Source organism: Pseudomonadota bacterium, assembly GCA_039818985.1.
Classification (GTDB): domain Bacteria; phylum Pseudomonadota; class Alphaproteobacteria; order Sphingomonadales; family Sphingomonadaceae; genus Alterisphingorhabdus.
This window is the reverse complement of the sequence record JBCBSU010000001.1, coordinates 2,410,878-2,463,648: the sequence shown is the minus strand read 5'-3', so window position 1 is coordinate 2,463,648 and position 52,771 is coordinate 2,410,878. Positions and strand designations below refer to the sequence as shown.

Annotated in this window: 52 protein-coding genes (1 of these 52 running past the window's edge); 25 read left to right on the top strand and 27 right to left on the bottom strand. The window is 59.6% G+C overall.

Annotated features, from left to right (window positions below; translation table 11 throughout):
* Positions 1 to 133 precede the first annotated feature (133 nt).
* Entirely contained in the window at positions 134 to 4,498 is a 4,365-nt protein-coding gene (locus AAFX04_11715; protein ID MEO1046098.1) for a hypothetical protein, read from the bottom strand.
* A gap of 246 nt (positions 4,499 to 4,744) precedes the next feature.
* Between AAFX04_11715 and AAFX04_11710 the strand changes: the two genes are divergently transcribed.
* A complete protein-coding gene (locus tag AAFX04_11710; GenBank protein ID MEO1046097.1) occupies positions 4,745 to 5,116 on the top strand; it encodes a hypothetical protein in 372 nt (123 codons plus the stop codon).
* A 47-nt stretch (positions 5,117 to 5,163) separates the two neighbouring features.
* On the opposite strand, the gene AAFX04_11705 is transcribed toward AAFX04_11710, so the two are convergent.
* The 6 genes from AAFX04_11705 to AAFX04_11680 form a co-directional block, all read right to left on the bottom strand.
* Positions 5,164 to 5,685 (bottom strand): DUF3299 domain-containing protein, encoded by a 522-nt coding sequence (locus tag AAFX04_11705; protein ID MEO1046096.1) that lies wholly within the window; start codon positions 5,683 to 5,685, stop codon positions 5,164 to 5,166.
* A 47-nt stretch (positions 5,686 to 5,732) separates the two neighbouring features.
* Positions 5,733 to 7,235, bottom strand: a complete 1,503-nt coding sequence (locus tag AAFX04_11700; protein MEO1046095.1) for an FtsX-like permease family protein — start codon at positions 7,233 to 7,235, stop codon at positions 5,733 to 5,735.
* On the bottom strand, positions 7,229 to 7,885 hold the full coding sequence (locus AAFX04_11695; GenBank protein ID MEO1046094.1) for an ATP-binding cassette domain-containing protein: 657 nt from the start codon (positions 7,883 to 7,885) through the stop codon (positions 7,229 to 7,231). Before AAFX04_11695 ends, AAFX04_11700 begins: the two co-directional genes overlap by 7 nt.
* Positions 7,886 to 7,898: 13 nt before the next feature.
* Positions 7,899 to 8,201: a hypothetical protein gene (locus AAFX04_11690; protein MEO1046093.1), complete on the bottom strand. Its 303-nt coding sequence runs from the start codon at positions 8,199 to 8,201 to the stop codon at positions 7,899 to 7,901.
* Between the two features lie 85 nt (positions 8,202 to 8,286).
* Positions 8,287 to 8,709 carry a transcriptional repressor gene (locus tag AAFX04_11685; protein MEO1046092.1) on the bottom strand — a complete coding sequence of 141 codons (423 nt, stop codon included), beginning with the start codon at positions 8,707 to 8,709 and terminating at the stop codon, positions 8,287 to 8,289.
* Positions 8,709 to 9,095 carry a MerC domain-containing protein gene (locus AAFX04_11680; GenBank protein MEO1046091.1) on the bottom strand — a complete coding sequence of 129 codons (387 nt, stop codon included), beginning with the start codon at positions 9,093 to 9,095 and terminating at the stop codon, positions 8,709 to 8,711. Before AAFX04_11680 ends, AAFX04_11685 begins: the two co-directional genes overlap by 1 nt.
* Positions 9,096 to 9,174: 79 nt before the next feature.
* Here AAFX04_11680 and AAFX04_11675 point away from each other — a divergent pair, with 79 nt between their 5' ends.
* The 6 genes from AAFX04_11675 (at position 9,175) to AAFX04_11650 (ending at position 17,240) form a co-directional block, all read left to right on the top strand.
* The gene (locus AAFX04_11675) at positions 9,175 to 9,783 is read left to right on the top strand and encodes a DUF1826 domain-containing protein (GenBank protein ID MEO1046090.1); all 609 of its coding nucleotides are present in this window, start codon (positions 9,175 to 9,177) and stop codon (positions 9,781 to 9,783) included.
* Positions 9,783 to 10,940: a GTP-binding protein gene (locus AAFX04_11670; GenBank protein ID MEO1046089.1), complete on the top strand. Its 1,158-nt coding sequence runs from the start codon at positions 9,783 to 9,785 to the stop codon at positions 10,938 to 10,940. The genes AAFX04_11675 and AAFX04_11670 overlap by 1 nt, the downstream gene beginning before the upstream one ends.
* A gap of 31 nt (positions 10,941 to 10,971) precedes the next feature.
* Complete coding sequence (locus AAFX04_11665; GenBank protein MEO1046088.1) at positions 10,972 to 12,309, top strand: alkaline phosphatase PhoX; 1,338 nt, start codon at positions 10,972 to 10,974, stop codon at positions 12,307 to 12,309.
* 176 nt (positions 12,310 to 12,485) lie between these two features.
* Entirely contained in the window at positions 12,486 to 14,873 is a 2,388-nt protein-coding gene (locus AAFX04_11660) for a M1 family metallopeptidase (protein MEO1046087.1), read from the top strand.
* Positions 14,870 to 15,361, top strand: coding sequence for a DUF6702 family protein (locus AAFX04_11655; protein MEO1046086.1), 492 nt, complete (start codon positions 14,870 to 14,872; stop codon positions 15,359 to 15,361). The genes AAFX04_11660 and AAFX04_11655 overlap by 4 nt, the downstream gene beginning before the upstream one ends.
* Before the next feature lie 52 nt (positions 15,362 to 15,413).
* Entirely contained in the window at positions 15,414 to 17,240 is a 1,827-nt protein-coding gene (locus tag AAFX04_11650; GenBank protein MEO1046085.1) for a gamma-glutamyltransferase family protein, read from the top strand.
* 10 nt (positions 17,241 to 17,250) lie between these two features.
* Here AAFX04_11650 and AAFX04_11645 read toward each other — a convergent pair whose 3' ends face one another.
* The 6 genes from AAFX04_11645 to AAFX04_11620 form a co-directional block, all read right to left on the bottom strand.
* A complete protein-coding gene (locus AAFX04_11645) occupies positions 17,251 to 18,672 on the bottom strand; it encodes a DUF3526 domain-containing protein (GenBank protein ID MEO1046084.1) in 1,422 nt (473 codons plus the stop codon).
* A complete protein-coding gene (locus AAFX04_11640; protein MEO1046083.1) occupies positions 18,669 to 20,084 on the bottom strand; it encodes a DUF3526 domain-containing protein in 1,416 nt (471 codons plus the stop codon). The genes AAFX04_11645 and AAFX04_11640 overlap by 4 nt, the downstream gene beginning before the upstream one ends.
* The gene (locus AAFX04_11635; GenBank protein MEO1046082.1) at positions 20,081 to 20,842 is read right to left on the bottom strand and encodes an ABC transporter ATP-binding protein; all 762 of its coding nucleotides are present in this window, start codon (positions 20,840 to 20,842) and stop codon (positions 20,081 to 20,083) included. Before AAFX04_11635 ends, AAFX04_11640 begins: the two co-directional genes overlap by 4 nt.
* Before the next feature lie 170 nt (positions 20,843 to 21,012).
* Positions 21,013 to 23,181 (bottom strand): S46 family peptidase, encoded by a 2,169-nt coding sequence (locus AAFX04_11630; protein ID MEO1046081.1) that lies wholly within the window; start codon positions 23,179 to 23,181, stop codon positions 21,013 to 21,015.
* Positions 23,182 to 23,381: 200 nt separating this feature from the next.
* Positions 23,382 to 23,780 carry a polymer-forming cytoskeletal protein gene (locus tag AAFX04_11625; protein ID MEO1046080.1) on the bottom strand — a complete coding sequence of 133 codons (399 nt, stop codon included), beginning with the start codon at positions 23,778 to 23,780 and terminating at the stop codon, positions 23,382 to 23,384.
* Position 23,781: 1 nt separating this feature from the next.
* Positions 23,782 to 24,969 (bottom strand): M23 family metallopeptidase, encoded by a 1,188-nt coding sequence (locus AAFX04_11620; protein MEO1046079.1) that lies wholly within the window; start codon positions 24,967 to 24,969, stop codon positions 23,782 to 23,784.
* A 212-nt stretch (positions 24,970 to 25,181) separates the two neighbouring features.
* On the opposite strand from AAFX04_11620, the gene AAFX04_11615 reads away from it, so the two are divergent.
* The 5 genes from AAFX04_11615 to AAFX04_11595 all read left to right on the top strand — a co-directional run bounded on the left by AAFX04_11615 (position 25,182) and on the right by AAFX04_11595 (position 29,306).
* Complete coding sequence (locus AAFX04_11615; protein MEO1046078.1) at positions 25,182 to 26,462, top strand: glutamate-5-semialdehyde dehydrogenase; 1,281 nt, start codon at positions 25,182 to 25,184, stop codon at positions 26,460 to 26,462.
* The gene (locus AAFX04_11610; protein MEO1046077.1) at positions 26,462 to 27,121 is read left to right on the top strand and encodes a nicotinate-nucleotide adenylyltransferase; all 660 of its coding nucleotides are present in this window, start codon (positions 26,462 to 26,464) and stop codon (positions 27,119 to 27,121) included. Before AAFX04_11615 ends, AAFX04_11610 begins: the two co-directional genes overlap by 1 nt.
* Positions 27,122 to 27,266: 145 nt before the next feature.
* Positions 27,267 to 27,593, top strand: a complete 327-nt coding sequence (rsfS, locus tag AAFX04_11605) for a ribosome silencing factor (GenBank protein MEO1046076.1) — start codon at positions 27,267 to 27,269, stop codon at positions 27,591 to 27,593.
* A 38-nt stretch (positions 27,594 to 27,631) separates the two neighbouring features.
* Positions 27,632 to 28,075: a 23S rRNA (pseudouridine(1915)-N(3))-methyltransferase RlmH gene (locus AAFX04_11600; GenBank protein ID MEO1046075.1), complete on the top strand. Its 444-nt coding sequence runs from the start codon at positions 27,632 to 27,634 to the stop codon at positions 28,073 to 28,075.
* Between the two features lie 4 nt (positions 28,076 to 28,079).
* Entirely contained in the window at positions 28,080 to 29,306 is a 1,227-nt protein-coding gene (locus AAFX04_11595; GenBank protein ID MEO1046074.1) for a peptidoglycan DD-metalloendopeptidase family protein, read from the top strand.
* 20 nt (positions 29,307 to 29,326) lie between these two features.
* On the opposite strand, the gene AAFX04_11590 is transcribed toward AAFX04_11595, so the two are convergent.
* Complete coding sequence (locus AAFX04_11590) at positions 29,327 to 29,713, bottom strand: hypothetical protein (GenBank protein MEO1046073.1); 387 nt, start codon at positions 29,711 to 29,713, stop codon at positions 29,327 to 29,329.
* A gap of 95 nt (positions 29,714 to 29,808) precedes the next feature.
* Here AAFX04_11590 and AAFX04_11585 point away from each other — a divergent pair, with 95 nt between their 5' ends.
* Positions 29,809 to 30,975 (top strand): serine hydrolase, encoded by a 1,167-nt coding sequence (locus AAFX04_11585; protein ID MEO1046072.1) that lies wholly within the window; start codon positions 29,809 to 29,811, stop codon positions 30,973 to 30,975.
* Positions 30,976 to 30,987: 12 nt separating this feature from the next.
* On the opposite strand, the gene AAFX04_11580 is transcribed toward AAFX04_11585, so the two are convergent.
* Both AAFX04_11580 and pdxH read right to left on the bottom strand, forming a co-directional pair.
* The gene (locus tag AAFX04_11580; GenBank protein ID MEO1046071.1) at positions 30,988 to 31,800 is read right to left on the bottom strand and encodes a PhzF family phenazine biosynthesis protein; all 813 of its coding nucleotides are present in this window, start codon (positions 31,798 to 31,800) and stop codon (positions 30,988 to 30,990) included.
* 5 nt (positions 31,801 to 31,805) lie between these two features.
* Positions 31,806 to 32,402, bottom strand: a complete 597-nt coding sequence (pdxH, locus tag AAFX04_11575) for a pyridoxamine 5'-phosphate oxidase (GenBank protein MEO1046070.1) — start codon at positions 32,400 to 32,402, stop codon at positions 31,806 to 31,808.
* Between the two features lie 277 nt (positions 32,403 to 32,679).
* On the opposite strand from pdxH, the gene AAFX04_11570 reads away from it, so the two are divergent.
* The 7 genes from AAFX04_11570 (at position 32,680) to AAFX04_11540 (ending at position 40,415) form a co-directional block, all read left to right on the top strand.
* A complete protein-coding gene (locus AAFX04_11570) occupies positions 32,680 to 33,609 on the top strand; it encodes a DnaJ C-terminal domain-containing protein (protein MEO1046069.1) in 930 nt (309 codons plus the stop codon).
* A 113-nt stretch (positions 33,610 to 33,722) separates the two neighbouring features.
* Complete coding sequence (locus AAFX04_11565) at positions 33,723 to 34,601, top strand: YihY/virulence factor BrkB family protein (GenBank protein MEO1046068.1); 879 nt, start codon at positions 33,723 to 33,725, stop codon at positions 34,599 to 34,601.
* Positions 34,602 to 34,648: 47 nt separating this feature from the next.
* The gene (gene fabI, locus AAFX04_11560) at positions 34,649 to 35,497 is read left to right on the top strand and encodes an enoyl-ACP reductase FabI (protein ID MEO1046067.1); all 849 of its coding nucleotides are present in this window, start codon (positions 34,649 to 34,651) and stop codon (positions 35,495 to 35,497) included.
* A gap of 50 nt (positions 35,498 to 35,547) precedes the next feature.
* Positions 35,548 to 36,636 (top strand): chorismate synthase, encoded by a 1,089-nt coding sequence (gene aroC / locus AAFX04_11555; GenBank protein MEO1046066.1) that lies wholly within the window; start codon positions 35,548 to 35,550, stop codon positions 36,634 to 36,636.
* Positions 36,637 to 36,643: 7 nt separating this feature from the next.
* A complete protein-coding gene (locus AAFX04_11550) occupies positions 36,644 to 38,431 on the top strand; it encodes an SLC13 family permease (GenBank protein ID MEO1046065.1) in 1,788 nt (595 codons plus the stop codon).
* A gap of 92 nt (positions 38,432 to 38,523) precedes the next feature.
* Positions 38,524 to 39,762, top strand: a complete 1,239-nt coding sequence (locus tag AAFX04_11545) for a dicarboxylate/amino acid:cation symporter (protein ID MEO1046064.1) — start codon at positions 38,524 to 38,526, stop codon at positions 39,760 to 39,762.
* A 35-nt stretch (positions 39,763 to 39,797) separates the two neighbouring features.
* Positions 39,798 to 40,415 carry a GNAT family N-acetyltransferase gene (locus AAFX04_11540; protein ID MEO1046063.1) on the top strand — a complete coding sequence of 206 codons (618 nt, stop codon included), beginning with the start codon at positions 39,798 to 39,800 and terminating at the stop codon, positions 40,413 to 40,415.
* A gap of 2 nt (positions 40,416 to 40,417) precedes the next feature.
* Here the strand turns inward: AAFX04_11540 and AAFX04_11535 are convergent, their stop codons facing one another.
* From AAFX04_11535 to nth, 5 genes are all read right to left on the bottom strand, one after another.
* On the bottom strand, positions 40,418 to 40,939 hold the full coding sequence (locus tag AAFX04_11535; protein MEO1046062.1) for a L,D-transpeptidase family protein: 522 nt from the start codon (positions 40,937 to 40,939) through the stop codon (positions 40,418 to 40,420).
* Positions 40,940 to 40,947: 8 nt separating this feature from the next.
* Entirely contained in the window at positions 40,948 to 41,361 is a 414-nt protein-coding gene (locus AAFX04_11530; protein MEO1046061.1) for a hypothetical protein, read from the bottom strand.
* Positions 41,358 to 41,834 carry a hypothetical protein gene (locus tag AAFX04_11525; protein MEO1046060.1) on the bottom strand — a complete coding sequence of 159 codons (477 nt, stop codon included), beginning with the start codon at positions 41,832 to 41,834 and terminating at the stop codon, positions 41,358 to 41,360. The genes AAFX04_11530 and AAFX04_11525 overlap by 4 nt, the downstream gene beginning before the upstream one ends.
* A complete protein-coding gene (locus AAFX04_11520; protein MEO1046059.1) occupies positions 41,821 to 42,204 on the bottom strand; it encodes a hypothetical protein in 384 nt (127 codons plus the stop codon). The genes AAFX04_11525 and AAFX04_11520 overlap by 14 nt, the downstream gene beginning before the upstream one ends.
* A 182-nt stretch (positions 42,205 to 42,386) precedes the next feature.
* Positions 42,387 to 43,034 carry an endonuclease III gene (gene nth / locus AAFX04_11515; GenBank protein ID MEO1046058.1) on the bottom strand — a complete coding sequence of 216 codons (648 nt, stop codon included), beginning with the start codon at positions 43,032 to 43,034 and terminating at the stop codon, positions 42,387 to 42,389.
* Positions 43,035 to 43,096: 62 nt separating this feature from the next.
* Between nth and AAFX04_11510 the strand changes: the two genes are divergently transcribed.
* Positions 43,097 to 45,298 carry a hypothetical protein gene (locus AAFX04_11510; GenBank protein MEO1046057.1) on the top strand — a complete coding sequence of 734 codons (2,202 nt, stop codon included), beginning with the start codon at positions 43,097 to 43,099 and terminating at the stop codon, positions 45,296 to 45,298.
* Positions 45,299 to 45,310: 12 nt separating this feature from the next.
* Here AAFX04_11510 and dapB read toward each other — a convergent pair whose 3' ends face one another.
* Complete coding sequence (gene dapB / locus AAFX04_11505) at positions 45,311 to 46,066, bottom strand: 4-hydroxy-tetrahydrodipicolinate reductase (protein ID MEO1046056.1); 756 nt, start codon at positions 46,064 to 46,066, stop codon at positions 45,311 to 45,313.
* A gap of 127 nt (positions 46,067 to 46,193) precedes the next feature.
* On the opposite strand from dapB, the gene AAFX04_11500 reads away from it, so the two are divergent.
* Positions 46,194 to 46,910: an NAD-dependent deacylase gene (locus AAFX04_11500; GenBank protein MEO1046055.1), complete on the top strand. Its 717-nt coding sequence runs from the start codon at positions 46,194 to 46,196 to the stop codon at positions 46,908 to 46,910.
* Between the two features lie 5 nt (positions 46,911 to 46,915).
* Here AAFX04_11500 and AAFX04_11495 read toward each other — a convergent pair whose 3' ends face one another.
* Genes AAFX04_11495 through dnaA form a run of 3 tightly spaced genes read right to left on the bottom strand, consistent with a single transcriptional unit; the run spans position 46,916 to position 49,728 of the window.
* Complete coding sequence (locus AAFX04_11495; GenBank protein MEO1046054.1) at positions 46,916 to 47,329, bottom strand: MAPEG family protein; 414 nt, start codon at positions 47,327 to 47,329, stop codon at positions 46,916 to 46,918.
* A gap of 40 nt (positions 47,330 to 47,369) precedes the next feature.
* Positions 47,370 to 48,155 (bottom strand): HesA/MoeB/ThiF family protein, encoded by a 786-nt coding sequence (locus tag AAFX04_11490; GenBank protein ID MEO1046053.1) that lies wholly within the window; start codon positions 48,153 to 48,155, stop codon positions 47,370 to 47,372.
* Between the two features lie 52 nt (positions 48,156 to 48,207).
* Complete coding sequence (gene dnaA, locus AAFX04_11485; GenBank protein MEO1046052.1) at positions 48,208 to 49,728, bottom strand: chromosomal replication initiator protein DnaA; 1,521 nt, start codon at positions 49,726 to 49,728, stop codon at positions 48,208 to 48,210.
* Between the two features lie 423 nt (positions 49,729 to 50,151).
* Here dnaA and AAFX04_11480 point away from each other — a divergent pair, with 423 nt between their 5' ends.
* The gene (locus AAFX04_11480; GenBank protein ID MEO1046051.1) at positions 50,152 to 50,406 is read left to right on the top strand and encodes a hypothetical protein; all 255 of its coding nucleotides are present in this window, start codon (positions 50,152 to 50,154) and stop codon (positions 50,404 to 50,406) included.
* Between the two features lie 61 nt (positions 50,407 to 50,467).
* Here AAFX04_11480 and rpsT read toward each other — a convergent pair whose 3' ends face one another.
* Positions 50,468 to 50,731, bottom strand: a complete 264-nt coding sequence (rpsT, locus tag AAFX04_11475; GenBank protein MEO1046050.1) for a 30S ribosomal protein S20 — start codon at positions 50,729 to 50,731, stop codon at positions 50,468 to 50,470.
* 110 nt (positions 50,732 to 50,841) lie between these two features.
* On the bottom strand, positions 50,842 to 51,663 hold the full coding sequence (mutM, locus tag AAFX04_11470) for a bifunctional DNA-formamidopyrimidine glycosylase/DNA-(apurinic or apyrimidinic site) lyase (protein MEO1046049.1): 822 nt from the start codon (positions 51,661 to 51,663) through the stop codon (positions 50,842 to 50,844).
* A gap of 69 nt (positions 51,664 to 51,732) precedes the next feature.
* Between mutM and AAFX04_11465 the strand changes: the two genes are divergently transcribed.
* Entirely contained in the window at positions 51,733 to 52,476 is a 744-nt protein-coding gene (locus tag AAFX04_11465; GenBank protein ID MEO1046048.1) for a class I SAM-dependent methyltransferase, read from the top strand.
* 18 nt (positions 52,477 to 52,494) lie between these two features.
* A protein-coding gene (ubiB, locus tag AAFX04_11460; protein ID MEO1046047.1) for a 2-polyprenylphenol 6-hydroxylase crosses the window boundary here: on the top strand, positions 52,495 to 52,771 show its 5' end (the start). The gene runs 1,277 nt beyond the window's last position; the window shows 277 of its 1,554 coding nt (coding positions 1-277); the start codon lies at positions 52,495 to 52,497; its stop codon lies off the right edge, out of view.

Sequence of the window (52,771 nt, the reverse complement as noted above, 5' to 3'; positions counted from 1 at the left end):
CTTGCCAGACGGCAACACATGGTATCGACAACGGGGTATCGACAACGGGGTATCGACAACGGGGTATCGGCAAGGGGGTATCGGCAAAGGGGAGCCACCTGTTGTGCGGCTCCCCCTTGTCGGGCGCAATGGTCTAGAACCCGAAGGCGACGCCGACGCGTCCGCTGGTTGTGTTGTCGACGGTTGATCCGGCGATGCCTGCGGAGATGTAGATGCGGTCGGTGACGCGTCCGATGACCGATCCGGAGAAGCCCTGCTCGCCCTGATAGGTGGCGAGGTTGAAGGACATGGAGACATTGCTGTCGGGCACGATGATCGCGCCACCCATGGCCATGGCTGCGGCAATGCCGCCATTATTCTGGCGGCTCTGCTGTGCCAGCGTCTGCTCCAGCGCTGTGGTGCGGTTGTCGAGGGTGGTGATGCGTCCTTCCAGCCCGGCGACGCGCGTCTCCAGCGCGGTGAACTGCGCCATGTCTACGCCATTGGCGACATTGGCGATATTGGTGGTGCCATTGCCGCTGAGCAGGTTGCCGCCGACCATATCGAGCGCTGCCTGCTGTGCGGCGGCACTGGCCCGGGCCCCATAAGAGCCGGCGCGCGATGGTGTGCGCAGGTCGATATCGGCGCTGTCGGGTTCCTCGACAATATAGGATTCGCTGCTTTCGACTGCGGTGATCTGACCGCGGCCATTGCGCTCGCCGGCTGCATCCATGTTTGTGCCGGCAGCGGTGACGCCTGCCGGACGGCCATTGCTCTCCATCGCTGTCAGTGTGCGCGGATCACCATTGGCGCTGGCGGCACGCTGCTGTGCCGCAGAAGCCGGTGCGGCTGCCGCAGTGGCTGTAGCGAGCTCTGCCGCCGGAGTTGCAGGCGTTGTCGGTGTTGCAGGTGCCGGTGTCGCAGCAGGCGTCGGTGCCTCAGCCACATTGGTTGCAGGAGCCGGCGCCGGTGTGGCCGCCGGTTGCGGTGCCGCTGCCGGTGCAGCCGCAGCAGGCGCTGCCGGGACCGGCGCACTGGCCATTGTCGGGCCGGCAAGCGGCACCGTGGTCAGGCTGCCATCTGCGTTGATCACCACATTGCCCTGTTCCCCCGGTGCCAGACCATTGGCCAGACCCGGCAGATAGACGGTGTTCACCGTCGTGCCGATGACGATGCTGTTCACGCCCACCGTCTGTGCATTGAAGCCAATGGCGGTGGCGCCGTTATGACTCGCTATGGCACTGTTGCCGAAGGCCGAGGCAAAGGCAGCGGTCGCTTGCGAGGAAAAGCCGAACGCACTCGACTGATTACCTGTCGCCATCGAAAAGGGTGAGAAGGCGGAAGCACCATCACCTGTGGCAACCGCCTCACGACCAATGGCGGTGGCGCTGGTGCCGGCTTCGGTCTCATTGCCGATGGCGGTCGAGTTGTTGCCAACAGCATCGCTGTTAAGACCGATTGCCGTCGCATTGGACCCGGCAGCACTCGCCTGACGGCCGATCGCTATTGCGCTGACACCGCTTGAACTGCTGTCCGCACCCAGCGCCAGACCAAAGGTGTTGGCGGCCGATGCATTGAGACCCACCGCGACAGAAGACGCGCCAGCTGCATCCGCACTACGGCCCAGCGCCGTGGCCCCGGCGGCGCCCGCGTCGGCAAGATAGCCCAAAGCGGTCGCATTATTGCCAACCGCCTCAGCCTGATCGCCAACAGCCGTTGTGTTGTTCGCAGAAGCAACTGCATTGTCACCCACGACCGCCGAGTTTATCCCGCCACCGTTCAGATCAATCCCGCCGCCGGACACCCCGGCAATCGCGGCATTAAGCTGATCCAGATTGACCGCATCGGTGCCGTCACTGCCCTGCGCAACATTGACAATGCGACGCTCGCTACCAACAGCGCCAACCGATACCGTATTCGCCACCGTCGCAACCGAGCCCGCGCCCAGAGCAACCGAATTAAGTGCGGTAACGCTTGCGTTGCTGCCAATGGCGATGCTGTCCGCCTGCGAAGCGACGCTGTCTGCACCAAAGGCGATAGCCCGATCCGCCGTCGCCTGTGCACCTTCAAAACCCACATCGCCTGTATCGCCGCCAATCGCAATAGCCCCTTCGCCAATGGCATCACTACGTGCGCCGCCAGAAAAACTTGCAAGGCCGGTCGCTTCGCTGCCGTCACCAATGGCTGTCGACGAGACATTGCTGGCCAGTGCATTATCGCCAATGGCAACGGCCTCGCTGGCGGTCGCCTCGGCATCAGCGCCAACGGCAACAGAACGCGGACCCGTGGCCATGGCACCATCGGTTCCGCCATCATTGCCATTGCCGCCAATGGCGACCGCACCCGACCCACCGGCCACGGTATCAGCGCCAATGGCGATGCTGTTAAGCTGGCTCGCTGTACTCAAACTACCTATCGAGATCGCGTCACCCTGCGTGGCATCAGCACTCACCCCAATGGCAATGGCACTGCCGCGGGTTGCCTCCGCACTGGCACCGATAGCGACTCCGAAAATTGACGATGCAGTTGCACCTCGACCCAATGCGACAGCGCTGGTGCCGGACGCAACACTTTCCGACCCAATGGCAATGGCATTGCTGTCGCTTGATGCTGAGTCCAGTCCAAGCGCGATGCTGCCGACGTCCGTCGCCTGTGCACCATCAAAGTCCGTATCATCCCCGTCACCGCCTATCGCAATACCGCCTAGCATGGTGGCATCGGTTCTGGCACCAATGGCAATGCTGGATTGCCCTGCCGTATTGCTGCCGACACCTGCAGCGAAAGATTCGCTCCCCGAAGCCTGGCTGCTTGCCCCGATTGCCACAGTACTGTTGCCTGTCGCATCGCTGCTAAAACCAAAAGCCGTGCTGCTGCTGGCTGTTGCGGTCGCGCCGGAGCCGACAACGGTTGCGCCCGTGTCTGCTGCGTTGGCACTCTGGCCAATCGCTATTGTAGAGGACTCGCTCGCGGTCGTAGCCACACCAAGCGCAATGGCACCAGCCCCGGTTGCATCGGTCGCAATGCCGATGGCTATCGCATTATCGGCCGTTGCGCTGGTATTGCCGCCGATAGATATGGTGCGCAACGCCAGCGCATCGGCGCCGCGTCCTAAAGCAATGCTGCCGGTTGTGACCTGGGCTTCCTCACCAATGGCTATGGCGCCGTCATTGCCCGCTGCAGCATCCAGCCCCAAGGCTATGGCTCCCTCGCCAAGCGCCTGCGCGCCTTCATCGCCTACATCAACACCATCGCCGCCAATCGCAATCGCGCCTTCCATGGAGCCGCTGGCGCGGCTGCCAATGGCGATGGCGTTGAGACCAGCGGCACTGGTGTCGGAACCGAGCGCAATGGCGCGTTCTCCCGCAGCAACAGCGCCAATAGTGTCGGCGTCTGTATCATCGGTGCCAAGGGCAATGGAGAAATTGCCACTGGCCGACCCGGCCCGGCCAATAGCAACAGCACGGCTGCCAGTCGCTGCAGCATCATCCCCCACTGCCAGCGCGCTGATCTGGGTTGCTGATGCCGCATCACCAATGGCGATAGATGCCAGGTCAGAAGCATTGGCATTATCGCCTATAGCAATCGCTTCCGAATTGTTGGTTTGCGCTTCTGTGCCAATGGCAATGGACCGGGTACCGCCGGCACGCGCCGTCACACCGTCCGCGTCTCCCCCGAAGCTGCCAATCGCAATGGAGTCGGTTCCGGCGGCATTTGACTGGCTGCCTATTGCAATGGCGCGCGCACCAGCCGTGCCTGCCGCTGCGCCGAGTGCGACGGAGTCCGCCTGATTGGCAGCACTATCCTGGCCGATGGCGATGGCCCGTTCGGCGATAGCCTGCGCGCCGTCACCGCCTGCATCACTGATGCTGTCAGTGCCGATGGCGATGGCGCCGTCCTGCGTCGCATCGGATAATGACCCCACAGCGATTGAGTCCGCGCCGGATGCACTTGCCGCCTGTCCGATCGCCGTGGAGAATCCGCCGGTCGCACTGGCTTCATTACCCAGCGCTGTTGCGGCGCTATCAGCTGTTGCACTATCGCCAACAGCCGTTCCATCAGCACCCGTAACAGACGCATTCACGCCGATGGCTGTTGAGTCTCCATTGATGCCAGTCGTCGACCCGCTTCCGCATTCCAGTCCTACCGATTCTTCACAGGCCGGACCTGCGCCCTGTGGCTGATTTTCATTGGCCAGGAGCAGGGTTGAGTCGCTGTCGTTATCGGCTTCCTCATCCGCGTTATCTGCATCCTCACGTTGATTCACGAGGTCGCTATCCGCCACCTCTATCGATACAAGATGCAGGCCCGACAGTTCCCCGGACGGCCCCGCAAATGCAAATGTCAGCGGCGAGCGCCAGTCGGGCAGCGCGATATTGTCCGCCAGATAGATGGTATTTCCTCCGGCAGGTTGCAGCACAGCATCGGGTGCTGAGGCAAGGGCCGGCATCGCCAGCGCTATGGAAGCGGCACTTGTCGCCAGCAGGAAAGAACGAACTACGCTATTGTAACGGCCAGACATATGACATCCCCTTGATTGATTCAGCTACAAAACATGGCATGTGACCTGCTGCTGGTCACAAAACCGTGGCAAAACGGCACAGCCAGGCTGCTCTGCCGAAATTCGAAGCAATCGGGTGTGTCATCACGCACAGGGCGCGTTGACCTTTGTGGTTACGCTTTCAATAACATAGATAATTGTATTGTATGAAACGGTCAGTCCTTTTTGAGGCGCATAAAGCGTGGCTGAACTGTGAGGGAGAGCGGCATGCGGACCAGGCAGATACAGCTATTGATTGCGTTCGTGTTCTTCATCCTTGGAGGCTGGGCACTGTTGCTGCCCGACAGCGTCATTCAACTGTGCCTGCGTGAGGAATATCGCAATGGACCCGCGCTCGCATTTGTCATGGGGTGCTTCGGTGCCCAGGCACTGATCGCCGGTGTCTTTGCCGCCACGGCCAATTTTACCCGGACGACCTTTATTGCCTATGGCCTGATGCTGATCGGGTTTCTGGCGTTCAATATCTGGTTCACATTGATCGACCCGGTGCTGACTCCGCTGGGCGGTGTTGCCGACGGGATCGGCAACACAATCATGATTCTGGCATGCTTTTATGCCGCCAGACGGGCGGAACAATAAGCTCGAAACACTTACGCGATGCGGCTGCAGTCCAGCTCCGGCTGGAGCTAGATGCTCGGTCGGGCCTGCTTCATCCGGTAGAAGATACCGCTTTCATCATAGCCGGTCAGCTCGAGCACACCGGAGACCACAAAGGATGTCCGCTCATTGGTCTTGAACGGCTTGTCGGCATAGACCTCGATAAACTGATTGGGCATGGCATGGAAATGGAACGGACAGCCGGGCGGATAGGCGAGCAGCACGAAATGTTTCTGCTGGGCGCTGTTCTCCAGCGGCATCATCCATCCGGCGACCTTGATGCGCTTGCCCGCCAGCGACTTCACCTTTGGCGTGAATTTGGGTTTTGACAGGATATAGCCTTCATCGTCGCGGCGCGTTGTTTCGCCCGTGGCCTCCAGGGTTGTCCACGAGATACCGCCTTTGGGTGTTGCCGCCGGTTTCCATATATCTTCGACAGGTTCTGGGGCCTTCCCGCCATCCTTATAGGACGGAACCGCCGATGTGCCTGAGAGGGGTAGACAAAGCGTGGCTGCTGCAGTTGCCAGCACCAATGCCTTTCTGATCGTCATTCTTTGTCTCCTGACATAATCACCCTCTGATTTGCTATATAGAGATATTATTGCGCTCTGGCGAGTACCGATGCGGGATCGACCCGCATCACCCGCCAGGCGGGGATGGCGGCGGCGATAACGCCGATCAGCAGCACGGCACCTATGATCAGTGCTTCCGCTGCGACCGGCTGCCATGCGGTCAGGCCCAGATCCTGCATCGCCGGGAAGTTCTGGCGCGCAAGCGAGAGCAGGGCATGCGCGGCGACCCAGCCGAGCAGTGCGCCGAGGGCGGCGGTAACAAGCCCCTCAAGCATGATGGTGCCGAAGAGCTGCGACCGGGTGGCGCCCATCACGCGCAACAGCGCCAGATCGCCCTCGCGGGATCGCGCCATGGAAAACAGTGCGACAAAGATCGCCAGCCCGCCAACACCCGCCAGCAACCAGGCAAAGAGGCGCGCGCCGTCAAAGCTGACGCCGAGAAGGTCTAGCAGCCGGGCGGTCTCTGTCGCCGGGACCGCAGCCTGCAAGGCGGTCTGGCGATTGACCATTGAGGGAATGCGAATCGCGCCTGACGCATTGCGATAAGTGATCAGCAGTGCGGTGAGTTCCGGTTCCAGCTCGGTGCGGCTGTCCTGAAGAAGCGCTCCGCCCCGGCGCATGGACGATGCAGCGCTGTCATCTACACTCTCTGCGCTGTTGGTCGCTGTTATATCCTCGTCATGATCATGGCCTTCATCGCCATGCTCTTCATGTTCATGCGCTTTATCATGGTCATGATCGGCGTCATGATCATGGTCTTCGCCGTGATGGGCTTCATGGTCATGGTCTTTATCGTGATCATGATCCTCGCCATGTTCAGCCTTTTCATGATCATGATCGTCCTTGACGTCATGGTCGTGATCATCGGTGTCATCATGATCATGATGACCCTCTTCTTCATGGTCATGTTCGATGCCATGCACGTCCCAGACACTCTCGACCGAGGTCAGGATCAACCGGTCGACGACCGAGCCGGTTGGCCGCAATATGCCAACGGTCTCAAACGGTGCATGGTCGTGATCACTGGCGCCGTCATCATCTTCCGCAAGGCCATGGCTGCCGATAAATTTCTGTCCCAGCGTGGCACCGGTTTCGACGGCAACCTGAGCACCCATGACCGCCTGGGCGGTGCCATCGAACATCTTGCCCTCGGCTATTTCCGCCTGGTGCAATTCCAGAAAAGCAGCATCGGTGCCGACAATGCGATAGCCTTCGAAATTATCGCCCAGTGCGAGTGGCACCACACGCGCCACCGCTGGGTCGCGGCGAAACCGCTCCAGACTGTCTAGCGGGATATTGCCGGTCGGCTGGTCGATGTGGAACACGCTCGAAAGGATAAGCTGCAATGGCGACCCTTTCGCGCCGACAACCAGGTCGATGCCGCGCGCATCGCGTTCGAACCGCTCGGCCGACTGGCTGGCAAATTGCAGTAGCAATACCAGCATGGCCACCGAAATCGCCAGCAACAGGATATTGAGCGCGCTGGTGAGCGGGCGGTCCCGCAGATAGGCAAGGGCGAGGCTCAGCATGGCGACACCTTCCCTTCAGCAAGCCGGAAAGCATTGGGAAAGAAGCTCTGTAGCCGCTCATCATGGGTAGCGATCAGCAGACCGGCCTCGACACTGCTGGCCATGTCGAGCAGCAGCCGGGCCACACGCGCGGCATTTTCGCCATCGAGCGCCGATGTCGGCTCATCGGCAATAAGCAGCTGCGGCTTTACGACTATGGCGCGTGCTATCGCCGCGCGTTGCGCTTCACCCTGGCTGAGCTGATGCGGCTTGGCATTGGCGCGACCGGCGATATCAAGGCGGTCAAGGCAATCATCGATGACCGCGCCATCGATGGATCCGCATTGCAACCGTTGTGCAAGTTCAAGATTGGCGCGCAGGGTCAGCGCCGATACCAGGCGCAGTGTCTGGAAAACAATGCCCAGTGACCGGCGGCGCACGGCGTCATTCTGCTGCGCACCTGCGCCATCGGCGATGGTTTCGCCGTCAATCTGTACAGTGCCGCTATCGGGCTGTTGCAGACCACATATGATGTTCAGCAGGGTGGATTTGCCCGAGCCTGACGGGCCAAGCAACAAGGCATGCTGACCTTGATCCAGCGAGAAGGACAGGCCATCGAGTATCGCATTGTCACTGTAGGATTTGCTTATCCCATCAACGGCAAGGAGCATCGTCAATTTGCCGTCAGGCTTGGGCTGAAGTGTTTTCGGTTGCTGTCTTGTCAGCGTCGCCGTTTTCCTCGTCCGGCTTTTCTGTTACCTCGGTGGCATCGGTATCTTCCGTGTCCGGATTACTGGAAATGGCCCGAAGCGTAATGTCAGCAGCCTCTTCCTCGTTGATGCTGACTTGAGAATCGTCCAGCGACGGCATGGCGTCGTCAAAATGCTTGCTGCGCATCGCCAGGAAAGGGTTCATCCGCCCAAAGCCCATATCGCCGTGCATGTCGCAGGCAAAGGCGGGCTGTGATGCAGCAAATTGCGCCAGCACAGCAAGTGCAACGCATGAGGCAATATGCCGTTTGGTACGGATCATTGTGACTAGACTCCTGATGGTCACGTCATGATATATTAGTCTATGCGTCTTGTCTAGCGCAGCAATCGGGGCAAAGTCCGGTGAGCTCTACATGGATTTCCCGGTCTGTGAAGCCCGAACGGGCGCACATTCGGCGCAGCATCATTGCTACCTGATCATCGGCTACAGGCTGATGCTGGTTGCACTCTGCACACAGCAGATGAATGGCCGGATCGTTGCGTGCAGGCGCATAGGCGTTGCATGACACCAGATGGGTGATGCGTCCGGCCTCGACCAGGCGAGTGATGCTGCGATAGACCTGTGTCGGGGCCAGTTTCTGGCCTATATTTTCGCTGTGCCGCGCGCTGTGCTCCGATATGGTATAGGCGCCGATGGGGACCGGTGCCTCGTTTATGATTGTCTCGACAATCTGGTCAAGCACTTCGGCACGGCGACGTTTGCGTTCCGAAGTGTTGACCTTCATCAGGCTGCGCGTCTTCTGATATTGAGGATATGCGCCACGATCAGCATGACGGTGCCGAATGTGGTAATAATTTGTTCTGCCCACTCATTCGGCGCAAAAAGAGCTATGCACAAAGCCGCAATACCCGCGCCGCCAATATAACCTATACGGCGGTCCAGCCTTGCGCCGCGCAATAATGTCGTCCCGCTGACGAGGAAGATCGGGAACAGCAGCGCGACATGCAACCACTCATTGTCATGCAGCCAGCCAAGTGCCGGCGAAAGGCTGAGTGCCGGGAGCAGCACCAATGTTATCGGCAACAAAAGACAGTGGATCAGGCACAGCCCGGACAGCGCAATCCCGAAACCGTCAAATGAACGCGGAAAACTGTAATCGGCGCTTTTCACCCTTGCCCTCAACTTCTGCAAATCCTATAAATATGTGATATTATCTCATTTGAGTATTTTCCCCGAAGGTGCAAGAAAAATGTCGATAGTGGCCGAAACAAATGCCGCGATCTCCGATGATCCACAGATATTGCAGGATATCCGCCATCCGGCTTGCCAGCTCGCCATATGGCAGCGCCCGCTGTCCTTTGATCCGTCACCGCTGATTAACGGCCAGGTAGATAATCTGCGGCTGCTGGTGCCTGCCGATAACCCGGCCCCGGCATTGATAGCGGCACTGCGATCAGGCGGCTTTTCCCCGGGCGAAGCACTGAATGCGCTGGTACAGGATGTCTCTCGCCTGTGCGAGCTGTTCCGGCCGATCGCCAATACAGCCAATATCGACATAAGGGTCGAGATCGTTACGGGCGATGCCTGCCGCAAATTTCATGGCGACTATGTCAGCGCGCGGCTTATCACTACCTATACCGGCCCGGGCACCCAATGGCTGGATGCCGATGATGCCGAGCGTGTCGCCAATGGCCTGGAGCCGCTTGATATCCACCAGATGCGCGCAGGTGATGTCGGCATTTTCAAGGGGCGGCTGTCGACGGATCGACCGGCGATACACCGCTCGCCACCGATTGAAGGTACAGGCCAGGCGCGGCTGGTCACAGTTTTGAACCCGGAGCCGGAGAACAGGGATTAATGCCACATACACGCTTTCCGGTCACGCTGCTGACCGGCTTTCTCGGTGCCGGAAAAACGACCTTGCTCAACCAGCTGATCCGCCTGCCGGAAATGTCCCGGGCGCTGGTGATCATCAACGAGTTTGGTTCTGTCGGTATTGACCATGACCTGGTCACCCAGAGCAATGAGGATGATGCCATTGTCGAAATGTCTAATGGCTGTCTGTGCTGCACCATCAAGGGTGACCTGCAAAAAACATTGCGCGAAGCACCATGGCGCTTTGCCCGCGAAGGAAAATGCTGGTTTGACCGGGTGGTCATAGAGACGACCGGCCTCGCCGATCCTGCTCCTATCATTCATACGGTCATGGCCGATGACGATCTGAAAAAGCGCTACAGCCTTGCCGCTGTCATCACCCTGGTCGATGCGGTCAATGGCGATGCGACGCTGGATGCACAGCCCGAGGCGGTCAAACAGGCTGCGGTGGCGGATCGGCTTCTATTGTCAAAAACCGATCTCGCCGAGGAAGCTGTTACACAGCAATTGTCGGCGCGTTTGCGCCGTCTCAATCCGGCAGCGCCGATACAGACATTGCCATGCCCGGATGATGCATTGGCAGCGCTGTTTCACGGCAGCAGCTTCAACCCTGCTCTCAAAAGCGACGATGTCCGCAAATGGCTGGCCGAAGAGGCCTATGCCGATGATGCTCATCACCATCACCATCACCATCACCATCATGGTCACGACCATCATGGTCACGACCATCATGATCACAACCATGATGACCATCATCATGATATCAACCGCCATGACGATCGCATCCGTTCGGTCTGCCTGACTCTCGACGATCCTGTTCCAGCCGAAATATTCGATTCATGGCTCGAGATGCTCGTCGCATTTAATGGCGTCAACGTGCTTCGCGTCAAAGGCGTGCTCAATCTGCAAGAGCTCGACAAACCGCTTGTTATCCATGGTGTGCAACATATATGGCATCCACCGGTAACGCTGGACGACTGGCCTAGCGATGACCGACGCTCGCGGATCGTTTTTATCCTACGGGATCTGGAAGAAAGTGACTTGCGCGACATGCTCGCTTTCGTCACCGAGAAGGTCCGCAACAGCAGGGTGGATGGACTGGACGAAATGCCCAGCCTGACCGACGTACCAGTTGGATGATGCAAGGTATAAAATAGGGAAAGGCAGGGCCATGGAGACAGATCGCAGAGCTTTTCTTTCCGCCACTGGCAGCGCGTTTGCGGCGCTTCTGGCAAGTGGCTGCATGGCGCGGGGCGCTACTCTCTCTGCCGAAAGCCCGTTGCGTACCTCCTATGGGCCCCTGGTCCCCGATCCTGCGGGCATTCTCGACCTGCCGCCCGGTTTTTCCTATCATGTGCTCTCCAGTCTGGGCGATGCGATGGGCGATGGCGCAACCGTGCCGGACAAGGCAGACGGAATGGGCTGTTTCGATCTGGGCAATGGCGAAATTGCTCTGGTGCGCAATCATGAGCTTATTCCGACCGATGATACAGGCGGCCCGATCGCGCATGGTTTCGGCACCCGCAATGGCGAGATCGTCCCTGGCGGAACCACCAATATTGTTCTTGATGCGCAAACGCTGGCGATCAAACGCCAGTTCCGCAGCCTTGGCGGCACGATCCGCAACTGCTCGGGTGGCATAACGCCATGGGGCAGCTGGCTGACATGCGAAGAAGCACCGACGGGGCCGGGACAGCGCTATGGTGACGGCCTTGCGGTCAATCACGGCTGGGTGTTTGAAGTCCCCGCTGCTGCCAATGGTCTGGTCAAGGCCGTGCCATTGCGCGCAATGGGCCGTTTCAATCACGAAGCGGCGGCTGTCGATCCCGGGACCGGCATTGTCTATATGACCGAGGACCGCGATGACGGTCTGCTCTATCGCTTCCTGCCACGGGTTCCCGGCGATCTGAAACAGGGTGGCCGGTTGCAGGCGCTGGTGATCGATGGCGTGGCGGACAGCCGCAACTGGCAGACGTCCAATGTGCCTGTCGGGAAAGCCATGACGGTCCGCTGGATCGATCTCGATAATGTCGAAAGCCCCGAAGATGACCTGCGCAAGCGCGGTTCAGCCAAGGGTGCAACGCTGTTCGCACGCGGCGAAGGTATCCATATGGGACTGCGCAGCAAGAGTGAGAGCGAGCTCTATTTCTGCTGCACTTCGGGTGGCGCGGCCGAGCTTGGCCAGATATTCCGCCTGACGCCCGGTCGCGATGCCGCCGACATGCTCGAGCTGTTTTTCGAAAGCGCATCGCCTGATCAGTTCAACTATGGCGATAATCTGACCGTCGCGCCCAATGGCGACCTGATTGTGTGCGAAGATCAATATACTGATGTCGTCGACAACCATCTGCGTCTGATAACGCCCGATGGCAGTGCCTATCCGCTGGGACGGTTGCGTATGCAGACCGAGCTTGCGGGTGCCTGTTTCTCGCCCGATGGCAAGGTGCTGTTCGTCAACGCCTATAGTCCGACCAAGACTTTTGCCATTAGCGGACCTTGGCAGGCCTGATCCGGCGATCTGCAGCTGCAATATTGCCTGGAATTTCGGGCGATTTCCGCATTGACAGCCTGCCATCAATATGGATGTATCACACTTTGATATTTACCGCCTCTCCATCACTGGTCGTGTCAATGCCACCCCCGGCAACTGACACCAGAACGCCCATATAATCCGGGAATTTTCGCATGTTTTCACGCTCGTTGATCCTCTGCCTTCTCGCCGCTTTCGTGCTGGTCGCACCGCAGAGCGGCCATGCCCAACCGGTGCAGCAGACCAAGGGCAGCTTTGAAGACAAGTTTCGCCAGCTTGATGGCGAGGATATTCCACCCGCCAATGATTATCGCAATGCCTCGGGCGCGCCCGGGCATCGCTATTGGCAGCAAAAGGTGGATTACCGGATCGAGGCCACGCTCGATGAGGATGCCAAGAGCCTCAGCGGAGCGGCGACCATCAGCTACACCAATAATTCGCCCGACAATCTGCGCTATCTCTGGCTGCTGCTCGATCAGAACCGCTTCAAGCGCGATTCCATGGCGGAGCGCAGCCGCACGGTTTCGGGTGGCGACAGCATCAGTTTCACCGCCATCCGCCGGGCCGAGCGCTATCAGGATTGGGAAGGCGGCTTTGAGGGCCTGAGCGTTACCGATGGGGCCGGCAATGCGCTGCCCTTTACCGTTGTCGATGCGCTGATGCGGATCGACCTGCCGCAACCGCTGGCGCCGGGTGCGACCACCGAATTCTCGATCCGCTGGCGCTATTCGCTGATCGAGACGCGGGTGATTGGCGGGCGCAGCGGCTATGAATGCTTCACCAAAAAGAGCGAGGATGGCAACTGTATCTTTCTCGGCGCCCAATGGTTCCCGCGGCTGGCGGTTTATTCCGACTATGAAGGTTGGCACAACAAGACGTTTCTGGGCGCCGGTGAATTTACGCTCGAATTCGGTGATTATGATGTCGCGTTGACGGTGCCTTCCGACCACATCGTCTCCGCTACCGGCGAAATTGCCAATCCCGAAGAGGCGCTGAGCGCAGCGCAGCGCCAGCGGCTGACCCAGGCGCGCAATGCCGATGAGCCGGTCTATATCGTTACCCCGGCTGAAGCCGCTGCCAATGAGCGCAGCAGGGCCGGGGGCTCCAGCACCTGGCGCTTCACCGCGCGCAATGTCCGTGATTTCGCCTGGGCCTCATCGCGCAAGTTCATCTGGGATGCGCAGGGTGTGCAAAATGAGCATCCCGACCATCCGCTGGTGATGGCCATGTCCTTCTATCCCAAGGAAGGGCGACCGCTCTGGGATGCCTATTCGACCAAATCGGTGGCGCACACCCTCAAAGTCTATGGCAGCTTTGCCTTCCCCTATCCCTATCCGACGGCGCAGTCAGTCAACGGTCCGGTCGGCGGGATGGAATATCCGATGATCACCTTTAACGGCCCGCGTCCGATCAAGGACAAGAAGACCGGCGAGCTGACCTATACCGAACGCGCCAAATATGGCCTGATCGGCGTGATCATCCATGAGATCGGCCATATCTGGTTCCCGATGACGGTGAACAGCGATGAGCGGCAATGGACCTGGATGGATGAAGGCCTCAACACCTTCCTGCAGTTCCAGGCCGAGCGGCAATGGGATGAGGATTATCCGGTGCGCCGCGGTGAGCCGCATCTGATCGCCGACTATATGCTGAGCGAAAATCAGGTGCCGATCATGACGCAATCGGACAGCGTCGTGCAGTTTGGTAACAACTCCTATGCCAAGCCGGCAGCGGCGCTGACCATCTTGCGCGAAACCGTGATGGGCCGCGAATTGTTTGATCATGCCTTCCGCGAATATGCCCGGCAATGGGCGTTTAAGCGGCCGACACCGGCAGATTTCTTCCGCACCATGGAAGAGGCGAGTGGCGTCGATCTCGACTGGTTCTGGCGTGGCTGGTTCTATTCGACCGATCATGTCGATATTGCGCTGACCGATGTGGTGAAGGCGCGGATCGATACGCGTGATCCAGAAGTGGAAAAGGCCTATGCACGTGGCCTTGCCGATCAGGAACCGGGTTCGCTGACAGTAGAGCGCAACACTGAACCAACAGTTGTGGAGCGCGATCCGGCTGTGCGCGATTATTATAACGAGACCGACAAGTTCACTGTCACCGCCAGCGATCGGCGCAAATATAAAGGCGGATTGGAAGATCTGGAGCCGGAAGAGCGCGCGGCGCTGCAGAGCAAGAACAATTTCTACAATCTCACCTTCCAGAATTTGGGCGGCCTTGTGATGCCGGTGATCGTCAAGATGGATTTTACCGATGGTAGCAGCGAGACGGTGCGTATTCCTGCCGAGATCTGGCGTTACAACAGCAGGCAGGTCACGTGGCAATATGTTACGCCGAAGCAGTTGCGTCAGGTCGAGCTCGATCCGCGCTGGGAAACCGCCGATGCCGACCGCAGCAATAATTACTTCCCGCAGCGCATCGATCCGGCGACGCTGGAGGTGCGGAGCTTTCCGCCACGAGAAAACCGCATGAAGGATGATGACAAGGTTGTGACGCCCGATAGTCTCAGGACACGATCCAAGGCGAAATGATGCTGCGTCTTTTCGGTCTTCTGATGCTGCTCGGCGCGACATTGTTGTCGGCACCTCTGTCGGCGCATCGCGGCCATCAGGCGTTGACAACCATTACCATCGACCGCAGCAGCGGCGGAGTGTTTGTCACCCACCGGTTGTCGGCGCATGATATTGAACCGGTGCTGGCCAATATCGCTCCGGAGAGTTCGCCGAGCATCGATGATCCGGACAGCGAGGCGGCACTGCTGACCTATATGGAAGCGCGGTTTGCGCTGAAAGGCGTGAGCTTGCGTTATGACGGTTCCGATCATCGCGGTGATGATCTGGTCTACAGCTATTCGGGAAAGCTGGGCAGTGAGAGCGACGACCTCACAGTCCGCTCCGCGATGTTTTTCGATCAGGGTATTGCCAACAGCAACCGACTGTTGCTGCGTATCGATGGCAAGGCACAAGGCCTGCAAACCAGCCCTTCCCAACCTTCAATAGCGATAAACATCAACGAATAGCCTGCTGCCTCTGACCCTGCCATAACAAAAGATCACAGACTGGAGAGAGACCATGAAGCGGATAATCACCTTGCTCGCCGCCAGCGCGCTGATAGCCGGTACTGCCATCGCACAGGATGCGGATAATGCCGCCGACACCAGCGCTGAAGCGACACAGGGTATTGGCGGTGGCGCACGTCCGGTCGGCGCATCCTGGTCACGCAGTCCGGTGGTTGCGCCCAATGGCATGGCGGCAACCGCACATCCGCTGGCGACGCAGATCGCCCTGGATATCCTGAAGGCTGGTGGCAGTGCGGTCGACGCCGCGATTGCCGCCAATGCCGCGCTCGGCCTGATGGAACCGACCGGCAATGGCATTGGCGGTGACCTGTTTGCGATTGTCTATGATCCCAGGACTGACCGGCTATATGGCATAAACGGCTCGGGCCGATCACCTTCAGGCCAGACACTGGCGCAGTTGAAACAGAAGCTCGGGCCCGATGCCAAATCGATCCCGCCGGTCGGGCCGCTGCCGATTACTGTGCCCGGAGCCGTTGATGCCTGGTTTACCCTGCATCAGCGTTTCGGCCAGCTCCCGATGGAGCAGAATCTGGCGCCGACAATCCGTTATGCGCGTCAGGGCCATCCGGTAGCGCCGGTTATTGCCATGTATCTCCAGCGCTCACTGCGTGCCTATGAGGCGCGGCAGGAGCGTTATGATTTCGATTTCAGCAATGCCCGCGCGACTTGGTTTGCCGATGGCGCGCCCAGGCCGGGCGAGATTTTTCGCAATCCCGACCTCGCCAATACGCTCGAGCGCATCGCCGCCAATGGCCGTGACGAGTTCTATAAAGGGGGGACGGCGCGGGTCATCGTCGACTATCTGCAGCGCCAGGGCAGTGCCTTTACGCTGGAGGACTTTGCCAACCACCAGAGCGAGTGGGTCGATGTCGGCTGTGTCGCCTATCGGCGCGGTTATGAGTTGTGCGAACTGCCGCCCAATTCGCAGGGCTTTGCCGCGCTGCAAATGGTCAATATTCTGAAAAATGTGGATCTGTCGCAATGGGAACGCGGCAGTCCCGAAGTCATCCATTATATCACCGAGGCCAAGCGCCTCGCCTTTGAAGATGTGGCTCGCTTCTATGCCGATCCGGCGTTTTCAGAGGCGCCTGCTGGCCTGCTATCAGACAGCTATGGCAAGGCGCGCTTTGCCGAGATCAACCCGGACAGTGCCACCGTCACTTTTGGTCCCGGTACTCCGATAGAAGACAAGCTGGAAGGAGCGGGTGACACCACCTATCTCACTGTCGCCGACAAGAACGGCATGATGGTCAGCCTGATCCAGTCCAATTATCGCGGCATGGGCGGCGGTCTGGTCGCCGATGGCCTGGGCTTCATGTTTCAGGACCGCGGTGAATTGTTCAGCCTCGATCCGGCGCACCCCAATGCCTATGCGCCCGCCAAGCGTCCGTTCCACACCATCATCCCGGCGTTTATCAAAAAGGACGGCAAGCCATATATGAGTTTCGGCCTGATGGGTGGGGGCATGCAGCCTCAGGGCCATGTGCAGATTCTCATCAATCTGGCCGATTATGGCATGAACCTGCAGGAAGCCGGCGATGCGGCGCGCCTGATGCATGACGGTGGTCGCCAGCCGACCGATGCACTGGTCGGCAGCCCGGCAGATACCGGAGAGATCGATACGCTCGGCACGCTTTTTGTCGAGCCCGGCATTTCCGCAGCCACTGTTGAGGCGCTCAAAGCCATGGGCCATAAGGTCGTGGTCGAGAAAACCGGTATCCCGTTCGGTGGCTATCAGGCGATTGTCCGCGATCCGGAATCCGGTGCCTATATCGGTGCGACCGAGATGCGCAAGGACGGACAGGCCAGCGGTTATTGACCGCGAAAGCCTATAAGAGCTGCTCCAGCGGTGCTGCCATCCGCCGATAGGCGATGATCAACAGGGCGATGGTCAGCAATAGCAGGACAACCATGGGCAGCATCATGGTGGAGAAAATCTCCCCCATGCTGCGTTCGCGGAAAGCGAAGGCGGGGATGGCATCATATTCGGCCAGCGATATGCGCTGGCGAGCCACGACGGCCGGCCCGATCCGTTGTACCAGATCATTAAGGGCGATGTAGGCCTGATCCTGAAAGGCAAGACCGCGCGCATCGCCACCGCCGGCAACTGCCGTCATGGCACGGTCGGCGATCAGGGCTGGCGAGAGATATTGCAGTTTTGCAACCAGCGCCATGCGTTGCTGGCGGCTGTTGTTGAAAGCCTCCAGCACCGGTGCCGTACGCTTTCGCGCTTCCTCATTGGCAAGAAAGGTGCTGCTGAAATAGCCGGGCACATCCTCATCGCTGACGGTCATTTCCGGGTGATCGGCCAGAAAACCGGATGTCAGCTCTGCAGTCTCGCGCACCGCCTTAACCTCACCCTGGCGCATTTGTGACAAATAGGCGAGCCGCGAGGGCGGTGGATAGGACGCTTCGGCAATAGCGCCGCCGACAGCAGGAACGGCGAAGACAAAAATCGCCCATAGCGCGAACAGCGCCGAAGCCACAGTTTCGCTTCTTCTGAGGATCGCGCTGACCAGAGTGATCGCGGCGAACCAGAACAGGCCATAGAGCAGCGCAATTGTCAGCCAGACAACAAAATGTGTGAGGCGCAGCCCTGTATCGGCGCCCATGGGGGCGAGAAGCGCGGCAATAGCGGTGCTGGCTGCAAACACAGCCCAAAGCGCGGCATTGCGAATGATTAGCCTGCGCCAGATTGTCGGCGCGATTTGGCCTGTCTGGGCCGCCAGCAATCTCGCCCGTCCGCGTTCGCGGTCGCTGGCGAATAAGTCGAAAGATACAGCTATCATCAGCAAGGGCATCAGCACCACGACGATAAAGGTCATGTCGAAGCTGCCGAGACTGAGCGGTGTCGGATTATCGAATTCATATTCGCTGAAAAGATTTGCAGGGTTGGACCAGCCGCTGATTTCGGTGGTATTCGGCAATATCTCTGTGTCACCGATGGCAAAATCGCCCAATGGTGTTGGCGGCAGAACCGCCGGTATGCGGATGTTCATCGGCCGCGCCTCATAGGGTGCCTCGGCGCTGCCTGCTGCTTCAATCTGTGCCATGCTTTCGCGCCATTCGGTGCGCGACGCCTCGCGTTCGGCGGTGAAAGCGGTCTGGGCCTGTGCCGAGCGTTCCACAGCGGAGTGCCCGCCCAGCGAGGCGAAGATGACGACAGCAATAATCGCCGCAAAAGCGATCAGTCCCGGCGGTGCCAGCAAAAAAAGCCGGCGTTCCAGCAAGGCGGCGGATTGTATCGTCATGATGCAACCGTCCTCTGGGCGCGGCGCACGGCCCAGGTCGCAAAAGCCAGGCTGGCCAGCATATAGAGCAGCAGTATCAATGCGCTCAAAAAATAGCCGGGTGCCAAGCTGGCAAAGCGTGGTGCGCGATGCTCGAAATCGGCGATGCTCTGCCACAGCGCCTTGTCATTGGTATATTCATAGCCAGCGTCTCCGGCATTATAGGTCAGGTCATCGTTGAGCTGCTGGATAATCGTCCGGCGATGCTCTTCAGCGGCAAGGGCAAAGTCGCGGTGATGCACCCGGTCGGTCCCTGCAAGCCCTGCGGAGAGAGATTCCATGGCCAGCACCGGAGAGAAAATGGATGCAGCAGTGATCAGCGCCTCCTGCTGCCGATAAATCCCGTCGAGCCGGGCGTAAACGGCCTCGAAAAGCGGTTCGGCATGCTCTTCGCTCGCCTGGAGCGAATAACCGCCATAATTTATCGGCAATTCCTCCACCGTCTGTACATCGTATTTCTCGAGCATCGTGGCCTCGAGCTCAGCGCGATAGTCATCATCCTCATAAAAGGCTGACGATGCCTCACTGAGTTCGTGGGTAACATGTGTTGCGTCGGGTGCGGGGTAAAACGATATCGCCGCGCTTGCAGCAAGGCGCGGGACAAGAATGAAGCAGACGGCCCAGACACCCACAAGCGCTATCAGTGCGGTTCGCTTTTCCCTGCACCGCGCCGAAATGCCAATGGCGATCGCGCCCGCAGCGACCAGATAGACTGTGTAAGCTGCCGCAAGGCCCAATGTACGCAGGGTGCTGTCGGGTAATATCTCCGCTCCGCCAGACCCTGCAGACCAGAAGCCGAGCAGCAGAGCAATAACGAGCAGAGCGGCAATGATTGCCAAAGCGCCTGTCAGCTTACCCCATAATAGCGTTGTCGCGCTGATGCCCGCTGCCGTCATCTGCTGCAATGTGCCCTGTTCGCGCTCTCCGGCGATGACGGGGAACAGGATCAGAAACAGGAACAATGGCGCAATATACTGCAATATCCAAGCCGGAGAGAGATCGGCAAAACGCCCGGCATCGCCAAGATCTTCGGCTCGGCGGAAGACCGCCGGGTTCTGGTAATGGGCTTCCATCCACACCGCGAGACCGGCATAATCGGTGACACCCGGGTCAAAGGCCATCAGCGGGGATAGGGGCTTGAAAGCATAGCGTGAGAAATGGGCCGCAGAATGGGGATTGCGTGCGCCCTGCGAATCCCAGACTTCACGGTCGACGGCCTCGGCAGCGCTGCGCTCGCGCTCAAACGATGCCAGGCGTTGTGATGACAGGGCAGCGGCGCCGATCAGCAAGGCTATAATGGCGATGACGAGGCCAATAAAGACACCGCTGCGAAGATTCATGCGCCAGTCATTGCGCGCGATGGAGGCTATCATGCGTTCACCGCGTCAGCATGGGAATTCCCGGGTATTTTTGGTTGGTCATCCCCGGAGGGTGCCTGCATATGCGCCAGATAGATGCGCTCGATCTCATCGGCACCCAGCGATGCCGTGTCGAGCATATCAACCAGATGCCCGGCTTTCATAATGCCGATTCTGGTACCGATTTCCTTGGCGCGAAAAACGTCATGGGTCGCCATCAGGATCGCGCGTCCGTCATCGCGCAGCTGTTTCAGCAACAGGCACAATCCGTTAGCTGCCGAAGGGTCTAGTCCGGAAAGCGGTTCGTCGAGCAGCAGTGCTCGGGCATCTTTGGCCAGCGCAATCGCTATGCCGACTTTCTGGCGCATGCCTTTGGAATAGGAGGAGGCCCGGCGTGACGCTGCCTTTGCATCCAGTCCGGATTGTTCAAGTACCGCCAGCAATTCGGTTTTCGACTGTTTCAGCCCGGCGAGTCGCATGAAATAATCGAGATTCTCGATACCCGACAATTGCGGATAGAGCGCAACCTGTTCGGGGATATAGGCCAGATGTTGCTTGGTCTCTCTCGGTGCAGACACAACATCGACGCCATTGACCAGGGCTGTGCCCGATGTCGGCTCGAGAAATCCGAGAAACAGATTGATTGTCGTCGTTTTGCCAGCGCCATTTGCGCCGAGCAGGCAGACAATCTCCCCCGCTTCGACCTTGAGGTTGAGATTATCGAGCGCCCTGACCGACCCGAATGTCTTGGTCAGGCCCTTTGCCTCCAGCATTTGCCAACCCTCCGAAGCATCCAATGATATAGTATTACATTAGAGATTCTGGATGCGGTTGTCCATAACACCATAGCGGCCTGTGCATGATGACCGCCCTGACAGAGCAGATGGTCGTATTGTGTATGTGACTGCCCCGCGCTTGCGATGAGCAGGCGCGGGGAGATGAATCAGCCGACAATATCCATCTCGGCGATCAGGGCTTCGGCGCCGTCGACCTTCTCCATGACCCACAGCATATAGCGGGTGTCGACATGGATAGTGCGCGTGGTGCGTGGGTCGAAATCCCAGTCGGAATTGACGCTTTCAAAGGTGCCATCGAACAGCAGGCCGACCAGTTCCGCCCGGGCATTGAGCGTTGCCGAGCCGCTATTGCCGCCGGTTGAATCGAGATCGGAAAGGAAGTTGACCGGTACCGAGCCCAGGCTTTCCAGCCTGTAGCGGCCATAGTCCCTGGCCTCGATCTTTGCCAGTTGCGCTTTGGGGGCGTTGAACGGATCTTCACTGGTATCCTTCTCGGTAATACCCTCCAAAGTGGTGAAGGGCGCGTACACCATGCCATCGCGCGGCGAGCCACCGAGCACGGTACCATAGGTGACGCGCAGCGTGCTGTTGGCATCGGGATAGGTGACTTCGCCCTTGGAACGCTGCCATGCGATCATCGCGTCCATATAGGCCGGGCGAAGCGCCAGAGCCTGCCCGGTACGCTTCTCGCGCGCATTTCTGATGCTCTCTTCGTGATCGTGCAGCGCCACCGCCATTTTCAGGAAAGGGTCGTCACTGGCTTCGATTTGGGCTGGCGTCGCTTCCATCAGCGCCAGCCGCTGTTCGGCCGAGGCCAATCCGGTATCGGCATAATAGCCATCGATCCTGCTGGCGAGGGCATCGCGATCGATCTCGCCGGTCAGCCCGAGCAGATCATCCAGCAACGCGACCCGCGATTCTTGCGGCTGGGCGAGATAGAGGTCGAGGAACATCATCCACTCGGCCTTCTCTACCTGCGGGTCGAAGCGGCGGTCCAGCGCCTGCAGGCCCTGACGGAAAAACGCCATATCGCGTTCCTGGTAGCCGGGATCGCGTTCCGCATCCGGCTTCTGACGCTCTTTCGCAAGGCGATAGAGCCGCTGCGCTGCCGAAAGCAGCTGCGTATTGGTGGCGTAATTGTACCAGAAATTGGCGCGTGTTGCCGTAGCGCTTTCCTCGGTCAGCGCATCAAGTTCGGCGATGGCGGTGCCATACGCCGCCCGCGATGCATCGGCGGCAACCCATTCGGACAGCGCGGCTTCACGGGCGCGGCGGCGGTCGACCAGCCCGACCCGGCGCGCGCCGTCAATCTGTCCGCGCAGATTCTTTTCGAAATTGTTGAGACCGGCGAGTCGTGACTCATATTTTACCCGCGCATCCGATCCTTCAGGGGCAGCGGTTTCGATGGTGTCGATCCAGTCATTGATCAGCGTGACGAAGACCGGATATTGCCAGTCAAATGTGTTCTCCACCTCGGCCAGGCGGGCATAGCGCTGGGTCGATCCGGGATAGCCTGCCGCCATGACGAAATCGCCTTCCTTCAGGCCTGCCGCGCTGACCTTCAGATGATGTTCCGGCTGATAGGGGACATTGTCCTCGGAATATTCGGCAGAGGAGCCATCGGGGGCGACATAGGCGCGGTAGAATGCGAAATCGCCGGTATGGCGCGGCCACTGCCAGTTATCGATATCGCCGCCATATTTGCCGATCGAGTCCGCCGGAGCATAGACCAGACGGACATCGCGGATTTCCAGCCGCTTGATCAGCTTATACTGCGAACCGCCGTAAAATCCCGCGACCTGGCAGCGATAGCCTTTGTCCTGCTCGCATGCCGCGACAATATCCTTGCTGCGCTGCTCGACCAGATCATATCGCTCGCTGCTGCCCAGTTCCTCTGTACCGGCACGCATCTGATCGGTGACATCGGTTACTTTGGTGGTGACATAGATCCGTGACCCCGGCGCAGCGGGGAGTTCGCCTGCCTTGGTCCTGGCCAGAAACCCGTCTTCCAGATAGTTTTTCTCTGCCGTCGAGTTGAACTGCACCGATCCACGCGCGCAGTGATGGTTGGTGACGACCAGACCTTCTGGCGACACAAAGCTGGCCGAGCAACCGCCCAGAGACACGACCGCGCCCATCGGGAAGGCGGTCAGATCGGTCAGTGCTTCGGCATCGATTTCGAGCCCGGTCTCGCGCAGGTCCTCAGCTATCTCTGCAAGCTGGTCGGGGGTGAACATCCCTTCCTTGGCTGCCAGTGGGGTTGCAATGACACCCGCCAGTGCAAGCGAAGAGATCAGGAGCTTGGGATTTTTCATGGGAGAACCTCGGGAAAATGGACAATGGTATATTGTCACATGGGTCTATGATTTTTGCCGCATGGATGCAAATCCAAACCGCCTCGGAAAGGGGCTTTGCCGCAAATCATGAATGATGAAATATACCCGATTGGCACAGAGCTGAAAGTCTGCGGGTTGCTGTCTGGACAGCAAGCAGGAGACACGGGCCTGTTGGCGGGTCAGGCTGCCTTGTCGGGGGTCAGGTCGAGCGTTGTCTTGCTGTCGTCACGCGCGGTGATTTGAGGCGTCGTCGCTGCCTTGTTCTTGTGGCTGAACTGGCCCTCGACATGGCCACCCTGCTCAATGGTGATATTCTCATAGGCGATATCACCGGTGATGCGGGCGCTGCTCTCGATCACCAGATCGCGGGCATCGATCGATCCCTCGACCAAGCCGGCAAGCCGTGCGGTCTCGGCAATAATGGCACCGTGAATTTCGCTGCTCTCGCCCTGTACCAGTGAAGCGCATTTCAGATCGCCATTGACGCGACCGTCGACATGCAGGTCGACCTTGGCGGCGACATTACCGGTAATCACGACATCGGAGCCGATAACGGAAAAGGTCGATCCGCGACTCATGCTAGACGTCTCCGTTGTCCGTGTCGTCCGTTCGCGTGCGTTGCTGGGCGTTGGCTTGGATTTTGAGAACATCGTTATGCGCTTCCAAAAAGGGTTTGGGGTTAATGGCCCGGCCATTCATGCGGACCTCGAAATGCAAATGGGTGCCGGTCGAACGACCGCTATTGCCCATTGCGCCTATTTTTGCCCCCTCAAGAACTTCGCTGCCGACTGTCGTATCAAGCCGTGAAAGATGCGCGTAACGGGTTACCAGACCGTTACCATGATCGATCTCGACAGTGCGGCCATAACCGCCTTTCCAGCCAGAGAAAATGACCCGACCACGCGCCGCTGCCATGATTGGCTGGCCATAGGCACCCTTGAAATCAAGGCCGTTATGCATGGCCGCGCGGCCGCTGAACGGGTCGCGGCGATAGCCAAAGCCGCTGCTGATGAAATTCATGTCCGCCGGTTCTGACGAAGGTATGCGGGCCAGGCCACGCTCAAGCGCATCCATGCGTGCCAGCTTGCGGCCCAGTCTTATGAACCGCGGATCCATATTGTCCGCGTCCTTCTTGCTGGCAAGGAACGGCAGGAATGGACCACCCTGTGCGGTGCCGTTGTCGCGGGCGATGGCCGTGGGGTTGAGGCCGAGCTGCCGGATCGCTGACTCAGCGGCGGCGGCGCGGCGATCAGCCTCGCTGGACAGGCGGTCGACAAAGGCAAGCTGACGCGCCTCGACACGGGCAAGAGCGCTGGCCTCGGGAATGAGGGCGCTGATTTTCACTACGGTTTTTTCCGCCTCGCTTTTGCTGGGGGCGTTTCCGTCGCCATCATTAGCCGATGTTTCGGGAAAATAGCGTTGGGCCAGGGAATCGAGCTGATCCTGGCGGCGTTCAAGGTCGCTGGCGACTTTCTCGACCGAGTCGCGATAGGCTTTGACGCGGCTTTCCGAGTCGGCGACCTCGGCTTCCTTGGCGTTGAGCGCCATGCGGTCGAGAGAAACGCTATACTGGCTGATTGCCATGGCGATCGTGATCAGCAGCCAGATCAATATGGCCGCAACAAATGCCAGAAATACAGTGATTTGCAGGCGTGACGAGACTTTCAGGAATTTCACCTGACCGTCTGCGCGCATGAAAAATTCGCGATCTGGGAACCATTGCAGCAAGCGCGCATAAAGCGCACTGCCCGCACGTAATATTTTCACGACCCTGTATTCCTTACCCTAGCTTGCGGAGGGCCTAGCAAAGCCTTGAAGCTGAAGCGAATCCGACTCGGCGGACTCGTGACGAGTCGAAGCCACTGTGCGATAAACGGATTTACAATATTCACTACATGGTCAGATTGACGCGGCGACTCGCGGGTTATTGTGGCAGCCGGTGCTTGCGATCAGCCATCGGCCATCCTATCCGCAGAATTATGAACAGCCATAATGCCCCTTTCCCGGCGCAGGATGCCGTTACCGCGATCGCAAGGTTGACCCATGCGGCACAGCATGCGCGTCGACAGCTTGCCACCAGTGACTCTGCACAGCGTCAGGCGGCCTTGCTGGCGGCGGCTGATACGCTGGCTGCAGCGCGCAATGGCATATTGCAGGCCAATGCCGATGATGTGGCAGCGGCGCGGGCCAAAGGGTTGAGCGCCGCCATGTGTGACCGCCTTGCGCTCGACGATGCCCGGCTCGATGCCATTGTCATGGCGGTGCGCGGCATTGCCGATCTGCCCGATCCACTCGACCGCGAACTCGACCGGCGCACCCGACCCAATGGACTGGTTATCCGCCGCGTCACCGTGCCGCTCGGGGTGATCGGAATGATCTATGAGAGTCGGCCCAATGTCACGGTCGATGCGGCGGCTCTGTGCGTGCGGGCCGGCAATGCGGTGATTCTGCGCGGCGGCAGCGAGGCACAGCACAGCAATGCCGCGTTGCACCGGGCAATGGTCGACGGGCTGGTGTCCGGTGGACTGGCTGAAGCGGCGGTGCAGCGGGTGGCGGATCAGGACCGGGCGCTGGTGGGCGCAATGCTGCGCGCCAGTGAGGGCATTGACCTGATCATTCCACGCGGCGGGCGTTCGCTGGTTGAGCGGGTGCAGCAGGAGGCAAGGGTGCCGGTGCTGGCGCATCTCGATGGCATTTGTCACAGCTATGTTCATGCCGCTGCCGATCCAGCTATGGCTGAAGCCATTGTCGTCAATGCCAAGATGCGGCGCACCGGGATTTGCGGTGCCACTGAGACACTGCTGATCGATCAGGATTTTGCCGAACCGGCACGCGTGATCGTGGCATTGATCGACGCCGGATGCGAGGTGCGCGGCGATGATATGGCGATGGAGCTGGACAGCCGGGTGGTGCCAGCCATGGATGACGATTGGGGGCAGGAATTTCTCGCCCCGGTCATCGCGGTGCGCTTTGTCGCCGGTGTCGAGGAAGCCATGGCGCATATTGCGCGGCATGGGTCGGGTCATAGCGAAGCGATCATAACGGACGATGTCTCCGTAGCCGGACAGTTCCAGTCAGGGGTCGACAGCGCCATTGTCATGGTTAACGCCTCGACCCAATTTGCCGATGGCGGCGAATTCGGGCTTGGTGCCGAAATCGGCATCGCCACCGGTCGACTGCATGCGCGCGGCCCGGTGGGGCTGGAGGCACTGACGACCTATAAATGGCTGGTCGAGGGTGAGGGCCAGATCCGCCCATGATGACAAGCAGATCGTTTCGCAGCAGCGGGCGCAAGCCCGTCGGCCTTATGGGCGGGTCGTTCAACCCGGCGCATGGCGGCCATCGCAGCATCACCCTGTTTGCCATCAAGGCATTGCGGCTGAACGAATGCTGGTGGCTGGTCTCACCCGGCAATCCGCTGAAGGCTGACGCAACCGACATGGCCCCGCTTTATGCAAGGCTGGCCTCGGCGCAGGAACTGTCACGCAACGCACCGATCAAGGCCACCGCCATCGAACGGACAATGCAGACACGCTATACCATTGATACATTACGGGTGCTGGTGAACCGCTATCCGCGCCATCAGTTCATCTGGATCATGGGTGCTGACAATCTGGTAAATTTTGATCAATGGCGCCAATGGCGTGAAATTGCACGATTAATGCCGATTGCGGTCATCGCCAGACCGGGTTATACACAAGGGGCTGTTGCTTCGAAGGCAATGGCTTGGCTCGGGCGTTTTGTCCGACCCCGGGACCAGAGTGTGCATTGGACAAAGTGGAGCACGCCAGCGCTTGTGATACTGCGCTATCGTTCCGATCCGCGTTCGGCGACCAATATTCGCCGGAGCACCCCCCATTGGCACAGCAGCTATGCTGGACGCATCGTCCGTGACGATGTGACCCGTGAACTGCTGTGAGCAACGTGGTGCAGGCTGGGTGGGAACAGCCGCAATGCGCCACCAGAGATGAGGAACTCTTTTGACTCACATTAGCGAAACCGTGGCCGAAAGGCCTTCAGCACCCCTTGCAGCGGCTTCCGACAACCAGCCGGAGGCTGATGCCCTGCTGTCACTGGTCCGTCAGTCACTTGACGATGACCAAGCACAGGACGTGGTGGCCATCGATCTGGAAGGCAAGAGCAGCATTGCCGACCATATGGTCATTGCTTCGGGCCGTTCGACTCGCCAGGTTGCCGCCATGGCGCAGAAAATGGTCGAGCGGATCAAGAAATCCGGTGGTGCTGCCCGGATCGAGGGTCTGCCCAATGCCGACTGGGTGCTGATCGACGCCGGTGACGTCATTGTCCATCTGTTCCGCCCGGAAGTGCGCAGCTTCTATAATCTTGAGCGGATGTGGGGCTTTGACGATACAGCCGAGGGTAACGCCTAAGCTGTTATCATCCTTCGCGATGGTATAATGGTTCTCGCATGAAGCTGCATATCATCGCCCGGGGCAAGATCGGCCGCAGTGCCGAAGCGGAACTGGTGAGCCGCTATATGGAACGCCTGTCATGGCCATGGCAGGTGACCGAACTGCCCGACCGCCTCCCCAATATAAGAAGTGGGGCCATGGCCAAACTTCCTACAATCACGCCATGCCGCAGCATATTGCTCGATGAAAAGGGCAAGAACCTCTCCTCCGTCGCCTTTTCCGGGATATTGGGGCGCTGGCGCGATGATGGCGTACGTGAGACGCGACTATTCATCGGTGGTGCCGATGGCTTTGGCGATGATGATCGCAACAGCGCGGATCTGCTGCTCTCCTTCGGCAACGCAACCTGGCCGCATATGATGGCGCGGGCCATGCTGGCTGAACAGCTATGGCGGGCGACCAGCATATTGGCCGGTCATCCCTATCATCGCGAGGGCTAGGGGCATGACGGCGCGTTATCTCCTTGCCATTGCCTTGACCGCCACCGGCTTTGCGGCTGCAAGCTGGTCAGCCATTGCACAAAATGCAGTGCTGCCGGGCCAGAGCGTTGCCGAAACGCGTCAGGCGATGGAGGCTGCCGAGGCTCAGGCAAAAGCCGCACTGGAGCGTGCCGAAGCATTACAGGATCGGGCCGACAAGGCGGTACGTAAAGCCGACAGGGCCAAGGCCGATATCCAGGTCATGGCCGCGCGGGTACAGGAATCCGAGGCACGTATCGCTGCGGCTGAGGCACGGATCGCCATTATCGACCGGCTGAAACAGGCGCAGGAACGGCGTCTCGCCCGGCGGCAGGAGCCGGTGATCCGGCTGACCGCGGCGCTGCAACAGCTCAGTCGTCGACCGACCGCGCTGGCATTGGTCAAGCCGGGCTCGCTGGAAGAGACGGTAAGGGTGCGGGCGCTGATGGCTTCGATCCGGCCGCAGGTCGATGCGCTGTCACAGGAGCTGCGCGATGATATTGCCCGCAGCCGGTTGTTGCGCGAGCAGGCCGAAGAGGCGGCGGCATTGCTGCGCGACGCGCGGCAACGGCTGGAGGACAGGCGCCTGGCGCTGGCACGACTGGAAACCCGGGCACGGCTGGAATCGCGCGAGCTGACCGGCGGGGCCCAGCTCGAGGAAGATCGCGCCATCGCGCTGGCGGAAAATGCCCGCGACCTCGACGAACTGATCGACCGGATCACTGTCAGCGGCAGCCTGCGAGAGCAGCTGGCGGCGCTTGACGGACCGCGCTTGCGCCCCGATCGCCCGGAACTGTCGACCGTCGTCACTGGTGCCAACCGGGCCGCGCGCCGTTCGACACGTCCGGCCTATGTGGTGCCCGTTATCGGCGCACTGATCACCGGCTTTGGTGAAGTTTCCGACAGCGGGGTGACCGCACGGGGCATCACCATCCGCGCTGGCGATGCAGCGCAGATTGTCGCACCGGCCAGTAGCCGGGTGGCCTATGCCGGCAACTATCGCGGCTTCGGCAAGATCATCATCCTCGAACATGATGGCGGCTGGACGACGCTGATCACCGGACTGGGCAAGGTCGATGCTGCGGTCGGCGACGATATTGCCCAGGGCACACCAATTGGTCGTGCGCCGGCGGGTGAGGGTGGCGATATCATCATCGAATTGCGACGCAATGGCCAGCCGGTCGATGTGGCAACGCTGATCGCGGCGCAATAGGCGCCCGCATCTGCCTGTATCTATTGTTTCTGCGCCTCGCGCTCTGCCTCTGTCAGCAGCACACAGCCATAGCCGTCACGGAATTCCGCCTGCTGCTCGGCCAGCAGCGGGACATAGGCAGTGACACGTTTTACGTCATTGTCGTCGCTGAGCGAGACCACTTCCATACCCGGCTCGAGGTCTTTTTCGCAATCACCCAACTCGCGACCGCCGACATAGCGACAGGAGCAGACAACCCGCGCGGCATAGGCGGAACCAACGTTGGTATAGCTGCGAATGGCGCCGAGGTTCCACAACAGGCCGATAATCGCCACCGCGAGGAGGGCGAGAAATATCCAGAGAATGATGCGGCCCTTGCGCGGGCGCGTGGCGCGCGCCGGGCCATCGGATGGTGTTGCTGCCGACATGAAGCGTTGCGTCCCCTGAAAAATGGCATAATGTGCTGGCGACGGGATGGCCGCCAGATGGTCAGTCCCTGACCTTTGACATCCCTTGGAAGCCTATGAAAGTCACCCTGTCAATGCGTTTCTCTACCCGCATATTGTCGCTCGGCCTGTTGTCCACCGCATTGGCGGGAGGCGCGCTGATGCTGGCCTCTGCCGCGCCCACACCGGTTTCCGCGCCGAGTGCCGAAGCCAGCAACAGTGATGGCCCGATTGCGGTCTATCGCGATGGCGCACAGATCAGTGCCGATGGCCTGCGCCGCGTTGTCGAGCCGATGTTCGAGGCGGAAGACTATCACGAAACCCGCGCCGTGATTGTCATGCAGGATGGTGAGATTATCGCCGAGCGCTATGCCCCTGGTTATGACCGTGAGACGCGCTTTATCAGTTGGTCGATGGCCAAAACGGTGACCTCTGTGCTGATCGGGATATTGGTGTCGGATGGCCGGCTGGCGCTCGATGAACCGGCACCGGTGCCCGAATGGCAACGTCCGGGCGATCCGCGCGGCGCGATCACACTGCGCCAGCTGCTGCACATGTCCTCCGGTCTCGATCATACAGAGGCGGGCGATCCGCCCTATGAATCGGACGAGGTGCGTTCGCTGTTCCTCGATGGCGCGCAGGATGCCGCAGGCTATGCCAAGGCCAAGACGCTCGAGGCGAAGCCGGGCGAACAGTTCGAATACAGCACCAACACCTCGATCATCCTCGCCGACATCATCACCCGCGAGCTGACCGACAGTGATGATCCCGATACCCGGCAAAAGGCGATGTCCGAATTTATCAAGGGCCGACTGACCGAGCCGCTGGGCCTGACCAGCATGTTCCCCGAATATGATGCCTCGGGCACCATGCTGGGCGGCAGCCTGATCCACGCCACGGCGAGGGACTGGGTCAAATTCGGCGAGTTTCTGCGCAACCAGGGTGCGGTCGACGGCAACCAGGTCCTGCCTAAAAGCTGGGTCCGCTTCATGCTGACCTCGTCGGAGCTCGATCCGGCCTATGGCGGCCATATCTGGCTTAACAGGAAGCGGACCGGCGGGCGCAATCCGGTGCTTTTCCCGGATAACGGTCCGGACAATGTCTTCGCCATGCTCGGCCATCTGGGGCAACAGGTGGTGGTCTCGCCCAACAAGCGGGTGACCATGATACGCCTCGGCAAGACCCAGGATGATGTCGGCCAGCCGATCCACGCCAAGATGGGTGAGATACTGGCCGCGCTCTGATCGGTTCTGAGATTAATCTCGCAGGTGGAATTGCCCCTCCACCACGGTAAAGCATTGGCCTGTCAGCACTGCTTCATCGCCATCATGGCGGCATTGGACGATGCCGCCGCGCTGGCTTGCCTGATAGGCGCTGAAGCTGTCGCGGCCCAGGCGTTCGGACCAAAAGGTCGCAAGGGCGCAATGCGCCGAGCCGGTGACGCTGTCCTCGGGCACGCCCCAGGCGGGGACGAAGACGCGGCTGATGACATCGGTGCCGCTTTGCGCATCCCCCGGCGCGGTGACGATGGCCATCACCGGAATATCGATCAGCGCTGCCATGTCGACCGAGACATTGCGCACCGCATCGGCATTGTCCATCAGGATGATCGTGGTCTTTTCCACGCCGCGCACTGCCTTGAAAACCGGGGCATCGCCGGTGCCCAGCGCAGTGCTGAGCTCGGGATGCTCATAGGCTTCGACAAAGGTGGCGGGCAGGGCCATGTCATAGCCTGCCTCGCCGCGTGATACTTTCAATATGCCTGCCTTGCGGGTGCGAAAGGTGACACTGTCGCGCTCTGCATCCTGGCTCAACACATAATGGCCCGAGGCCAGCGTCGCATGGCCGCACAGATCGACCTCGCTGGTGGGGGTAAACCAGCGCAGCTCATAATCCGCCTCGCCTGTAGTGTCGGGCAGGAAATAGGCGGTTTCGGCGAAATTGTTTTCCTCGGCGATGGCGAGCAGAGTCTCATAGGGCAGCCATGTCTCCAGAGGCATCACCGCCGCCTGATTGCCGGTGAACGGGCGGTCGGCAAAGGCGTCGATATGGGCATAGGGCAGGGTCATGCTGGTCATGGGTAGAGCAGTCCTTCGGTCCATTTATCGCTTCCGGCTTCCTTGGCCGGCAGGAAGACGCGGCGATGGTGCAGCCGGTGTTCGCGGTCTTCCCAGAATTCAAAACGCTGCGGGGCGATGCGAAAGCCCGACCAGTGCGGCGGTCGCGGTACATCCTGCCCGTCATAGCGCACGCGATACTCGTCATAGCGCGCCATGAAGCTGTCGCGACGGTCTAGTGGCTGTGATTGCAGCGAGGCCCATGCGCCCAGCTGGGAATCGCGGCTGCGGCTGGCGAAATAGGCGTCGGCGGTGGCATCATCGACCGGGCTGACCTGTCCGGCGATACGGATCTGGCGCCGCAGCGATTTCCAGTGGAACAGCAGTGCCGCCTGCGCATTGGCCTTGAGGTCGCTCGCCTTGTTGCTGCCGAGATTGGTGTAGAAGACAAAACCCTGCCGGTCATGGCCCTTGAGCAACACCATACGTACCGACGGCATCCCGAAACTGTCCGCGGTGGCCAGCGCCATTGCGTTGGAGTCATTGATTTCGGTGCCACGGGCTTCGGCGAACCAGTCGTCGAACAAGGAAAAAGGGTCGGCGGCATTGGTCATGAGGAGGAGTGTTCCTGTGTTTCGCGGACGTGGCCAATAGCGATGGGCGGCCACCTGTCTTGCCAATATAAGACAGTAGGGATATGACCCTGTCATTATCTATTTGTTACCTGGCTGTGAGATAGGGTGATGATAAGGAAAAAGAAAGTATCAGGACTTGAAAATGGCCGGGGTACAAACCAAATTGTGTTGTATATTTGCAACAGTTATTTCTGGCGTCATGCTGGCAGCCAGGATAGGCACGGAGTGAGGCAGACGGACAATGGCGGTGCATGTGATGGCTGATCCCTATAAGATATTGGGTGTCGCGCGCGGCGCGAGCGAGAAAGAGATCAAGAGTGCCTATCGCAAGCTGGCGAAGGAGCTGCACCCGGACCGCAACAAGGACAATCCCAAGGCGGCCGAACGCTTCTCCGAAGTGACTCAGGCCTATGACCTGCTGACTGACAGCGACAAGCGCGCCCGTTTCGACCGGGGCGAGATCGATATTGAGGGCAATCCGACCGCGCCCTTCGGTTTTGGCGGCGGCGGGCCAAGCACCTATCGCACCCGCTCGCAATCCTCGGGCGGCGATTTTGGCGGTTTCGGCAATGATGGCATCGATTTTGCCGATATTTTTGACGGCCTGTTCGGCGGTGGCGGTTCGTCGCGCCCGACCAGCGGCTTTTCCGGTCGCCAGCCGCCGAGCAAGGGCGCCAATGTCGGCTATAATCTGATGGTCGACTTTATCGGCGCTGCCACGCTGGCATCCCAGACGGTGACTTTGTCGGACGGCAAGACGGTATCGATCAAGCTGCCCGTCGGGGTAGAGACCGGCAGCAAGATACGCCTTGGCGGCAAGGGGCAGCCCGGTGCCGCAGGGCCGGGCGATGCGATCGTCACCATCACCATCGGCAAGCACCCGCATTTCCGCCGCGATGGCGATGATGTACTGCTCGACCTTCCGATCAGCCTGACCGAGGCGGTAAAGGGCGGCAAGATCAAAATCCCCACGGTTGATGGCCCGGTGATGATGACGGTGATGCCCGGAAGCACTGGCGGCCAGGTGATGCGCCTCAAGGGCAAGGGCTTTCACCGCAAGTCCGGCGGGCGCGGCGACCAGATGGTGACGTTGCGGATCGCCATTCCCGAAGATGACGCCGCATTAAAGGCCTTTGTCGATGGCTGGGACAGCCGCCACGATCCACGCGCGCATTTCGGCATGTGAATTTCCGGTTTGACCGGCTTTGGCTCCAGACGGTAAATGACCCGGCGCGCATTTGCGCCATGATATGTGCATCATGATAGGGGCAGCGGTGGCGATGGCAGTCAGGATGCGGCATGCGCAATAGAGACAGATTGCTGAGCCGGAGCACCACGTTGCGCGTCATCCGGGATGTGTTCGAGCGCACCTATGAAGACGGCTTTGTCCTGGCGGGGAATTTCGCCTATCTCTCGCTGCTTGCCATTTTCCCATTCTTCATTGTTGCCACCACCATCGCCGGCACCTTCGGACGCACCGAATATGGCTATGATGCGGTCGAGGCCTTTCTCATCGCGCTGCCGCCTTCGGTTGCCCGGGCGCTGTCCGAGCCGGTGCAATCGACACTGACCGCGCGTAGCGGCCCGCTGCTATGGTTTTCGGTGGTGGTCGGGCTGTGGACCACGGCCAGCCTGATCGAGACCATCCGCGATATTATCCGCCGTGCCTATGTCGTAACCGATATGCGGCCCTTCTGGCATTACCGGCTGGGTTCGATCATCGGCATCATCTTGATGGTGCTGGTGACGATGCTGGCGTTCAGCCTCGGCGTTCTGCTCCAGGGGGCGCAGGAATTTGTCGATGCGGTGCTGCCTTTTTCGACCAGTGTGCTGGGCTTTATCGCCTTTGGCCAGCTGGCGACGGGGCTGGTGCTGTTCGGTGCACTTTTCCTGCTGTTCCGGCTGCTGACTCCGCGCAGTTTTCGTCGGGCGCGCGACCGGCTATGGCCGGGGCCGCTGTTCATTACCCTGTGGTGGATGGGCCTGCTGGCGTTGTTGCCGGTGTTTCTCAACAATATCGCAAGCTATGACCTGACCTATGGCAGCCTCGCCGGGGTGATGGTCAGCCTGATCTTCTTCTTCCTGATCGGCCTGTCGATGGTGATCGGGGCCGAACTCAACGCCGCGCTTTCGCGCCAGCGGGCGCCGACGGCGACGGATGAGCCCGTGACAGGCTGAACGCCAGGCGGTATGAAGCGATAAATGGCACGAGATGTGAGAGGGTTATGAGCGCAACAGCAAATGGTTCGGCAGAAAGTGGATCAAAATCGACCGGTTTGATGCAGGGCAAGCGCGGGCTGATCATGGGGCTGGCGAACAACAAGTCACTGGCCTGGGGGATTGCCCGGGCGCTGTCCGATGCCGGGGCGGAACTTGCCTTTTCCTATCAGGGCGAGGCACTGGAAAAGCGGGTGCGACCGCTGGCGGCGGAGCTGGGATCGGATTTTCTCATTCCCTGTGATGTCTCCGACATGGCCAATCTCGATACCGCTTTCGATACGCTGAAACAGCGCTGGGACAGCCTCGATTTTGTCGTCCACGCCATCGGCTTTTCCGACAAGAACGAGCTGCGGGGTCAATATGTCGACACCAGTCTCGACAATTTCCTGATGACGATGAACATCTCGGCCTATTCACTGGTCGCGGTCACCCAGCGTGCGGCGAAGATGATGCCCGCAGGCGGCAGCATCGTGACACTGACCTATTATGGCGCCGAGAAGGTGATCCCGCATTATAATGTCATGGGCGTCGCCAAGGCGGCGCTGGAGACCAGCGTGCAATATCTCGCCAATGACCTCGGTCCGAAGAATATCCGCGTCAACGCCATCAGTGCAGGACCGATCAAGACGCTCGCCGCCAGCGGCATTGGCGACTTCCGCTACATCCTCAAATGGAACGAACTCAACTCGCCGCTGCGCCGCAATGTCACCATAGAGGATGTCGGCGGTGCCGGGCTGTATCTCTGCTCCGACATGTCCTCCGGTGTGACTGGCGAAAACCTGCATGTCGATGCCGGCTATCATGTCGTCGGCATGAAGCAGGAAGATGCGCCAGACATTGCGCTCGACAAGTAATTGCCAAGACCTGCCAACCGGCCTTATGCTGCGGGAATCATGGGGGTTGCATGAGCTTCAACACATTTGGCCGGATATTGCGTTTTTCGACCTGGGGTGAAAGCCATGGTCCGGCGCTGGGTGCCATTATCGATGGCTGCCCGCCGGGGCTGACGCTTACCGAGGACGATATCCAGCCGTTCATGGATGCGCGCAAGCCCGGCACATCGCGCTTCACTACCCAGCGGCGCGAGGCGGATGCAGTGCGCATCCTTTCGGGCGTGTTCGAGGGAAAGACCACCGGCACGCCGATCAGCCTGATGATCGAAAACACCGACCAGAGGTCGAAAGACTATAGCGAGATCGCCCAGAAATACCGGCCGGGTCATGCTGACTACAGCTATGACGCCAAATATGGTTTTCGCGATTATCGCGGCGGCGGGCGTTCGAGTGCGCGTGAAACAGCAGCCCGTGTCGCTGCCGGAGCGGTGGCGCGCAAGATCATCCCCGAGGTCAGCCTTGCCGCCTTTGTCTGTGAGCTGGGGGGCGATGCCATTGATCGCGACAATTTCGATGTGGCACAGATCGCCCGGAACCCGTTTTTCTGCCCCGATGCTTCAGCGGTGCAGCGCTGGGCCGAAAAGGTCGATAGCGCGCGCAAGGCAGGCAGCTCGCTCGGTGCGGTGGTCGAATGCGTCGCCACTGGTGTGCCTGCGGGGTGGGGCGCGCCGGTCTATGCCAAGATGGACAGCGAACTGGCAGCGGCCATGATGAGCATCAACGCCACCAAGGGCGTCGAAATCGGTGATGGCTTTGCCGCAGCGCGGCTGTCGGGCGAGGAGAATGCGGATCCGATGCGGCCGGGTGAAAATGGCCAGCCACTATTCACCGCCAATCATGCCGGTGGTACTGCCGGTGGCATCACCACCGGCCAGCCGCTGGTGTGCCGCGTCGCGTTCAAGCCGACCAGTTCCATCCTGACCCCGGTCGATACCGTCACCCGCGATGGCCAGGCGACCCAGATCGTCACCAGGGGCCGCCATGATCCGTGCGTCGGAATTCGCGGCACCCCGGTGGTCGAAGCGATGATGGCGCTTGTGCTGGCTGACCAGAAGCTGCTGCATCGCGGTCAGTGCGGCCAAAACGGCCAAAACGGATAGGCGCGCCATGATCCTCGAAGCCATACGCGCCATCATCGATCAATGGTCGGCCCAGATCGGCCTTGTCATCCTGGCGCTGATGTTTATCGGCTTCGTGCTCGAACGCTTCCCGGCGGCGGTCGTAGCCATATTGGGCGCCTGTTCCTTCCTGTTTCTCGGTATCATCGACAGCGACGGGCTATTCTCGGTATTCTCCAACACCGCCCCGATTACCATCGGCGCGATGTTCATTCTCTCCGGTGCACTGCTCCGGACCGGCACCATCGATGCGGTGGCTGACATGATCATCCAGCGGGCGCGCAAGCACCCCAAGCTGGCGGTAGGCGAGATGTTCCTTGGTGCCTTTGTCGCCTCGGCCTTTATGAACAACACGCCGGTGGTGCTGGTGATGATCCCGATCATCATGAAGTTGGGGCAGGAAACCGGCTATTCGCCCAAGAAGCTGCTGATCCCGCTGTCATTCATCTGCATATTGGGCGGCACTACGACGCTGATCGGCACCTCGACCAACCTGATCGTCGACGCGGTGGCGCGCGACGCCGGACTGGAGCCTTTCGGTATCTTCGAAATCACGCCCTTCGGCCTGATCGCCGCAATTGTCGGCGTCATCGTGTTGCTGCTGTTCAGTAGCTGGCTGCTGCCGGGCGGAGATGCCGATCTTGCCCCCAGCGACGAATCGCAATTCTTCACCGAGTTGACGGTGCGCAACCGCAGCGAGGCCATTGACAAGCGGTTCGGACAATTGCCGATAGCCAAGCGCGCGCGGATCACCGCGACCGCAATCAAGCGTGACGGGGTTACCATCCGCCACAAGCTTGAGGACGAGATGCTCGGTGCCGGCGACCGTATCGTCGTCCGACTCGATCTGGAGGAGCTGCTGTCACTGCGCGAGTCTGACGATTACAAGGTCGGCATTGTGCGCAAGGGTGATGTCGGGCCGATGGGCGAGACACTGGTCGAGGCGACGGTGGCGCCGGGGCACCCGGCCATTGGCAACCGGCTTTACGACATTCCGTTTCTCAGCCAGCTCAATGTGCGGATATTGGGGTTGAGCCGCTATCGCGCGCTGCCGCGTTCGGACCTGCCCAATACCCGCATCCATGCTGCGGACCGGCTGCTGGTCACCGGGTCGAAAGAAGATATCAAGCGGATGTACGAAAACCCCAATCTGTTCGGCATTGTCCAGACCACGACCCGTGCGTTTCGCCGTGACCGCGCGCCGATAGCCATCACCGCGCTGGTTCTGGTGGTGCTGCTGGCGGCGCTCAATGTGCTGACCATAGCGGTGGCCGCGATACTCGGTGTCGGCGCGATATTGCTGGCGCGCTGCATCGATGCCGAAGAGGCCTGGAGCTCGATTGACGGCAATGTGCTGGTGCTGATCTTCGCCATGCTGGGCGTTGGGGTCGGGCTGGAACGTGCCGGCAGTGTCGCGCTGCTGGTCGAGGTACTGACCCCGTTCCTCCATGATGTGCCACCGGTGGCGATCATCTTTGCGGTCTATCTGTTTTCGGTGGTAATGACCGAGATCATCACCAACAATGCGGTGGCGATTATTGTCACCCCGATTGTGATCAGCCTGGCAGGACAGCTGGGGATCGATCCGCGACCGCTGGTGATCGCGGTCATGTTCGCCGCATCGGCGAGCTTCGCCACCCCGATTGGCTATCAGACCAATACGCTGGTCTATGCCGCCGGCAACTACCGCTTCACCGACTTTTTCACCGCTGGCATTCCGCTCACCTTTGGCGTCGGCATATCGACCTGCTTTGCGATATCCTTCTTCATGATGTGAGCCGCGCCGCCGTTGCAATTGTGTAACAGCCCTTGCTGCGCTGCACGATCCGGCTACAAAGCGGTTTTGCTGCAATAAATATAGGGGATTTCATGCTGCGTTTCTGGTTCGCCATTCCTTTGTGGCAGCGGGTCATCGCTGCACTGATACTAGGCGTCGGGGCAGGTGTTTTCTGGGGCCCCGATGCGGTTGCGGTGAAATGGATCGGCGATTTCTTCATCAAGTCGATCAAGATGCTGGTGGTGCCGCTGATCTTCTTCTCGCTGGTCTCCGGTGTCGCTGCAATCGGCGATCTGCGCAAGCTGGGCAGCGTCGGTGGACGGGCACTGCTGCTGTTCGTGGTCACCGGTCAGATTGCAGTATGGCTCGGCCTCGCGCTCGGCACTTTCATCAAGCCCGGCATCGGCCTCGACACCAGCGGCATCCCCAAAGGTGAGACACCCGAGGCCAAGGAAACCAGCGCTACCGACATGATCCTCTCCATCGTACCCGAAAGCCCGGTACAGGTGATGGCCGATGTCAATGTGCTGCCGCTGATCGTTTTCGCGCTTCTGGTCGGCATCGGTATATTGATGGCCAAAGAAGAGGGCGAACCGGTGCAGCGCATCTTCGACAGCGGCGCGGTGATCATGCAGAAAGTGACCATCGTGGTGATGGAACTGACGCCATTCGGCGTTTTCGCGCTGATGGCCTGGGTTGCCGGGACGCTCGGCACCGATGCGCTGCTGGCGCTGGCCAAGCTGGTCGGGCTCAACTATCTCGGCTGCCTGATCATCATATTCGGCATGTATTCGCTGATGATCAAGCTGCTCGCCAAACTGCCGGTGGTGGATTTTTTCCGCGGCATCGTCGATGCCATTGCCGTCAGCTATTCGACCGCATCGTCCAACGCCACGTTGCCGGTAACGCTGCGCTGTACCCAGCGCAATCTGGGCGTCTCGACCAGCGTGTCGAGCTTTGTCGTGTCGCTGGGCGCGACGGTCAACATGAATGGCACCGCCATGTATCTCGGCCTCGCTACTTTGTTCGGGGCACAGGTTTTCGGTGTCGATCTGAGCTGGGGTGACTATTTCCTGATATCGATACTGGGCACACTCGGTGCAGTCGGCGCAGCGGGCATTCCCGGGGCCGGGCTGATCATGATGTCGCTGGTCTTTGGCGCGGTCAATGTGCCGTTGGAAACTATCGGTCTCGTCGCCGGTGTCGACCGGATCATGGACATGATGCGCACCACCACCAATGTCTCGGGCGATGCCGCAGTGGCGACCACGGTGGCGGCGATGACCGGCGAGATCGACACCGAAGAAATGATCAGCGCCGATGACGTTTGAGTCGGTCGCGCCGGTGCCGCTATAATCGCTGCATCATGCTCGATATCACGCTTCCCGATTCGCTGTCACAGGCCCGCCCCGGTGAATGGCGGCGGCTAGCCGATATCACCGCTGACGCCTTTGCCGAGGACCCGGTCAGCCGCTGGATTTTCGGCAATCCGCGCGCCATTCGCTCGGCGTTCCGGGTGCTGGCGCGGCATGTCTATGCGCCCGGTGGCATCTGCCATCTTGCCGGAGAAGACGGTGCTACGATGTGGATGGACTGTCGCGCCGGGCCGCCGGGCGGTGGACCCTTTTGGGTAATGCTGCTGCTCGCTGCCGGCCAGTTGCGCCATGGCAGCAAGGGGGCACTTCGCCGCGCCATGGCGGCCGGTGAGATCATGGACCGGCATCACCCGCATGAGCCGCATCTTTATCTGTTCACCATCGCCGCCCGAAAGGCGGCGCGGGGCAAGGGACTGGGCAAAGCACTGCTGGCCCCGGTGCTGGCGGCGTGTGACCGTGAAGGCATGGCCTGCTATCTGGAAAACTCCAACCCGGCCAATCACGGCTTTTACGCCGCCCATGGTTTTGAGCGGCGCGAGATTTTTGCCTGTGGCGAGGGCGGTCCGCCATTGGAAGCGATGTGGCGCGCGCCGCGACAGCCAGTGTGAAATTACGGGCGTATCTCAACATCCGTACCCATTGGCACCAGCTGCCACAGTTCATCCATTTCGCTATTGCTCACCGCAACACAGCCATCGGTCCAGTCATATGGCAGGGCCGGGCCTTTCCAGCCGTTCATCTGGCCATGGATAAAGATGTTGCCGCCCGGTGATTTTCCGTGTTCTTCGGCATAGGCGCGGTCTTTGGCATTGGGATAGGAAATGCCGAGCGAAAGGTGGGCAATGCTGTCCGGGTTGCGCCGGTCGATGGTGTAGCGACCCTCGGGGGTGCGTTCATCGCCTTCAAAGCGTTTATGCCCTTTTGGCGATGCGCCGAAACGGATATTGCCATAGCGCGCGATCACAACACCGTCGCTGTACAGCAAAAGCGTGCGTTCGCTTTTGTCGATCAGAATTCTATCCGCCTGCAACCCCTGTGCAATCGCGGCAGCACCGCCGAATGAATCTGCGGGTTCGGATGCCGTTTCGCATCCCGCCATGAGCAGGGCGGCCGCCAGCACCCATAGCCGCATAGCCGCGGCTATTTCTCTACCGCACTGAAACCGGCGACAAAGCATTGGTCGTCAAGCACCGATGAGGTGCCGAGCGAGCGCAGCACCGCGATGCGGTCATTGCGGCACAGCTGGCTGCCGACCGAACGATAGGAGAGCAGGCTGCGCCGGGTCAGCGAACCGCATTCCTGCTGGAAATGCACCTTGACGAAACTGTTGGCCTTGATGCGAAACTCCAGCTGCCCCGGTTCGGGCACACGGTGATCGCGGATCTGTCGCACCCACAGACACAGCATATCGGGATCGGGCGCATCTGCCGTTTCTGCCGGGCTATCCGTCTCGTCATCCTCGCCCGAATCCTGGTCCATGGGCGCGGCCAGTGCGAGACCGGCGGCACCGAACATCGAGATTGCGACAACAGCAAAAGTCAGCGGGTGTTTCATCCTTCATCCTCTGGTTCGAGATCTTCGGCAAAGCTGAAGCCGCTGATCTGGCAAAGATCGGTCGAGAAGAAGCGGGTGCCGACGCCGACAACATTGCCGACACACAGGCGCCGCGGTCCGATGCCATAGGCAACTATGCTGCGCTTGGTCAGGCCTTCGCAATGTCTGGTGAAATGGGTGCGCACCGGCTGGTTGCGCTTGTAGATGAAGTCGAGTTGGCCATCATCGGTGACTTCGTGACGACGGATATGGCGCAGCCACAGACAGCCCCGGGCAATATCCCTCGCGCCCCAGCGTGTATCACCGGTAACGACGATGCCATCGCTGTGCGTGTTGTCCGCATTCGTCTCTGTCGACGCGGCCTCACCCTGTATGGCGATAGCGTCGCCATTTTCGGGCATGGCCTGGGCAATGGTGCCGATGCCGCCAAATACCAGCACCGCAGCGGAGATGATTTGTCTAGCTGTCTTCATCCTTCTCCTCTTCTATCGGTTCGATCTGCTGAAAGTCGTTCAGCCCGCAACTGCCGCGCGGCTGGATGCCGGGGCCGAAATTGGCGATGACGGTGATGATATCGGCGCGGCACAGCTGGGTCAGCGAAGTGCTGTAGGTAAACGCCTTTTCATATTCCAGACCGCCACAGCGCGCGCTCAGCGTGTTGCGATAGGTCTTGCCGCCATTGAGCACGAAATCGATGGTATAGTCATCATGCACCACGGTGCGCTTGATGCGCTGGATCGGGATGCAGGTGCGCGGGTTGCCGATCGGTGTGGCCGCGGGTGCCTTGCTCTGTGCCCGGGCGCTGTTGCTGTCGCCGCCATTGGCGCAGCCGGTCAGAGCCATGGATGCGGTTGCTGCCAGCAACATTGCCGGAAATGCATGCGAACGAGATACCATATTCCGTCTCCCGGTTGATTGTCCTTATAGCAGATAAGCGTGAATGATGCAGTCTTTAGGAGTCGTGCTGAACCATAGATGAAATCTATGTCATGATGGCTGGACTGCTTGTCGGTCCAGCGGGCGTTTCAAGCCGCTTTGGGGTCGGGTGTCTTCTTTTTGAAGCGGCACAAATCATCGACCGGGCAGCGCCAGCATTCGGGCGTCCGCGCCTTGCAGATATAGCGGCCATGCAGGATCAGCCAGTGATGCGCGCCGACGCGGAAGGGCTTGGGCGTGCCCTTGTCGAGCTTCTTCTCGACCGCCAGCACCGTCTTGCCCGGCGCCAGCCCGGTGCGATTGCCGACGCGAAAAATATGGGTGTCGACGGCGAAGGTCTCGGCACCAAAGGCACAGTTCATCACCACATTGGCGGTCTTGCGCCCGACGCCCGGCAGTGCCACCAGCGCCTCGCGATCATCGGGCACCTGGCCGCCATGATCGCGGATCAGCGCCTCGGACAGCGCGATGACGTTCTTTGCCTTGTTGTTATACAGGCCAATGGTCTTGATATGCTGTTTCAGCCCGTCCAGCCCCAGCGCCACCATCTGCTCGGGCGTCGTCACCTGCTCGAACAGCGCTTTCGTCGCCTTGTTGACCCCGACATCGGTCGACTGCGCCGACAGCGTCACCGCCACCAGCAGCTGATAATCATTGCCAAAATTAAGTTCGGTCTCGGGCTCGGGATTACCCTCGGCAAGGCGCCGGTAAAACTCGAAGATATCGGATTTTTTCATACTATCGACTTTTGCAGCGATACGGTATTTAGGCAATTCTCTTTTTGCGCGGGGCAAATTTCATGCGTTTTGCTTATGGCCTGGTGATGGCGATACTGGCAGTCGTGCTTGTCATGGCGGTGCCTGCCGCTGCGCAGCCGCAGAATGAGCAGACCGCAAACAGCGAACAGCAGATCACGGAGTTGCAGGAAAAGCTCCGCGAGTCCGAGGAAAAGCGTCGCGAGCAGCAACTCAAGGCGGCGATAGAAACCGCGAAGGGGGAACTCAAAGAAGCCGCCAACAGCCGGTTGGAAAAATGGATTGGCCTCTACGGGTTGGTGATTGCCGTGATCGCTATCGTCGCAGGATTCTTTACATACAAGGCAGCAGATAGGTCCGCTGAGCAGGCGCAAATTGCTGCCGAGACTGCAGGTGAGGAGGCCGCCAAGGCTGCACGATTGCAGGTTCTGGAGTTTGGTGAAAAAGCGCGCAAACTGCTTGGTGAGATTGAAGATACGCATCAGCAAGTTATTCAGTTGAGTGCTGAGCTTCAGGCAAAAATTGATGCGCCGCCCGGCACCGGTGCTGATGAAGAGGACAGCGAGGAAGAAAAACAGGAACTGACAGACGCGATTACGTTGTTGAAGGATAAGCCCGAAGCACAATGGTCCGCTGATGATTTCCGGCTCATGCTATATGATCTGGCGGAAAAGAACGGCGATTGGAACGAATATTTGCGGCTCGCGCAGGGTATGGCCTTCCTGCACCATAAAAATCTGGATGATCGAACTTCCGCTCTTTTTGCCAAAGCTTATGCTAGCAGCAAGCTTGAAAACCACGACCAGGCTGCCGCCTATTATCAGCAGTTTCTCGAACAATGTCCTAATGCATCGACCGCTTATCGATCAGCAGCGCTGAACAACTGGGGGTACGCGCTTACTGCCCAAGCACGGATCAAGGACCGCGGTGAAGCTGACCGCCTTCTGGATGAAGCCTGTAAGAAATATGTCACTGCACTGGAGATTACACCCGACAATAGTGAAGCGTTAAATAACTGGGGTAACACGCTTTCTGAGCAGGCAAAGAGGGCCAAAGCGGGTAATGAAGCTGATCGCCTCTGGACTGATGCCTATGGGAAATATGCTGCTGCGTTAAAGATCAAACCGAATAAGCATGAAACGCTGTTCAATTGGGGCACCGCGCTTGATGCACAGGCGCGGGCTAAGGACGATGAAGCTGATAGTCTCTGGGCCGAAGCCTATGCCAAATATGCCACTTCCCTTGAGATCAAACCGGACCTTCACGAGGCACTAAATAACTGGGGCCTTGCGCTTGCTGCTAAAGCAAGGACCAAGGAGGGTGAAGAGGCTGATCATCTGTGGGAAGAAGCGCGTACAAAATATGCTAATGCTCTAGAGATCAAGCCGGACCTTCACAAAGCACTGAATAACTGGGGCCTTGCATTTGCTACCCAGGCGCCTGTGAAGAATGCTGATGAAGCAGATCGCTTTTGGGACGAGGCGTATAAAAAATATACTGCTGCATTGCAGATCGAACCAGATAAGCATGAGGCGTGGCTTAACTGGGCTCTTGCCCTTTCTGCCCAAGCGCGTGTGAAGGACGGTGACGAGGCGGAAAGTCTTCGTGTCGAAGCCTGTGAGAGATATGCCACCGCGCTGAAGATCAAGCCGGACAAGCCCGAAGTGCTATTCAACTGGGGATCTACGCTCGCTGCTCAGGCTCAGGTCAAAGAGGGTGAAGAAGCGGATCGTCTCTGGGAGGAAGCCTGTGCAAAATATGCTGCTGTGCTGAAGATCAAGCCAGATCTTCATGAAGCTCTTAACAATTGGGGTGCTTCCCTTGCTGCGCACGCTAGGCTTAAGGAGGGTGACGAGGCAGATCGTCTCTGGACCGAGGCTTATGCGAAATATGCCACCGCGCTGAAGATCAAGCCGGACAAGTACGAGGCGCTGAACAACTGGAGCAATGCTCTCATCTACCAGGCGCACCAAAAAAAAGGTGATGACCGCGCTGATTTGTTGGTCGAAGCGAGAAATCTATGTTTGCAAGCGAATGACATCGTGCAAGGAGTTGGGAGTTACAATCTTGCCTGTATTGCCGGGATGCAAAAAGACGCCCGTGAGGCGGCCAAGTGGCTGCGCCATAGCAAGGAAAATGGTGTTAATTTTCCCGGTTGCGCACATATCGCTGCAGACAAAGATTTCGACACCATCCGCGACGATCCGGAATTTCAGAAAGCGCTTGTCGATATTGGCTGTGCCTAGGCTGCTCCCATATCACAACCCCAGCACATCCGTCATCGCATAGCGCCCTGCTGGCCGTTCCATCAGCCATTCTGCCGCCCTTAACGCACCGCGCGCAAACAGCGCGCGGTTTTCGGCGCGGTGGGTGAGTTCCAGCCGCTCATGCTCGGTGGCGAACAGGACCTGATGCTCGCCCGCGACCGAGCCGCCGCGCAGCGAGACAAGGCCGATATCGCCCGGCTTGCGTGCGCGGGTGATGCCCCCAAAACCTCTGGCCCGGCCGCGGTCGCTGATATCGGCGAGGTCCGCTCCGCGTCCGTCTGCCGCCGCTTCGCCGAGCAGCAGCGCGGTGCCCGAGGGGGCGTCAACCTTGTGGCGGTGGTGCATCTCGGCAATCTCGATATCCCAGTCCTCGCCCAGCCGTGCCGCTGCTTCGCGCACCAGCCAGGCGAGCAGGGTGACGCCGAGCGAGGTATTGCCGGTTTGCAGCACCGCAATCTCTTCGCTGGCGCTGTCGATCAGCCAGTGATGCCGCTCCTCCAGTCCGGTGGTGCCGATCACCATCGGCGTCGCCGCGGCGCGCGCGGCATCGAGACTGGCCTCGAGCGCTTGTGGCGCGGAAAAATCGATCAGCACGTCAGAGGCCTCGGCCAGCGCCGCCAATGTATCATTGCCATCACCGGCATCGACACCGCCGGCATAGCCATAAGCGGCTTCGGCAATGGCGACCTTCAATGCCTCGCCCATCCGCCCCTTGCTGCCGATAATGCCGATACGAATATTGGTCATAGCTTTGCCCTTTTCTCAGCCCCATAACCGTTCGGGCTGAGCTTGTCGAAGCCCTGCCTTGCGCTTTTTTCCAGGCTTGTCAAAAGAGAACAGTCCTTCGACAGGCTCAGGACGAACGGAGCATGGAATGCGTGCCATCAACAATATCGTGATCCTCACCGGTGCCGGGATCAGCGCCGAAAGCGGTGTGGCGACCTTTCGCGGGCCCGATGGTCTGTGGGAAGGGCACCGGGTCGAGGATGTCGCGACGCCCGAGGCCTTTGCCCGCAATCCCGTCATGGTGCAGCGCTTCTATGATGAACGGCGCGCGAAGCTGGTCACGGTCGAACCCAATGCGGCGCATCAGGCGCTGGCGCGGCTCGATCGTGAATGGTCGGGTGAATTGCTGCTGGTGACGCAGAATGTCGATGACCTGCACGAGCGCGGCGGCGTCGATCCGGCCGGGGGCGGGCGGTTGCTGCATATGCACGGGTTGCTGAAAAGTGCCTGGTGCCTTGCCTGCGATGCGCGCAGCGCGTGGGCGGGGCCGCTGATCGACCAGCCGGCCTGTCCGGCTTGCGGCGCGCCCGCGCTGCGCCCGGATATCGTCTGGTTTGGCGAGATGCCCTATCATATGGAGACGATAGAAGGCGCGCTGGCCCGTGCCGATCTGTTTGTCTCCATCGGCACATCGGGCGCGGTTTATCCTGCTGCCGGTTTTGTCCAGATGGCGCGCGCTTATGGAGCCAGGACGCTCGAGCTTAATCTCGAAGAGTCGGAAGGCTCGCATCTGTTCGACGAAAGCCGTCGCGGTCCAGCGGGCGTGCTGGTGCCCTTATGGGTTGAGGAGATGCTGGGCGGTTGAGACTGTTACAGCCCGAATTCGACGCTGATAATCTTCCAGAAAATCCACAGGATCAGCAGCGCATAAGTCAGCCAGGTGCCGATCACGCCGAGGCTGCGACCGAGCGGCGGCTTGCTCGGTTCGGTCTGCTGGTGGATGCCGACAATGTGCGCCGCGCGCGAGGCGAGGAACAGCACCGCGATGCCGGTCAATATCCAGTGATTGGCGGGCACCATTTCGAGAAGGGCGATCATGATCACCGCCATCGGCGCATGTTCGACCAGATTGCCATGAGCGCGCATCGCCTTTACCAATTCTTCGACCTTGCCATCGCCAAAGGGGGTGCCGGCCTTGAAGCGCTGGCGCACGGTGGAGATGGCGGTGGCCAATATCATGATCGCCAGGATCGCGGCGGTGAGTGCGGTTACGGGTAAGGTCATATCGGACGCCCCCTTTCTCGAAAGTGATGATCGCACCGGACTATCCGGTATTTTCGTTGGCGTCGCAAGGCTGACCACAAGTCCGGCAGTCCGGGTCGGGATGCAGGGTGATGCTGCGCATCGCCATGGTGCGGCCATCGACGACCTGCAGGCTGTTCGCCGGGCGCGTGCCGAAGCCGGTAATCACCCGCACCGCCTCCACCGCCGCCATGCAGCCGATCATCCCGACCATCGCGCCGAGCACGCCATTTTCGGCACAGGTGTCGCAATCATCGCTGTCAAAAGCGTCGCCGACAAAGCAGCGATAACAGGGCTGATCGGGCAAATAACCGCGAAACACGCCGAGCTGGCCCTGAAACTGGCCGATCGCCGCAGAGACCAGCGGCACCCGGCTGGCAACCGCCCAGTCATTGATCGAAAGCCTGCTGGCAAAGCTGTCCGTGCCATCGATCAGAACATCAGGAAGTTTTTTCTCGTTCCATCCATGCTGCGCGGTAAACTTTTTATTATAATGAATAATTTTTGTTTCAGGGTGCAATTGCTGCAGGTGTTTTGCTGCACATTCGGCCTTGGGCATGCCAATGTCGGAATCGCCGAAGAGGATCTGCCGCTGCAAATTGCTGTCCTCGACAACATCATCGTCATAGATGGTGATCCGGCCGATGCCACCGGCCGCGAGATAGGCCAGTGCCGGGCAGCCAATACCGCCGGCACCGATGACCAGCACATGGGCATTGGCGAGCAGCGTCTGCCCGCGCCCGCCTATATCGGGCAGGATGATCTGGCGCTGATAGCGATCGAGCTCGGTATCGGTCAGTTCTCTCATGCGCGCTATATAGGTGAAGGAGACGCGCTATGCGAACCTGCCTGTGATGTGATCAGCTTTCCAGCTGCTGCAACAGGCTGCGGACATCGCCGTCCATATCGCTGTCGCGGGTGCGCAAATCCTCGATCAGTCGCACCGCATGGATGACGGTGCTGTGATCGCGGCCGCCGAACTTGCGACCGATTTCAGGATAGGAGCGCGGCGTCAGAACCTTGGCGAGATACATCGCTACCTGGCGCGGACGCACCACGGCGCGGGCGCGGCGCTTGGACGCCATTTCGCTGCGGTCGAGCTTGTAGAACTGGCACACGGTGCGCTGAATCTCGTCAATGGTGACCCGGCGGCGATTGGCGCTGAGAATATCGGTGAGCTGGCTTTCGGCGACGCTGAGCGACATGGGTTGGCCGGTAAGCTGGGTATAGGCGATCAGCTTGTTCATTGCGCCGACCAGCTCGCGCAGGTTGCGGCTGATGGTGCGGGCAAGGAAATCGATCACCTCCTCGGTCAACGGCGGCGGCTCCATGCCGGCAATGCGATGCTCGAGGATTTTGCGCCGCAATTCGACACCGGCAGGAGCGATATCGGCGACCAGCCCCATGGAGAGGCGCGACAACAGTCTCTGGTCAACGCCATCCAGTGCCTGGGGTGCACGGTCGGAGGCGAAGACCAGCCTTTTGCCTGCGGTCATCAGCGCGTCGATGGTGTGGAGGAACTCCTCCTGGGTCGAATTCTTGCCGATGATGAACTGGATGTCGTCGACCAGCAGCATGTCGAAGCTGCGCAGCCGGTTCTTGAACTCCATCACCTCGTTGCGCCGCATCGCCGAGACGAATTCGATCATGAATTTTTCTGCCGAGCAATAATAGATGCGGGCACCGGGCATGTTCTCGGCGAACAGATTGGCAATGGCGTGCATCAAATGGGTTTTGCCCTGGCCAGTCTGCGCCTTGATGTAGAGCGGGCTGAATTGCGGCTTGTCGCGCGCCGCCATGCGCTCCCCGGCATTGCGCGCCAATATGTTGTTCTCGCCGACGATGAAGTTGGCGAAGGTCATGTTGCCGTCAATGCCCGAGGCGCCGATCTCGCTCGAGTCGGCAGTGACCGCAAATTCCTGCGGGATCGCTTCGACCGGTGGTTCTCCCTGAGCGGTGCGGACACGCTGCATGCGGTCGAGACCGGGCTGGGCGATGATCTTGACATGGCGCACATCGGGGCGCGCGATCTTCCATGCCAGGCTCAGCCGGTCGGCAAAGCGGTCATTGACCCAATTGGCGGAAAATTCCGAAGGCAGACACAATTCAAGCGTACCAGTCTTGGCGCAGAACCGTCCCGGTGTAATCGGGCGAATCCACTGGCTGTGCTGCTGGGCACCAATATCCTTGCGCAGTCCGGCGCTGATATCCTGCCAGTCGGCGAGCAGCTCCTGGCTGCAGACTTCATTCTGCGCGGAGTCGGTCTGGCCTGTATCGCTTTGGGAAGTTTCGGCGCGGCTGGAATTGCGTTTCTGTGCGGTGCCGTTTTCGGTCACCATCACGTCCGCCATTTCGCCCCTGTCTTGTGCCGCTGTGCCCATCAGACTGTATATCCTTTCCGCTTGCTCTTCCCACTTTCAAACGGCGGATATATGTCCCCCTTCTCATTGGCAGTGCCAATTGCCCGACGGGATATATCCGCAGCACCCACTTTCGGCAGACACGGCTTTGCCATACGCCATTGTGACGCCGCAGGTTTATAAGCTGAAAACAGCTTGCCCTGCTTATGCGCGCAAAGGCCCCTCGCGCAGGCAAAAGATACCTCAGGAGTGCGGACAAGCCGCTCTCCATAGTGTATGCATTATGTAGTGCGGAAGTGACGGAAAGGTCGATGTCCGCCGCTTCATTTGTGACACTAAACAGCGGTCGGCGAGTCGAGCAAGGGTGGCGCGGTAAAAAAACTGAAATAATGAATATTGACTCGACCTAAGATATGGAAAAACCACCATTAGCTATTCAAGGTAATGATTTTATTGTTCTTTTTTTCGCATGCCCTAAACAAGCAGGTGCGAATCGCGAGAAAAGCTAGGCTTGGCCGTCACATGGCGTGCGCAAAATATGACAAAGTCGTCACGAAAATGTCAAAGTGGATTTACCTCACGGCATGGTCACGTGACACGCTATCGGATCGCAACTTCGATCACGATGATCCGCTAGCCTATTTGCTGGCCTTGGCGGCGGTCATATTTTCCGGTCACGAGGCGTTGGTTACCCAATGAAAAAGGCACGGCGTGATTACACCGTGCCTCGAACCTGTAGTACCGACAGGTGCTGCAGGGATCAGCTCAGTGCAGCGACCCTTTTGGTCAGGCGCGAGAACTTGCGCGCTGCCGTATTCTTGTGCAGCACGCCACGGGCGACGCCGCGAGCGATTTCCGGCTGCACGGTCTTGAGAGCCGCAACGGCCTGTTCCTTGTCGCCGGCTTCAACGGCAGTCTCGACCGCCTTGATGTAAGTGCGAATCCGGCTCATCCGGTTGGTGTTGATTGCCGCGCGGCGATTGTTGCGGCGGATACGCTTGCGTGCCTGTGGCGTGTTGGCCATAAATTCCTCGATCAATCTGCGTGAAACGGCGGCAACTGGGTCATCGCCCGTTCCGCGAAAGTGCGGCGCTTAGCCGGAGCATGGAGATTCGTCAACACTTAACGCCGACTTTATCGTTGGCAATGCGGGCAATAAAAGGTGGAGCGGCCCGACTGAACGATGCGCCTTATGGTGACGCCGGGGCGTCCGCAGGGGCACGGTTCACCCTCACGACCATAAGCACGCCATTGGGTCGAGAAATAGCCGAGCTCGCCATCGGGCCTGGCATAATCGCGCAAGGTGGAGCCGCCATCGGCTATCGCCTTTTCCAGCACCAGCTTGATCGCGTCCACCAGCGCGTTGATTCGCTGCCGCCCGATAAAGGCGCCTTTGCGATTGGGCGATATGCACGCGATATTGAGCGCCTCGCAGACATAGATATTGCCCAGACCGGCGACCACATGCTGATCGAGCAGCAGCGCCTTGACCGGCCGCATCCGTCCGGAAAAGGCGGCAGCCAGATACGCGCCGTCAAAGTTGTCGCTCAAGGGTTCGGGCCCCATTTTGGCGAAGGCGGGAAAGTCGCCCAGTGTTTCTGTAGTCACCAGATCGACCGAGCCGAAGCGGCGTGGATCATTCAGCGCCAATTGGTGCCCGCTATCGGTCTCAAGCAGCAAATGGTCATGTTTGTCGGGTGTTTCGGGATCGATGCGCCAGCGTCCGGACATGCCGAGATGAAAGATCATGGTATCGCCGCGGTCGGTGTCGATAAGGCCATATTTGGCGCGGCGCGAAAGCCCGGTCACCGTTGCGCCGGTCATTCGCTGGCGCAAATCTGCAGGGATTGGGTGACGCAGATCGGCGCGGCGTGGTATCACGCTGGTCAGACGCACGCCATCCAGCACAGCTGCAAGGCCGCGCACGGTGGTTTCGACTTCAGGTAATTCAGGCATAAAGGACCGCTCTCATTATTTCGCCTTAACAGGCTTTTTATTGCAGGCAACAGCCTCTACATGGAGCGGATGACACAGACTGATCGAGAGACCGTTTCCTTTGGCTATCAGGATATTGATGCCAGCGAGAAGGAGGGCCGTGTAGGTGCCATCTTTTCCGGTGTTGCAGACAAATATGACATCATGAATGATGCGATGTCTGGCGGCACGCACAGGCTATGGAAGAATCAGCTTGTACGCCGGGTCAAGCCACAAGCCGATGAAGACATATTGGATATGGCCGGCGGCACGGGCGATGTTGCATTTCGGCTGGCCAGATCGGGCGCACGCGTGACGGTTGCGGATATCAACCAGGAGATGCTTGATGTCGGGTTGGAACGGGCGGTCAAACGTGGTGAGGATTCGCTGGTCTGGTCACGTCAGGATGCTGAAGATCTGGCCTTTCCCGATAACAGTTTTGATGCCTATACCATCGCCCTTGGTATTCGGAACGTCACCCATATCGATCGGGCATTGAAAGAAGCCCATCGGGTCTTGCGCTATGGTGGTCGTTTTTTCTGCCTCGAATTTTCAACCACACAATGGCCGGGTTTCAGTGAGATTTATGATCTTTACTCGCATAATATCATGCCGAAATTGGGTAAATTGATTGCCAATGATGAAGATAGCTATCGCTATTTAGTGGAGTCCATTCGTCGTTTCCCAACCATGCCCGAATTTGAGGCCATGATCCAAGAGGCGGGCTTCTCGCAGACGCGTGTAGAACCGATTATGGGCGGTGCTGTTGCTATCCATAGCGGCTGGAAGATTTAACGCAGCGCCGGATTACCGATGACCCGCCCGACAACGCATATTCTTCGCCTGCTGAAATGGGGGCGCATATTGGCACGGCATGGCGCGCTGCGCGGGCTGGAGGAATCGCCGACCACGCCGGCACCGGTCAAGCGTCTGTGCCGCATCGCCCGTTTCGGCACCATCCAGCCCAGGACGCCCGATTATGCCGGGGCCTTTCGCGCCATCGGTCCGGCAGCGATCAAGCTGGGGCAGACCTTGGCGACCCGGCCCGATCTGGTCGGCGAAGAGGCCGCGCGCAATTTACAGGAGTTGC

Coding starts and splice junctions, on each gene's coding strand:
- AAFX04_11715 (MEO1046098.1), bottom strand. CDS start 4,498: ATGTCTGGCCGTTACAATAGCGTAGTTCGTTCTTTCCTGCTGGCGACA.
- AAFX04_11710 (MEO1046097.1), top strand. CDS start 4,745: ATGCGGACCAGGCAGATACAGCTATTGATTGCGTTCGTGTTCTTCATC.
- AAFX04_11705 (MEO1046096.1), bottom strand. CDS start 5,685: ATGACGATCAGAAAGGCATTGGTGCTGGCAACTGCAGCAGCCACGCTT.
- AAFX04_11700 (MEO1046095.1), bottom strand. CDS start 7,235: ATGCTGAGCCTCGCCCTTGCCTATCTGCGGGACCGCCCGCTCACCAGC.
- AAFX04_11695 (MEO1046094.1), bottom strand. CDS start 7,885: ATGCTCCTTGCCGTTGATGGGATAAGCAAATCCTACAGTGACAATGCG.
- AAFX04_11685 (MEO1046092.1), bottom strand. CDS start 8,709: ATGAAGGTCAACACTTCGGAACGCAAACGTCGCCGTGCCGAAGTGCTT.
- AAFX04_11675 (MEO1046090.1), top strand. CDS start 9,175: ATGTCGATAGTGGCCGAAACAAATGCCGCGATCTCCGATGATCCACAG.
- AAFX04_11670 (MEO1046089.1), top strand. CDS start 9,783: ATGCCACATACACGCTTTCCGGTCACGCTGCTGACCGGCTTTCTCGGT.
- AAFX04_11665 (MEO1046088.1), top strand. CDS start 10,972: ATGGAGACAGATCGCAGAGCTTTTCTTTCCGCCACTGGCAGCGCGTTT.
- AAFX04_11660 (MEO1046087.1), top strand. CDS start 12,486: ATGTTTTCACGCTCGTTGATCCTCTGCCTTCTCGCCGCTTTCGTGCTG.
- AAFX04_11655 (MEO1046086.1), top strand. CDS start 14,870: ATGATGCTGCGTCTTTTCGGTCTTCTGATGCTGCTCGGCGCGACATTG.
- AAFX04_11650 (MEO1046085.1), top strand. CDS start 15,414: ATGAAGCGGATAATCACCTTGCTCGCCGCCAGCGCGCTGATAGCCGGT.
- AAFX04_11645 (MEO1046084.1), bottom strand. CDS start 18,672: ATGACGATACAATCCGCCGCCTTGCTGGAACGCCGGCTTTTTTTGCTG.
- AAFX04_11640 (MEO1046083.1), bottom strand. CDS start 20,084: ATGATAGCCTCCATCGCGCGCAATGACTGGCGCATGAATCTTCGCAGC.
- AAFX04_11635 (MEO1046082.1), bottom strand. CDS start 20,842: ATGCTGGAGGCAAAGGGCCTGACCAAGACATTCGGGTCGGTCAGGGCG.
- AAFX04_11630 (MEO1046081.1), bottom strand. CDS start 23,181: ATGAAAAATCCCAAGCTCCTGATCTCTTCGCTTGCACTGGCGGGTGTC.
- AAFX04_11625 (MEO1046080.1), bottom strand. CDS start 23,780: ATGAGTCGCGGATCGACCTTTTCCGTTATCGGCTCCGATGTCGTGATT.
- AAFX04_11615 (MEO1046078.1), top strand. CDS start 25,182: ATGAACAGCCATAATGCCCCTTTCCCGGCGCAGGATGCCGTTACCGCG.
- AAFX04_11610 (MEO1046077.1), top strand. CDS start 26,462: ATGACAAGCAGATCGTTTCGCAGCAGCGGGCGCAAGCCCGTCGGCCTT.
- AAFX04_11600 (MEO1046075.1), top strand. CDS start 27,632: ATGAAGCTGCATATCATCGCCCGGGGCAAGATCGGCCGCAGTGCCGAA.
- AAFX04_11595 (MEO1046074.1), top strand. CDS start 28,080: ATGACGGCGCGTTATCTCCTTGCCATTGCCTTGACCGCCACCGGCTTT.
- AAFX04_11590 (MEO1046073.1), bottom strand. CDS start 29,713: ATGTCGGCAGCAACACCATCCGATGGCCCGGCGCGCGCCACGCGCCCG.
- AAFX04_11585 (MEO1046072.1), top strand. CDS start 29,809: ATGAAAGTCACCCTGTCAATGCGTTTCTCTACCCGCATATTGTCGCTC.
- AAFX04_11580 (MEO1046071.1), bottom strand. CDS start 31,800: ATGACCCTGCCCTATGCCCATATCGACGCCTTTGCCGACCGCCCGTTC.
- pdxH (MEO1046070.1), bottom strand. CDS start 32,402: ATGACCAATGCCGCCGACCCTTTTTCCTTGTTCGACGACTGGTTCGCC.
- AAFX04_11570 (MEO1046069.1), top strand. CDS start 32,680: ATGGCTGATCCCTATAAGATATTGGGTGTCGCGCGCGGCGCGAGCGAG.
- AAFX04_11565 (MEO1046068.1), top strand. CDS start 33,723: ATGCGCAATAGAGACAGATTGCTGAGCCGGAGCACCACGTTGCGCGTC.
- fabI (MEO1046067.1), top strand. CDS start 34,649: ATGAGCGCAACAGCAAATGGTTCGGCAGAAAGTGGATCAAAATCGACC.
- aroC (MEO1046066.1), top strand. CDS start 35,548: ATGAGCTTCAACACATTTGGCCGGATATTGCGTTTTTCGACCTGGGGT.
- AAFX04_11550 (MEO1046065.1), top strand. CDS start 36,644: ATGATCCTCGAAGCCATACGCGCCATCATCGATCAATGGTCGGCCCAG.
- AAFX04_11545 (MEO1046064.1), top strand. CDS start 38,524: ATGCTGCGTTTCTGGTTCGCCATTCCTTTGTGGCAGCGGGTCATCGCT.
- AAFX04_11540 (MEO1046063.1), top strand. CDS start 39,798: ATGCTCGATATCACGCTTCCCGATTCGCTGTCACAGGCCCGCCCCGGT.
- AAFX04_11535 (MEO1046062.1), bottom strand. CDS start 40,939: ATGCGGCTATGGGTGCTGGCGGCCGCCCTGCTCATGGCGGGATGCGAA.
- AAFX04_11530 (MEO1046061.1), bottom strand. CDS start 41,361: ATGAAACACCCGCTGACTTTTGCTGTTGTCGCAATCTCGATGTTCGGT.
- AAFX04_11525 (MEO1046060.1), bottom strand. CDS start 41,834: ATGAAGACAGCTAGACAAATCATCTCCGCTGCGGTGCTGGTATTTGGC.
- AAFX04_11520 (MEO1046059.1), bottom strand. CDS start 42,204: ATGGCTCTGACCGGCTGCGCCAATGGCGGCGACAGCAACAGCGCCCGG.
- nth (MEO1046058.1), bottom strand. CDS start 43,034: ATGAAAAAATCCGATATCTTCGAGTTTTACCGGCGCCTTGCCGAGGGT.
- AAFX04_11510 (MEO1046057.1), top strand. CDS start 43,097: ATGCGTTTTGCTTATGGCCTGGTGATGGCGATACTGGCAGTCGTGCTT.
- dapB (MEO1046056.1), bottom strand. CDS start 46,066: ATGACCAATATTCGTATCGGCATTATCGGCAGCAAGGGGCGGATGGGC.
- AAFX04_11500 (MEO1046055.1), top strand. CDS start 46,194: ATGCGTGCCATCAACAATATCGTGATCCTCACCGGTGCCGGGATCAGC.
- AAFX04_11495 (MEO1046054.1), bottom strand. CDS start 47,329: ATGACCTTACCCGTAACCGCACTCACCGCCGCGATCCTGGCGATCATG.
- AAFX04_11490 (MEO1046053.1), bottom strand. CDS start 48,155: ATGAGAGAACTGACCGATACCGAGCTCGATCGCTATCAGCGCCAGATC.
- dnaA (MEO1046052.1), bottom strand. CDS start 49,728: ATGGGCACAGCGGCACAAGACAGGGGCGAAATGGCGGACGTGATGGTG.
- AAFX04_11480 (MEO1046051.1), top strand. CDS start 50,152: ATGATTTTATTGTTCTTTTTTTCGCATGCCCTAAACAAGCAGGTGCGA.
- rpsT (MEO1046050.1), bottom strand. CDS start 50,731: ATGGCCAACACGCCACAGGCACGCAAGCGTATCCGCCGCAACAATCGC.
- mutM (MEO1046049.1), bottom strand. CDS start 51,663: ATGCCTGAATTACCTGAAGTCGAAACCACCGTGCGCGGCCTTGCAGCT.
- AAFX04_11465 (MEO1046048.1), top strand. CDS start 51,733: ATGACACAGACTGATCGAGAGACCGTTTCCTTTGGCTATCAGGATATT.